A 57,671-nucleotide genomic window follows, 5' to 3' on the forward strand; every position below is an offset into this window, starting at 1 on the left:
CGAAGACGAGACCGGAGATCACCGGCGATACGGAGAAGGGCAGGTCTATCAGGGTCGTCAGGAACGCCTTGCCCTTGAACTCGAACTTGGCGATGGCCCAGGCGGCCGCCACACCGAAAACCAGGTTCAGCGGAACGGAAATTGCGGCGACGATGAGCGTCAGGCGGATGGCCGAGAAGGTCTCGGGATCGCGAAGCGCCGTCGCGAACTCGGCCGGCCCCTTGCGAAACGCTTCGATGAAGACGGTCGCGAGCGGCAAGAGCAGGAAGAGGGCAACGAAACCGAGCGCTACGGCGATCAGCGTCAGGCGCGCGACCCGCGTTTCCGAGGTTGCCGCTTTCACGAATTTGGATGGCGCCGCCGACGGCGCCGAGCTGGTGTCAAGCGCCATTGCTGTATCTCCGCCTGCTCCAGGCCTGGATCGAGTTGATGACGAGCAGCATGATGAAGGAGAGGAACAGCATCACGGTGGCGATTGCGGTCGCAGCCGGATAGTTGAACTCTTCCAGACGGATGATGATCAGCAGCGGTGCGATCTCCGAGACATAGGGCAGATTGCCGGCGATGAAGATCACCGACCCGTACTCGCCGACGCCGCGGGCAAAGGCCAGCGCAAAGCCGGTCAGGCCGGCTGGAAGCAGGCCCGGCAGCAGGACCCGGCTGATCGTCTGGTAGCGGTTGGCGCCGAGCGTTGCGGCCGCCTCTTCGACTTCCTTGTCGATTTCCTCCATGACCGGTTGAACCGTACGCACGACGAAGGGGAGGCCGACGAAGACGAGCGCTATGACGATGCCGGCCGGCGTGAAGGCGATCTTGATGCCGAGCGGTTCGAGGAGCGAACCGATCCAGCCGTTCGGCGCATAGAGCGCCGTCAGGGCAATGCCGGCCACCGCCGTCGGCAAGGCGAAAGGCAGATCGACCATGGCGTCGATCACCCGCTTTCCCGGGAAGCGATAACGCACCAGCACCCAGGCGAGGACGACGCCGAAGAACAGGTTGACGACTGCGGCGATGAAGGCCGTGCCGAAGCTGATCGTCAACGCGTTGACGGTCCGCTCGTCAAGAACCAGGGCCATGAAATTGGACCAGCCGAGGCCGCTTGAGCGCCAGATCAGGCCGGAGAGCGGAATGAGAACGATGAGGGTAAGCCATGTCAGTGTGACGCCGAGCGCCAATCCGAAACCCGGAATGACACTCGGCTGCCGAAACCGCCATCGCGTGCTGCTGCGAAGGGCCATATGTTGTTATTGTCCCGGCTTGTAGATCTGGTCGAAAACCCCACCATCGGCGAAGAACTTCGGCTGAGCTTCCTTCCAACCGCCGAATTCGTCAATAGTGACCAGTTTGAGATCGGCGAAGCGAGCCGTGTCCTTCGGATCGGCAAGCTCCGGCTTGAACGGCCGGTAGTAGTGCTTGGCGGCGAGCTTCTGGCCGGCATCGCTGTAGAGATAGGCGAGATAGGCTTCGGCCGCCTTGCGGGTACCCTTGGCATCGACATTGCCGTCGACAAGCGCCACCGGCGGTTCGGCCTTGATCGAAATCGACGGCGTGACGATCTCGAAATTGTCGGGGCCGAGTTCCTCGAGCGAGAGATAGGCTTCGTTTTCCCAGGCGAGGAGCACGTCGCCGAGGCCGCGCTGGACGAAGGTGGTGGTTGCGCCGCGCGCGCCGGTATCGAGGACCGGAACGTGCTTGAAGAGTTGCGTCACATATTCCTGTGCCTTGGCATCGTCGCCGCCATTGGCAGCCCGCGCCCAGGCCCAGGCAGCGAGGAAGTTCCAGCGGGCGCCGCCTGAGGTCTTCGGGTTCGGGGTGATCACCTGGATGCCTTCCTTGGTGAGATCGCCCCAGTCCTTGACGCCCTTCGGGTTGCCCTTGCGAACCAGGAAGACGATCGTCGAGGTATAGGGCGCGCTGTTGTTTTCGAGACGGGCCTTCCAATCGGCCGGAATCTTGCCGGTCGCCTTGGCGATCGCGTCGATATCGGCTTCAAGCGCCAGCGTCACCACATCGGCTTCGAGGCCGTCGATTACCGATCGGGCCTGCTTGCCCGAGCCGCCATGCGAGGTCTGGATGGTGACGGTTTCACCTGTGTCGGCCTTCCATTTTTCCGCAAAGGCAGCGTTGAAGTCCTTGTAGAGTTCCCGTGTCGGATCATAGGACACGTTCAGAAGTGTGGTATCTGCGGCAGCAAGGCCGATCGAGCCGAGCTGCAGGCTTCCGACCAAAAATGCTAGTTTCACTATTCCGGCAAGTTTCTTCGAACTCATGTCGACCTCCATCCTTTGCCAGATAAAACTATCAATTTAATCGACTATCTCAACGCAAACATATGACGCCAGCGAGCGGATTCGGGAAATGTCGTATCCTTGTTCAAGCATTTTCCGAAATTCCTTGCCCGCTGCGGGACTCAAGCCTCCAATCGAGACGGCGGGAGAATAGCCCATTCTTGGGGCCGCGCTAATATAACTGTATTTGCCGCATCTTGCGATTGCGGTGGAACGAGATCGGCTCGCCGACCGCCGCCGTGGCGACGTCACGCGCGCCTCGAGCCTCAGGAGATTTGGAGCGGTTAAAGGACGTGGCCGCGCGCAACGACACTCCACTCAGCCTTCGGCTCGCCTCCTTCGATGACATGGACGGCATCGACCATGTTGGTCACCACACAGGCGTGGTTCGGAACGACGCGAAGCTGTTCGCCGACCTTCAAACCGATAGGCCCGTCCGAGACAAGCCGGCCATGTTCTTCGGAAAGCTGGTCGATGCGGATGTCGTCGCGGCCGAGCACATGGCCATAGCCCGACAAGCCGAGGAGATCGGAGGTCAATATCTTGCTGCCGGCATCGATGATCGCCCGGTTGGGCGCCGGGACGGAAACGACCGTCGCAAGCACGGTGAGCGCGCAGTCGTCCCAAGTCGCGACGCCGCGGGCGACGAGGGAGCGATCGTTGTAGATATAGGTGCCCGGACGGTACTCGGTCGCAACCGGCGCCTCGGCCGCCTGCATCATGCTCGGCGTACCGCCGGATGTGACGGTGGGCACCTGCAACCCATCCGCCTCGATCAGCCGCCTTGCCTCGCTCATGAAGGACTGCACCCGTGCGGCGGCGCCGACGGGCGGATAGGTCATCAAACCGCCGAACCGCAATCCGGCTGCCTCGACAATGCGCCGGGCGAGGGCAGCCGCCTCGTCTGGGGTCGCGACCCCGCAGCGGTCGGCGCCCGTGTTGCACTCGACGAGCACGGTGAGCGGCTTCTGCGCGCCAGAAAAATAGTCCGACAATCCGTCGACGACAGCCGCGTTGTCCGCCACGACGCTGAGGGTTAGCCGCTCGTTCAACCTCGCCAAGCGCGCGAGCTTTGCTTCTCCGAGGATGTTGTAGGTGATCAGCACGTCCTTGATCCGCGCGCTGCCGTCAACCATGGCCTCCGCCTCGGACACTTTCTGGCACGTTATGCCGACAGCGCCTGCTTCGAGCTGCAATTCGGCCATCTGCGGCAGCTTGTGCGTCTTGATGTGCGGACGCACGCGGATGCCGTGGCGATCCGCATAGGCCTGGAAGGCACGGACGTTGCGGCGGGCAATGTCGAGATCGACGAGCACGGCGGGCGTTTCGATCGGCAGGTTCATAGGGCTCGGCTCCTCCCACGAGAATTCACGGACGGCGAATCTCGCCGATGCCGCTTGACAATTTATGACGCGAGGCATTTGATAGGTCAATCCGGTATTGAGGACGCATGTCCAATATAACGGACAACAATCCGCCGGGAACGAAAAAGGGGAGATCTCCGATGATCAAGACAATCACTATCGCTGCGAGCCTCGCAGTCGCCGCGCTCGCCGCCATGCCCGCGCAAGCGCAGCAGCCTTCCAGCAAGCTCGATGAGGTTCTGGCGCGCGGCCACCTCATCCTCGGTACCGGCAGCACCAATGCGCCGTGGCACTTCAAGAGCGCCGAGGACAAATTGCAGGGTTTCGACGTCGACATGGGCCGCATCATTGCCAAGGCGCTGTTCGGCGATCCGGACAAGATCGAATACGTCAACCAGTCGTCGGACGCCCGCATTCCGAACATCACCACCGACAAGGTCGACCTCACCTGCCAGTTCATGACGGTCACCGGCGAACGCGCCCAGCAGATCGCCTTCACCATTCCCTATTATCGCGAGGGCGTCGGGCTCATGATGAAGGCCGACGGCAAATATGCCGACTACGCGGCGCTGAAGGCGGCCGGCTCGTCGGTGACCATATCGGTGCTGCAGAACGTCTATGCGGAAGACATGGTCCATGCCGCCCTTCCCGAGGCGACGGTCGACCAGTATGAGTCCGTGGACCTGATCTATCAGGCGCTCGAATCCGGCCGCGCCGATGCGGCGGCAACCGACCAGTCGTCGCTTGCCTGGTACATGACCCAGAACCCGGGTCGCTACAAGGATGCCGGCTACGGCTGGAACCCGCAGACTTACGCCTGCGGCGTCAAGCGCGGCGACCAGGATTGGCTGAACTTCGTCAACACGGCGCTGCACGAAGCGATGACCGGCGTCGAGTTCGACTTTTACGCCAAGTCGTTCAAGACCTGGTTCGGCAAGGACCTCACACCGCCGCAGATCGGTTTCCCGGTCGAGTACAAGTAAGCCCTTTGTCATCGGCGGCTCCGTCTACCGGCGGGGCTGCCTTGACTGATGCATAGCAATGGCTGCGCCCATGACCTATTCGTTGAATTTCGCGGCTGTCTGGCGCTCGTTCGACCTGCTTCTGCAGGGGCTGGCGCTCAGCCTTGGCCTCGCGATCGTGGCGATCCTCGCCGGTTGCGTGATCGGGCTGGTCACCGCCTTCGGCCTCGTTTCCAAGAGCTCCGTCTTGCGCAAACCGGCCGGTCTCTACGTGACGATCATCCGTAACACGCCAATTCTGGTTCTCGTGCTCTTCAGCTATTTCGCCCTTCCGGAACTCGGCGTCCGGCTCGGCAAGATCGAGAGCTTCGTGCTGACGCTGGCGATCTATTCCGGCGCCTATCTTGCCGAAGTGTTCCGCGGCGGTCTCATCGCCGTGCCGCCGGGGCAGCGCGAGGCGGGCCTGGCAATCGGCCTCACCGAGATGCAGATCCGTACCTCGATCATCATTCCGCTGATGCTGCGCAACGTCCTGCCTTCGCTGGGCAGCACGATGATCTCGCTCTTCAAGGACACCTCGCTTGCCGCGGCGATCGCCGTGCCGGAGCTAACCTTCGAGGCGCGCAAGATCAATGTCGAGACCTTCCGCGTCATCGAGACCTGGATCGTCGCAAGCTGCCTTTACGTCGCAACCTGTTCGCTCTTGGCCGCGCTGATGCGCGCCGTCGAGCGCCGGCTCGCGGTTCCGAGGTGATCGCCATGGATTTCGGTTTTCTCGATCAGCTCTGGGTCGCCCGTGTTCCGCTCCTCAAGGGGCTTGGCGTGTCGATCTCGATCTCGCTCCTCTCGATCGTCGTCGGCACGGTTCTCGGCGTCTTCGTCGGCCTGGCGCTCACCTACGGCTACAGGCCGGTGAAGTGGCTGGTGCGCGGCTATACGGACTTCATCCGCGGCACGCCGGTGCTCGTCCTGGTTCTCGCCAGCTACTATGTGCTCAGCACCGTCGGCATCGATCTCGGGCCGTTCCAGGCGGGAATCCTGGCCCTCGCCGTCTTCTGCAGCTCGCATGTCGGCGAACTGGTGCGCGGTGCGCTGCAGTCGATCCCCAAGGGCCAGACCGAGGCCGCCAAGGCGATCGGGCTGACCTTCCCGCAGACCTTCGCCTATGTGCTCGGGCCGCAGGCGCTGCGCCAGGCGCTGCCGGCCTGGGTCAACACGGCCGCCGAGATGGTCAAGGCGTCGACACTGCTGTCGATCATCGGCGTCGGCGAGTTGCTGCTGCGCACCCAGGAGGTGATCTCCCGCACCTTCATGAGCCTCGAATTCTATTTCTTCGCGGGCTTCCTCTATTTCGTCATCAATTACGGCATCGAGCGCTTCGGCCGCTACGTCGAGCGCAAGACCGCCGTTCCATCGTGAGGCCCCGGAAATCCGATGACCAATCTTCTTGAAATCCGCGATCTCCATAAGCGCTACGGCACGGTCGAGGTGCTGAAGGGCGTCGATTGCTCGATGCGCCAGGGCGAGGTGATCAGCATCATCGGCTCCAGCGGCTCCGGCAAGACGACGATGCTCCGCTGCATCAACATGCTGGAAGAATTCCAGGGCGGCACGATCGCGATCGACGGCCAGGAAATCGGCTACGAGACCGCTGGCGGCGTGCGCCGCCGCAAGCCGGAGCGGGAGATCGCCCGGCAGCGGGCGCTGACCGGCATGGCCTTCCAGCAGTTCAACCTGTTCCCGCACATGACCGCCGCCGCCAACGTCATGCTTGGCCTCGTCAAGGTGAAGAAGATGAACCGCGACGAGGCAAGAGTGCTGGCCGAAAAATGGCTCGACCGTGTCGGGCTGCTTTCCCGCAAGGACCATTTTCCCGGCCAGCTTTCCGGCGGCCAGCAGCAGCGCGTCGCGATCGCCCGCGCCATCGCCATGAACCCGAAGCTGATGCTCTTCGACGAGGTGACCTCGGCGCTCGACCCGGAACTCGTCAACGAAGTGCTGCAGGTGATCAAGGCGCTAGCCGAGGACGGCATGAGCATGCTCATCGTCACCCACGAAATGCGCTTTGCCTACGAGGTCTCGTCGCGGGTGATCTTCATGAACCAGGGGCGGATCGGCGAGGAGGGCAATCCGCGCGAGATGTTCCTGAAGCCGAAGACCGAACGGCTGGCGGAATTCCTGAAAACCTCGGCGTTCAACTGATCAACAAGTGCAATAAAAGAAGTGGAGTGACGTGTGACGATCAAGCGTTATGGAACGGGCGAAACCGGTGCCGGCAAGCAACCGCTGCCTTTTGCGCGCGCCGTCGAGGCAAACGGCTGGCTCTATGTTTCCGGTCAGGTCGCCATGGAGAAGGGCGAGATCGTCGGCGGCGGCATCGTCGCCGAGAGCCGCAAGGCGATCGAGAACATGATCGCCATCCTGGATGAGGCCGGCTACGGCTTGGAAGACGTGGTGCGGGTCGGCGTCTGGCTCGATGATCCGCGCGACTTCTGGACTTTCAACGGCGTCTATGCGGAATATTTCGGCAAGAACCCGCCGGCCCGCGCCTGCGTGCAATCGCGCATGATGGTCGACTGCAAGGTGGAAGTTGACTGCGTCGCCTACAAGGCTAAATGAGGTGAACCGGGTGCGCTTCAAGCGCGCCCGACCAAGACAATCGAGGGCGCGATGGCGGAGGCCGAAGACACGATCAATCGCAGGGCACGGGGTCTCGACCGGGCGTTCGAGATCCTCGATTTCCTGCGCCTGCAGCGTCAGCCGCTCCGCCCGAACGAAATCGCCCAGGGGATCGGCGCGCCGCGTTCGTCGGTCTATGAGCTGGTCAACCTGCTCCTCCGCCAGGGCATCATCGAATACCACGGCGACGACGGTCGGGTTTTCCTCGGCCGCAAGCTCTATTTCCTCGGCGCGGCCTATGCGGAACAGTTCGACCTGATGCGCGAGAGCGAGCATCTGCTCGCCAGGGTCGCCGAGGAGACGCGCGAAACGGCGCAGATGTGCCAGCTCGAGGGCAACAAATACGCCGTCGTGCTGATGAACGAGGGCAGCCGCCCGTTCCGCATTTCTACCAATATCGGCGATCCGGTCGCCATTCCGTGGACCGCCTCCGGACGCCTTCTCGTCGACCACATGAGCGACGCGGAAATCCTGGCCTTCATCCCCGAAGAGGATTTCGTGCTGCCGAACGGCAAGCGCCTCGATCCGGCCGAGTTCATCTCTCAGGTGCGTGAGGCCAAGAAGGACGGCTATTTCACCTTCAACAGCATCGTCGACAGCTTCACGCATTGCTTCGCCGTGCCGGTCTATGACGCGGACGAAATCTGCATCGCCACCCTCTGCTTGGTCGCGCCGAAAGAGGACGGTCTGCGCAACCGCGACGCCTATCTTCAGGTGCTGGTCGATGCGGCGGGCGAATTGTCCGAGAAGCTTGGCTATCGCCACGACCGGGCGCCATCGGCGCGGGCTATCGCGAGCCGCTAGGGCAAGGCCCGTTTCGGTTGAATCGCCGCTGCGGGCAAAGGGGGGTATCACACCCGACGTTCGCCGTTCCAACCTGACCTGGTTCCGCTCTGCTGCACGACTACATCAGAACCGGTTTAAGCATGCAGCAATTCGCAGTGCTACGACCTTTGCGCGTCTAATCGGACGCGCGGCGGTGTAGACGCGGAGAGGCGTAAGCGACACGCAAGAAGGCTTCACGCCATCCGAAGGGAAAGACCGCTTTCCGGATCGAAAAGGTGCAGCGCGGCTTCGTCGAAAGAGAAGGCCTGCGTCGATCCGGGTTCAAGCGATGTTCGTGGTGGCAGGCAGGCGGTGATGCGCTGTTCGCCGATCCTGGCGGTGATGACCAGTTCCGGACCCGTCAATTCCATGACTTCGACGATGGCTGTAAGGCGACCGCCCGTTGCATCGTCGCCCGCGAGCCGGAGCGCTTCCGGTCGAATACCCACCTTGACGCGGCGCCCGGTCGTGCCGTTTGGGAAAGCTCCGCCCAGGGGAAGAGTATTCTCGGATCCCAGAATCCTCAGGCCGCTTCCGGTCCCTTCGGCATCGAGGATGTTCATCGGCGGCGAACCGACGAAGCCGGCGACATACAGCGTCGCGGGCCGATCGTAGATTTCCGCCGGCGTGCCGAGTTGTTCGATGCGGCCGTCGCGCATCACGGCGATGCGGGTGGCGAGCGTCATTGCTTCGATCTGGTCATGGGTCACGTAGACGACCGTCGTCTTCAGCATCTGGTGGAGGCGCTTCAACTCGGTTCGCATCTCCATGCGCAGCTTGGCGTCGAGGTTCGACAGCGGCTCGTCGAATAGGAAGACCTGGGGTTCACGCACCAGCGCCCGGCCGATGGCGACCCGCTGGCGCTGCCCGCCGGAAAGCTGGCTCGGCTTGCGGTCGAGCAGGTTCTCGATCTGCAGCAGCCTTGCGGTGTCGCGCACCGCCTTCTCGCGTTCGGCCGCCGGCACCTTGCGCATTTCGAGGCCGAAGCCGATGTTGCGGGCGACGCTCATGTTCGGATAGAGCGCATAGGACTGGAACACCATGGCGATGTCGCGGTCCTTGGGATGAGCGCCGAGGATCGAGCGCTCGCCGATCAGGATGTCGCCGCCGCTCGGCTCGGCGAGCCCGGCGATGATGTTCAGAAGTGTGGACTTGCCACAGCCGGAGGAGCCGAGGAGCACCAGGAACTCGCCGCTTTCCAGCGCGATGTCGATGCTCTTCAGCGTCTCCACATCGCCGTAGCGCTTCCGGATGTTGCGGATTTCGAGTGCGCTCATTGGCCGGTTTCCTCGAGGAGGGCCGAAAGTGGTTTGCCGTAGCTGCGCGGCAAGGTGGAGATCGCTTCGGAGGCGACTGTGACGCCGGTTCGAAGGCAGGCCTCCAGCGGCATCTCGGCCGCGAGCGCCGCCAGGAAGCCGGCATTGAAGACGTCGCCGGCGCCGATCGTATCGATGACAGCAACGCGTGGCGCGGTAACGGAGTAATCGCGACCGTCCCGGCCGATGGCGAGCGCTCCATCGGGGCCGCGCTTGACGACCACGATCGCGTCGACGGGCATCTCGGCCTTGAGACTCCGCGCCGCTTCAAACGGATCGAACTGGCCGGTCAGAGTGGTTGTTTCCACTTCATTGAAAAGCGCACAGTGGCAGCGCTTCAGCCAGCGGATGGTCCTTTGCTTATTGGCCTCCGTCCAGCCATCGAGTGGCCAGCCGGTATCCAGCGCAATGGCGATGTCGTGCGCATCCGCCCAATCGAAGAGCTCGTCATAGGCAAGCGTCAGCGCATCGGTCAGGAAGGATCCGGAGAGCAGGACGAGCCCGCCACGAAGGCGGCTTCCGTCGAGCATCGCGCGCACCTCGTCGAAGCTGAAGAGCGGCAGGTGGCCGCGGGTGGTGAAGAAGGTGCGCTCGCCGTCCGGATGGGTGATGCCGACGGAAAGCGTCGAGCCGACGGCCTCGACCGGCCAGTGGCGCGACTTTTCGCCGAGAGCCTCCTTCAGCCACGTCCCGAACTGGTCGTTGCCGACATTGGCGGCGATCTCGTAGCCGACGCCGAGCGACTCCCAGGCGAGCGCGCTGTTGCCGGCGCAGCCGCCGACGCGCAGCTCGTCATGATCGACGATGATTTCCGTTCCGGCCTTCGGCCAGGGTTCGGCCGGGCCGAGGATGAGATCGACATTGACGTTGCCGATGACGGCCAGTGGACGCATTTTTCTACTCGCTCCGGGTGATCTTGGTGGACCGCACCGGTGTACCGGCATTTTCGACGCGGGCGTCGGCAAAGGCGATCATGAAGGCTTGCGCGACCGGCAGCATGGCGAGGATCGCCGCCATGCCAGCCGCCTCCCTGAAAGGAATTGTCGTGACGCCGGCGATCGGCGGTTCGCCCGATGCATCGAAGACGACGACCGGCGAACCGGCTTGCGCCGCGGAAACGGCCATCGCGGCAACGAGCCCGGCGGTCGGATCGGCGGCGCGGAAGAGTATGACGCCGACCGAGGGCCCCATCATCTCCATCGGCCCATGCCGCAACTGTCCGCCTTCGAGCGAGAAGCAAGGCAGGCGCGACAGTTCGGTGAGGCCGAGCGCGATCGCTTCGGCAAGACCCTGCAGCCGGCGGCCGGAGGTCACGACGGCGCGAACGTCGGCGAGTGCGGTGAGCGCGGCCTCAATGCCGGGAGATTCCGGTGCCTTGAGAGCACGAAGCGCCTCGGTCGGATCGACGCCGAGGGCGGAAAGGATCGCGAAATGCAGCGCAAAGCTGATCGTCAGGCTGCGCGTCGCGGCGAAAGCCTGTTCGCTGCCGCCCGCGCCGATAAGCGAAGGCACGGTTTTCGCCAGCGAGGAGCTCGCCTCGAGCGTCAGCCCGAATGTCTCGGGCGTGCCGCCTTTCGTCTCCTCGAACCAGCGCAGCACCTCGGCGCTTTCGCCGGATTGCGAGGTGATGAGGATGGTCTTTGCGTCGACGGTCAAGGGCTGGCCGAGTTGCTCGGAAAGCGGCAGGGCGATGGCGTCGATGCCAAGGGCGCGATAGAGCGGCTCGACGGCGCGGCCGACCGCATGCGAACCGCCCATGCCCAAGAGCAGAAGCCGGCTGGTGGACTGCAGCGATGCGGCGATCCGTGCCGCAAGCGCCGACGCTCCCTCATAGGAAGCAAGGGCATCGGCATGCTGACGGGCCATTTCGCGATCGATCGCGACGAGCCCGTCTGGACGTTGCTTCGAGCTACGCATGATCATCCCTTTACGCCGCCGCTGGTGAGCCCGGAAATCAGGGCGCGTTGCATGATGAGGCCGATCAGCACCGGGGGCAGGGCGGCGAGCACCCCGGCGGTTGCGATCAATCCGTAATCGGAAACACGGCCGCCGGCGAGATCGGCAATGGCGACGGTCAAGGTCTTGGCGCGCAGGTCGGAGGTGAAGAGCAGCGCATAGAAGAACTCGTCCCAGGCAAGCAGGAAAGCGAAGAGCGCCGAAGTTGCCATGACGGGAGCGGCGAGCGGCAGCGTCAGCAGCCTGAGGATCTGGTCGAGCCGCGCGCCGTCGATCATTGCAGCGCTCTCGATCTCCTTCGGTATGGCATCGAAGCCGGATTTGAGGAGCCAGGTGGTGAAGGGAGCGAGAATGGTGAGGTAGACGAGCGCCAGCCCGAAGACCGAATTCAGCAGGCCGAAATAGGCAAGGCCCATATAGAGCGGCACGGCAAGCGCCACCGGCGGCAGCATATAGGTAGCGATCACCGCATAGAGTGACCAGGAAACGGCCGGCGTCCGCGACACCGCCCAGGCCGCCGGGATGGCGACCGCGACCGCGGCGAGCGTCGCCATGCCGGCGACTTGGAGGCTGTTGACGAGCGAGGCGATGAAGGCGGCGCCGGCACTGTTCTCGACGGCCGAAAGCAGCGTGCGATAACGGGAGAGGTCGATTTCGCTCGGCCACCAGTTGAGCGGCTTGGCACTGAGATCGGCGGCCGGCGAAATGCTCATGATGAACAGCCACAGGACCGGCGCCAGGATCACCGCGGCGAGAAGCAGGGCGCTGGCATAGACGAAGGCGGTAAAGAGCGGGCTCTGGCGTTCCATCACGAAGCTCCTGCGGCCCGGCGGAGCAGCGCGGCGTAGGCAACGGCGAGAACGGTGACGAGCAGGGTAACGATCAGCGCCAGCGACGCCCCGGAGCCGGCCCGCTGGAAGGAGAAGGCTTCCTGGTAGACGAGGATCGACAGCGTGCGCGTACTGTTCGCCGGTCCGCCGCGCGTCATCACCCAGATGATGTCGAACACCTTGAAGGCCTCGATCGTGCGCAGCACGAGGGCGACAAGCAGAGGGCCGGCGAGATAGGGCATGACGACGAAGCGGAACCGGTTGAGCGGACCGGCGCCGTCGACCAGGGCAGCGGCGGTAATGTCGCGGGGGACGGCCTGCAACGCGGCCAGCGCGATCAGCGCCACCAGGGGAAAGTTCTTCCAGCAATCCGCGACGATCAGGGCGGTCAGCGCCGAGCCCGGTTCGCCGAGCCAGGAGCGATAGCTGTCGATCAGGCCGAGCTGGGTGAGCGCCGCATTGAGCGCGCCATATTCCGGATTGTAGATCAGCCGCCAGAGCGTCGCGTTGACGACCGTCGGCAGGGCCCAGGGCAGGATCATCAGGGCTCGAAGTGCCGTTCGGCCCCGGAACTGCTGGTTTAGGAGAAGAGCCGCAAGGACGCCGAGCACCATTTCGGCGGCGACCGAGACGACGGCAAACCAGGTCGTCGTGACAAGTGCCCTTTGGAAGTTCGAGCCCGTCAGCACCTTGGCATAATTGTCGATGCCGACGAAGCTTCCCGCCGTGCCGACAAGCTTGGCGTCGGTAAAGGAGAGCCGCACCGTATCGACGAGCGGCCAGCCGATCACCGAAACCATCACCACGAGCAGCGGCAGCATCAGCAGCCAGGCGCGTGTTGAAATCCAGGTGCCGGACATCGATGAAACCTTTGCTCGTCGGTATGGAATGGATTCGGTTCGCAAACAGGCCCCGGACGGGATGCGTTCGGGGCCTGGGTCCGTTTGCTTAGAGGCCGCTGTTTTCCGCGGCCGTCTTCAGCGCATCCTCCGGCGATGTCTGGCCGAGAAGCGCTTCCTGGATCGCCTGCTGCAGGGCGGTCGAAAGCTCCTGATATTTCGGCGTCGTCGGACGGGGATACATGGCGGCAAGGCCGAGCTTCGCCGCGGCGATCAGCTCTTCCTGACCCTTGGTGACGCTCGCGTCTTCATAGGAGGAGGCCCAGATCGGCAGGCTGAGCTTCGCATAGGCGTTCTGCGTTTCCTGCGAGGTCATGTGGACGATATATTTCCACGCCTCTTCGGGATGCTTGCTGGTTGCGGTGATGCCCAGCCCCATCGAGCCGTTGACGGCGGAAACTTCGCTCTTGCCGGCGACACCCGGAGCCGGAACGACGCCGACCTTGCCGGCCACCTTGCTTTCCTTGGGATCGTTGGCGAGATTGTACATGTAGGTCCAGTTGAGCGCGAAAGCGGCTTCGCCGTTCTGGAAGACCTTGCGCACATCCTCCTCGAGGAATTCTTTCGAGTTCGGATTGGTCAGTCCGGAGGTGTAGCTTGTAACCATGTAGTTCAGCGCATCGAGACCACCGCCGCTGGTGAAGGCAGGTTTGCCGCCGTCGAGGAACTTGCCGCCATAGGCGCTGACCAGCGTCGTGTAGTCGCAAATCGCAGCCTCGGCCTGAGACCAGCTCCAGGCGATCGGGGTCTGGAGGATCCCTTTGTCCTTGATCGTCTTTGCCTGCTCGGCAAGCTCGTCCCAGGTCTTCGGCGGCGTCTTGATGCCCGCTTTCTCGAGGATTTCCTTGTTGTAGAACAGGTATTTGGTGTCGAGGATCCACGGCATGCCGTAGCGCTTGCCGTCGTACTCGACCGTCGTCCAGGCGCCCGGCAGGATGCCCTTGTTCATCTCGTCGGTGACGCGGTCCGTGACATCGACGAGCACCTTGTTGCTGGCATATTCCGCCGGCCAGATCACGTCGAACAGGACGACGTCGTAGCCGCCGCCGGAGCCCTGCGCCAGCACCGTCTTGTCGTGCAGACCCTCGTACGGGACGAATTCCAGATTGACCTTCAGGTCCGGGTTGGCCTTCGTGAAGGCCTCCGTCATGGCACGCACATCGGCCTCGCTATAGGCGGCCTGCGCCATGAACAAGGCGTTGAGGGTCGTTTCCGCGTAGGCCTGGCCGGCGAAGGTGAGGCCGAGAAGTGTCGCCCCCAGTAAGGCATTGCGAGTGGATTTCAACATTGCTGCCTCCAATAGCTGATCGTTCCAGTCTGCATGCGAGAAATCCGTCGCTCGTCGCGACGGCCGTCGACAAATCGATCGAAGCGTTTGCGGCTCCGTCGCCGCTTTCGTCGGTTCCCCGAGGTCTTTCGACCTCTTATTAAGTCAATTGTCTTGACTTATTTCTTGTTGAATATTCTAGATGTGTCAAGCGGCATTTGTGGGATGAACGGGATGCGCCCGATCCGGGCCAAGAGCGGCACCAATCAGGAGGGCGCAAGCGCCCATAATCGGCGCGTCATGATCGACGCGCTCCGGGTGAACGGGCAATTGTCGCGCGCCGACCTTGCGCGCGCGACGGCGCTCACCAAGCAGGCCGTTTCCAACATCATCGAGGATCTCGAGCGCGACGGGCTTGTCGCCTCGCTCGCCGCCGTGCGCAAGGGGCGGGGGCAGCCCTCGACCCCCTATCGGTTGGTCCCAGAGGGCGCCTTTGCCATCGGCCTGCAGATCGACCGGCATGTGACGCGCACGATCGCGGTCGATCTCGTCGGTGCGGTGCTTGCCCGGGGCGAGGCGAACCTGCCCGCCGGAGGGCCGGACGAGGGGACCGAGACCATCCTCTCGCTTATCGACAAGACGCGACGGGAGCTGGCTGAGGTGGCGCCGCAGTCGAAAGACCGCCTCGTCGGGCTCGGTGTCGCCATGCCCGGGCCGTTCGGCATCGATACCGATCCGGCTGACCCCTGGATGATGGCCCTCTGGCAGCGCTTCCCGCTGGCGGAGACCTTGGCGCTCGGAACCGGTCTCGATGTTCGCCTGCAGAACGACTCGGCCGCGGCGGCGACGGCGGAAAAGATGGTCGGCGCCGCCCATGGCCTGGATCAGGCGATCTGCATCTATGTCGGCTACGGCATTGGCGCAGGGCTGATCCTCGACGGAGAGCTTTATCGCGGCGCCAATGGCAATGCCGGCGAGATCGGCATGATCCTCAGCCGGCCGGAAAACGGGACCGAAGATCAGCGCGCACCGCTCGAGCACCGGGCGTCGATCGCCTCGCTTTGCAAGATCCTGGATCTCGACCCGGCCGGTCCCGAGCTTTATCGCCACCTGGACGATGTCGCCGCCGCATCGGACGCGAGAATTGCCGCCTGGATCACCGAGGCCGCCTATGAACTGCGGCGCGCCGTGCAGATCCTCGAGACGATTTTCGATCCGCAGACGATCGTGCTCTGCGGCGGCATGCCGCCTGGGCTCGCCCGCCGGCTGATCGACGCCATCCATCCCTTGCTGCCGTCGATCGCCGAGCGGAGGATGCGAAGCGCGCCGCGTCTGCAGCTTGGTTTCACCGACCCCTGGGCGGTTGCGATCGGAGCTGCGGCCGAGCCGATCAGCCGGACCTTCGACCCCAGTTTCTCCGCCATTCTGAAGACGAGATCGGTCGGTTCCGCCTGACCGGAGGTCGCCGCGATCGGGTTGTTACTTGAAATATTAGTGATATGGGGCTTAAATGTCGCCTTTCGGCGAAGCTGTTTCAGCCGCCATGCGATTGCCGGCAGACACCCAATTCTTCATGGGTGGCGCATTCGATAAATGCATAGAGAAAAGTTTCATTTTGAGAAAGTCAGAGGGGTTGCGGCATGTCTCTTGCCAACCTTCGGCGACTTGAAGCTGAAGCCATTCATGTCCTTCGAGAAGTAGTCGCGACATTCTCTAACCCGGTTGTCCTCTACTCGATCGGAAAGGACTCGTCCGTACTCCTGCATCTGGCGCTGAAGGCGTTCTACCCGGCAAAGCCGCCGTTTCCATTCCTGCATGTGGACACGACGTGGAAGTTCCGGGAGATGATCGCGTTTCGCGATCGGATGGCGCGGGAGCTCGGCTTCAATCTTCTCGTGCATACCAACCAGGACGGCGTCGACCAGGGCATCGGCCCGTTTACGCACGGCTCCAACCTGCACACTCACGTCATGAAGACCATGGCACTCAGGCAGGCCCTGGAGAACTACCGGTTCGACGCGGCGCTCGCCGGCGCTCGGCGGGACGAGGAGAAGTCGCGCGCCAAGGAGCGCATGTTCTCGATCCGCAACGCCCAGCATGGCTGGGACCCGAAGCGCCAGCGGCCCGAGATGTGGAAGACCTACAACACCCGCGTCGGCGCCGGCGAGACGATGCGGGTGTTTCCCCTCTCCAATTGGACCGAGTTCGATATCTGGCAATACATCCTTCAGGAAAACATCCCGATCGTGCCGCTCTATTTTGCGGCGCGCCGGCCGGTGGTGAGCCGCGACGGCATGCTGATCATGGTCGACGACGATCGCATGCCGCTCGCACCGGGCGAAGAGGTGATGGACCGGATGGTCCGCTTCCGTACCCTCGGTTGTTATCCACTGACCGGCGCGTTCGATTCCGAGGCTGCCACGGTTCCGGACATATTGCGCGAAATGCTGACGGTGCGCACCTCCGAACGGCTGAGTCGGCTGATCGACACGGACGAGGCCGGCGCCATGGAGAAAAAGAAGCGCGAGGGGTACTTCTGATGTCGTATCTTCAATCAGTGCCGCCACACGACCTGGCGGCGCATCTCGCCGATCACGACGGCAAGTCGGTGCTGCGCTTCATCACCTGCGGCTCCGTCGACGATGGCAAGTCGACGCTGATCGGCCGTCTGCTCGTCGATGCCAAGCTGATCTTCGAGGACCAGTTGGCGAATCTCGGCCGGGTCGGTACTTCGGCCGGCGCCAATGGCGAGGAAGTCGACCTTGCTTTGCTGCTCGACGGGCTCGAGGCCGAGCGCGAGCAGGGCATCACCATCGACGTCGCCTACCGCTATTTCGCCACGGCGAAGCGCAAATTCATCGTTGCCGACACGCCTGGCCACGAGGAATATACCCGCAACATGGTAACCGGCGCTTCGACAGCCGATCTCGCCGTCATCCTCATCGATAGCCACCAGGGAATTCTCACGCAGACCCGGCGCCATTCCTATATCGCTTCGCTGCTCGGCATCCGCCATGTCGTCCTGGCGGTCAACAAGTTCGACCTCGTCGAATTCCGTCAATCGGTCTTCGACGCGATCGCCCGCGATTATCGGGCTTTCGCGAAGAAACTCGGCTTTGTCAGCATCCAGCCGATCCCCATCTCGGCGCGGTTCGGCGACAACGTCATTTCGGCATCGCAGAACACGCCCTGGTACAAGGGGCCGGCGCTCCTCGAATACCTGGAGACGGTGCAACTCGATCCACCCGAGGCGGAGAGACCCTTCCGCCTCCCGGTGCAACTGGTCATGCGCCCCAACGCCGATTTCCGCGGCTATGCCGGGCAGATCGCTTCCGGCCGGATCTCGGTCGGCGATCCGGTCGTCGTCGCGAAATCCGGGCAGCACTCGTCGGTCAAGGCGATCGTCACCTTCGACGGCAATCTGGTGACGGCCGCCGAGGGCGAGGCTGTAACGCTCGTCCTTGCCAACGAGGTCGACGCCGCGCGCGGCAACATGCTGGTGTCACCTGCCGCGCGGCCCTTCGTGGCGGACCAGTTCCAGGCACATGTCATCTGGTTCGATGCCAGTCCAATGCTGCCCGGGCGCAGCTATATTCTCAGGACCGAGACGGACAGCGTCAGCGCGACGGTTACGACGCTCAAGCATCGGGTGAGCATCAACAGTTTTGCCCGCGAGGCGGCGAAGTCCTTGCAGATGAACGAAGTGGGCGTCTGCAACATCTCGACGCAGGCGCCGATCGTCTTCGACGCCTACAAGGACAACAGGGCGACCGGCAATTTCGTCTTCGTCGACCGGGCCACCAACGCGACGGTCGGCGCTGGCATGATCGATTTCCCGCTCAGGCGCGCCGACAACGTGCATTGGCAGGCGACCGACGTGAACAAGGCGGCGCGTTCGGCAATGAAGAGCCAGCGCCCGGCCGTCCTGTGGTTCACCGGTCTTTCCGGTTCGGGCAAGTCAACGATCGCCAACGCGCTCGACCGGCTCCTGCATGCCCGCGGCAAGCACACCTACATGCTCGACGGCGACAATGTGCGCCACGGGCTCAACCGCGACCTTGGCTTCACCGAAGCCGATCGCGTCGAGAATATCCGCCGTGTTGCCGAGGTCGCCAAGCTGATGGCCGATGCCGGGCTGATCGTGCTTGTCTCGTTCATTTCGCCGTTCCGCGGCGAGCGCCGGATGGCGCGCGAATTGATGGAGGAGGGCGAGTTCATCGAAATTTTCGTCGACACGCCGCTCGAGGAATGCGCGCGACGCGACCCGAAGGGGCTTTACGAAAAGGCGTTGGCCGGCAAGATCGCCAACTTTACCGGCGTTTCTTCGCCCTACGAAATGCCCGAAAACCCGGAACTGCATCTGAAGACGGTCGAGGCGGACCCGACTGCCCTTGCCCTGAAGATCGAGGCATTCCTCGACAGACAAATGGAGGATAGATGACGCCCCTTTGCGAACTCTTCGAGCGTATCGCGCTCGAGGCCGGCGCGTCGATCCTCGCCGTCTACGAGGCGGGTCCGACCGTGTGCTACAAGGATGATCATTCACCGGTGACCGAGGCGGATGAGCGAGCCGAAGCCATCATTCTCGGCCACCTGGCGGCAGCCTTCCCGCACATTCCGGTCGTTGCCGAGGAGGCCGTCGCCTCAGGCTGCGTCCCCGATATCAGTTGTGGCACGTTCTTCCTGGTCGATCCGCTCGACGGCACGAAGGAATTCATCAACCGGCGCGACGACTTCACCGTCAATATCGCCCTTGTCGAGGGCAACCTTCCCGTAGCCGGCGTCGTCTATGCCCCGGCGCAGCGTTGCGCCTATGTCGCCGACAAAGGCCGGGCCGAGAAGCTCGTCTTCGGCGCCGGCGCCATGGTTGGACATCGGCAGGCGATCCGGGTGCGGCCCCGTGGCCCGGCGCTGACCGCTGTCGCCAGCCGCTCCCACAACTGCTCCGAGACCGAGGCGTTCCTCGCCGGCCACGGCGTCAAGGATTGTACCTCCGTCGGCTCGTCGCTCAAGTTCTGCCTGCTCGCCGAAGGCAGGGCGGATGTCTATCCGCGTTTCGGCCGGACCATGGAATGGGACACGGCGGCGGGCCATGCGGTGCTCAACGCCGCCGGCGGGTCGGTCGTCCGGTTGGACGGTTCGCGCCTGCCTTACGGCAAGATGAAGCAGGCTGACGACAGCGACTTCGCAAATCCGCATTTCGTCGCCTGGGCGGATATGTCTCCGTTGACGGTTCCTTAGGACCGCCGGCGGTTCGCAGGCACCGGCCAAGAGGAAATTCTCATGTGTGGAATTGCCGGCCTGATAGATTATGCGCAGCGCGGTCGGGATGACGTGGCGCAGATATTGACGCGCATGACGGACGCCCTCGCTCACCGCGGGCCGGATGCTTCGGCTACATGGCTCGATCGCGATGGCCGTGTAGGTCTCGGACACCGTCGCCTGTCCATCATTGATCTCTCCCCCACGGGGGCCCAGCCTATGCATTCGAGCAGCGGCCGCTACTCGATCGTCTTCAATGGGGAAGTCTACGGATTCCTTCGCCTGCGGGCCGCATTGGAGGAGCAGGGCGCTCGCTTCCGCGGCCACTCCGATACCGAAGTGCTCCTGGAGGCGATCGAGACTTACGGCCTGGCAGGAGCATTGCAGCGCTGCAACGGCATGTTCGCCTTTGCGCTTTACGACAGCGCCACGCGACAGATCATCTTCGCCCGCGACCGTATCGGCAAGAAGCCGCTGTACATCGGCGTATCCAAGCGTGGCGTTGCCTTCGGCTCCGAGTTGAAAAGCATCCGGGCGCATCCGTCCTTCCGCTCCGTCGAGGTAGACCCGGAGGCGTCGACGCTTTTCTTGCGATACGGCTACGTGCCGACGCCTTATTCGATCTACCGCGGCATCTTCAAGCTTCCGCATGGCTCCTGGCTGAGCCTCTCGGTCGACACGCCGCCGGCGTCGGCCTCGGCCGCCCTGGGCGGGGTCAAGAGCTATTGGGATGCGTTCGAGGCGGCGGAACGAGGCTATGCGGAGCGGATCGAATGCCCGGACGAAGCCTTGGACGCGCTCGACGCCGAATTGAAACGGGCGGTGAGCGAGCGCCTTGTCTCCGACGTGCCGGTGGGAGCCCTCCTTTCCAGCGGCGTCGACTCTTCCTTGGTGTCGGCCGTCATGCAGGAGGTTTCGACCTCGCGTGTGAAAACCTATACCGTGCGCTTCCTGGAGGAGCAGTATAACGAGGCGGATCTGGCGTCAGGCATCGCCAGGCAGCTCGGCACCGATCATACGGAGATCACGGCAGAGCCCGACACGGCACTGCGCGTCGTGACAGAGTTGCCGGATGTGTATGACGAGCCCTTCGCCGATCCTTCCCAGATTCCGACGCTGCTCGTATCGAAGCTGGCGCGAAGGACCGTAACGGTGGCGCTCTCGGGTGATGGCGGCGACGAGTTCTTCGGCGGCTACAAACGCTATCGGCAAATGCTCGCCTTCGACCGGCTGGCGAGGAAAACGCCTGCCGTCGCCCTGCGGGCGGCAAGGCACGCGCCTCACTGGGCGCTGGAATTTGCTGCTGCGGCGGCTCGCCATGCGCGTCCGTCTTCGCTTCAGGACGAAGTGACCGGCAAACGGCTAAGAAGACTTGCCGAGCTCCTGGAGATCGAAGACCCGGACGCCCGCTACCTGGACTTTCGCTCGCTCTGGTCGCATCCGGCCGAAGTCGTGTTCGGCGGGGCGGAGCCTCCGACCGCAATGACCGCGAAGCGGATACCGGCTTGCCTCGGCGCAGTCGACAGAATGATGTACAGCGACATGGTCGACTATCTGCCGGACGATATCCTCGTGAAGATGGACCGAGCGTCGATGGCGGTGGGCCTGGAGATGCGGGCACCGCTGCTCGATTACCGCTTCGTCGAACTGGCCTGGCGTGCGCCGAGGGCGTTGTGTTTTGCCGAAGCCCCGGGCAAGCCGGCGCTGCGCGCGCTCTTGTCCCGAAGGCTGCCGGAACAATTCATAAATCTTTCAAAACGCGGATTCGGCGTCCCCGTCAACGCCTGGTTGCGCGGACCGCTGCGCGCCTGGGCGGAAGAGATGCTGTCTCCGTCCCGCCTGCAGCGTGATGGGATCTTCCGCGCCGATCCGATCGTCAGTCGCTGGAAGGCACACCTTGCCGGCCGCCGCGACTGGGGTCCGCAATTGTGGGCGGTGCTGATGTTCAACCTGTGGCACGATCGCTGGATGCGTTCCGGCTGATGGAAACGGAAGGACGCTTATCAAGGGCGCAATGAAAAGCATGGAACCGCAACGAAAGACGGATAGCGGCAAGCCGGTGTTCTCCCGCTTTCGGGATCTCGGCCGTGAGCAAGTGAATGTCGAACTCCAGGTTCATACCAACTGGACCGATGGGGAGGCGACAGTGCTCGAGGTGCTGCAGACGGCCAAGGAACGCGGCCTCGCCGAACTCGCCTTCACGGAGCATGTCCGAGAAGACACATCCTGGTTTCCCGAGTTCAAGGCCGAGATTCTTTCGGCTGTGGATTGCGTCGGCGCTATGCGCGTCTATGTCGGTTGCGAGACGAAAGCCATGGACGACAATGGGCGGCTCGATGTGTCGCAGTCCGTGCTCGACGCCTGCGATATCGTTCTTGGCGTCGTCCACCGCTTGCCGGACGGTGAGGGCGGCTATCTCGATTTCAAGCGGTTGTCATTCGAGGAGACGGCCGAAATCGAATTCCGGCTGTCGACAGGCATGATTGCGAACGCGCCGATCGACGTGCTCGGACATCCGGGTGGGATGAGCCTCAGGCGATATGGCCGGTTTCCGGAGAACTACTTTCGCACCCTGATGACGGCGACGCTCGAGCGCGGGATCGCCATCGAGATCAACTCCTCGTACCTGATCGATATGCCGGGGTTCCTGGCGTTGTGCGACGACATCAATCCGTTTGTCTCGATCGGTTCCGATGCGCACAAGCTGAGTGACTTGGGGCGTTGCCGCGACAGGCTTCTCGAACTGGGGGTAGGGCTGACATGAAGGCCTTCATCACGGGCGCGGGCGCCCTCCTCGGACAGGGCATCATTCGCGCCTTGCGGCGCTCCACGCTTCGAGCGACCATTATCGTGGTGGACCCTAGCCCGCTCTCGGCCGGGCTCTACTGGGGCGATGCCGCCTATCTTGTCCCAATGGCGAAGGACCCTGAATACCTGGACAGGCTGGGCGACCTGCTGCGCACGGAGCGGCCCGACATCCTCATTCCCGGAACCGACGTGGAACTGCCGATCCTTTCAGCCAACCGCGAAGCGATCGAGAGCACCTACGGGATCAAGGTGATCATCAGTTCGCCACATGTCGTATCCATCGCCAACGACAAGTGGCTCACCTCCGCGTTCCTCCGGGAACGGGGACTGGGCTTCGTTCCCTCCTGCCTGCCAGGCGATGAGGAGGCGCTCATCGAGGGGTGCGGCTTTCCGCTCATCGTCAAACCGAGGATCGGCGCCAGGTCGATCGGCTTCGGCATCGTCCGCGATCGAGACCAGCTAAGGCGCGCAATAGCCGAGCAGCCCGGCATCGTCATTCAGAAATATGTAGGCTCCGATGCGACCGAATACACGGCCGGGACACTCACCTTCGACGGGAAATGTCGCGCGACGATCGTGATGCGCCGGGATCTGCGCGACGGCAATACCTACCGCGCCTTTGCCGAGCCGTTTCCCGACCTCAACGAGGCAATGGTGCAGGCCGCAGACGCCCTCGGCGCCTACGGGCCAGCAAACTTCCAGTTCCGCCTCGACGACGGTGTTCCGAGGATCTTCGAGATCAACGCGCGGTTTTCGGGCACGACGGCGGTGAGGATCCACGCCGGCTTCAACGAAGTGGAGATGTGCATCCGGCATTTGCTGTTCGGCGAACCGGTCGTTCAGCCGGAAATCACGCCGGTAACCATATTGCGGCACTGGTCGGAAACCGTCGTCAAATCCGGCGACCTGGTGACGGCCTCGGCTCGTCTGGAAGAAAAAGCATGAGGAAAGAGATCGGCCGTGTGTACGAAGCAACTGGTGGTAACCGGCGCTACCGGCTTTGTCGGCGCGAGGGTTATTGAGCATGCACTTGCCCGAGGCTATGCCGTCGCCGCGCTTGTGCGCGATCCCGAGCGGGTCGCCGCGCGCAATGATTCTCGCTTGCGGCTCGAGAGATGGTCGGTCGGCTCCCCCCTGCCCGTGGTAGGGCAAGCGGATGCCCTGCTTCATCTCGCCGCCTACGTTCCGGCCGATTTCAGCGACGCCCGCGAGGCCGCCAGGTGTTTCGAGATCAATACCAACGGCGCCCTGCAGGTCGCAATGGAGGCCGCTTCCCAGGGCGTGAAGCGGCTGGTTTTCTTCGGATCCGCGCAAGTCTATGCGCCGGATGCCGGTCCGGCATCGGAAACGAGCGCCACTTTTCCCCATCGCGCCAGCTACTATTTGGCGAGCAAGCTCTCTGCCGAGATTTGCCTGATCGCTTTCGGCAAGGCAAATGCGATGCCGGTGACGGTCCTCCGCCTCGCGTCCGTCTATGGCCCGGGCATGCACGCCACGGGAATGGTGCCTGCCTTTCTGCGGACACTCTTGGGCGGGCGCTCCTTGATCATAGCCGACGGCGGGCAATACAGCGTCGACCTCGTTTATGTCGACGACGTCGTGACGCTGGCGCTCGGGGCGGTGGAGAAGAGCGTGGACGGTGTTTTCAATGCCGGAAGCGGTCGCTCCTGCACGTCCCTGGAAGCGGCGCTGACGGTTGCAGATGTCGTCGGGGCAGACCGATTCCTCGTCGGGGTCGAGGCTGGCGGTAGCGATGCGGCTGCTCGAGGGTTCAGGGCGCTCGAGGTCGCCAAGGCAGCGAAGCTTCTCGATTACCGGCCCCGATCTTTTCGCGAGGGCATCGAAGCTTGGAAGACGGAGACCGGGTTTGGGCAGTTCGAGGACACGGTCGAACAAAACTGCCGTTAGCGATGCGGGCGGGTCCCTGCGCCTTCACAGATCTGCGCAGCCGAACGGCTGCGCAGATCTGTTGCGTTTCACATCGCCTCCTGCATGCCGCTATCCTTCGGCATCCAGCGGGCAATCCGCGTCAGGCAAAAATGAAGTCACTCCTCGAAAAGTTGGCCGCCGAGAGACTGCCGTTCGGATCGTCCACGAGGATCGAGAAGGCGTTGCCCGCGGCGTTGAGACCCTTGAGCAACACGTCGCCGTCGGTGGTGTTGTAGGCATAGATAGTGCCATTGCCGCCAGAGCTTGAATACTGCGTGACGCCGAGCTTCTCGATGACGAGAAAGTCCACGCCATCCTGAAAATCCATGATCGTGTCCTGGCCGCTGAGCGCGGGGGTCGCCTTGAAGACGAAACGGTCGGAGTCGGCACCGCCCCAAAGGATGTCGCTTCCTGCTTCACCGATGAGGGTGTCCTTTCCGGCGTCACCGCGCAGGGTGTCATTGCCATCGCCGGCATAGATGAGGTCGATACCGTTGCCGCCCCTGAGCGAGTCGGTGCCGCCTTCGCCAGACAGGATGTCGTCGCCGTCATCCCCGAAGGCGATGTCGTTGCCGTCACCGACCGCGATCCTGTCGTTGCCGATGCCGCCGTGGGCTTCGTCGATGCCGTTTTCGGAATCGAGCACGTCATTGCCGTCGCCGCCGTCGAGATAGTTGTTCCCGTCGCCGCCATCGACGATGTCGTCGCCGATTCCGCCATAGACGCGGTCGTGCCCCGACTGGCCTTTCAGGGCGTCATTGCCCTCTTCTCCATAGATGGTATCGTTGCCGGCGCCGCCCGAGACAGCCTGCTGCGTTAGCTTTCCAGTTGCCGGATCGATGCGATTGTTGAAGCCGTCATTTCCCGAGCCGGCATAGATGATGTCATCGCCGTAGCCTGCGTCGATATATTCTTCGCCTGCTCCACCGTAGATCTTGTCGTTTCCGCCGTCGCCCAGGATGTGATCGTGGCCGTCACCACCATCGATGGTGTCGTTGCCGTCACCGCCTTCGAAAATATCGTTGCCCAGGCCACCGAAGAGCGTATCGGTCCCAAGCCCACCCTCAATGCGGTCGTTGCCGTCGCCGCCTTCGGCATAGTCGTCACCGAGTCCCGCCTTGATGTGATCGTTGCCGAGCCCACCGAAAAACCTGTCATTGCCTTCGCGACCGTCGAGGTAATCGTCGCCGGCATAGCCCCAGAGCTCGTCGTCATAGAGAGTGCCGAGAATCGTATCGGTGAGGTTGGTTCCCTTAAAAATCATCATGATCTCCTAGCAGTTGCAGGAGGGCGGATAATTTCAGAATGGGGCGCGAAAATGATCTCGGGTCCAATGTAGGCGTACAGTTGTATCGGGAGCAATGGCTTATACTACCTATTCTAGAAATGTTCAATGGTGTTCACAACTGAATTCGAGGCAGTAAGGGTGGAAATTCTTGCTTCTTCTGTTGAATGAAATGGGCTTAAGGAATAAAACTTCATCAACGCGGAGTTTAACGCCTTAGAAAATTTGCATATTTTGCCCTGATCGCGGCGATCGCGTACTCATTTTCGACCCGCTCTCGGGCGTTGCGAGCATAGCGGGCATATTCGGTCGGGGAAAGATCGAGGATTTCGCGGATCGCCCCGGCGAGCGCATCCGGATCACGTGGGGGGACGGCAATGCCGGCACTTCCGGCGACCGTGGCGGCGTCGCCGACATCGGTCGTCACGATCGGCTTGGCGTAACTCATGGCCTCCGCAATCACGTTCGGAAAGCCCTCGGTCCTCGACGACAGCACCAAGGCGTCGATGCTGCGGTAGTAGGAGGGCATGTCGGAGATCTCGCCCCTGAGATCGACGGCATGCTCGGGCAAGCCCGCCTCCTCCATCAAGTCGATCACAGCGCGGTTGTCGCGGGAAAGCCCGTTGCCGGCCGCGGAAAAGAGCGCCTGCGGATGCGTCTTGCGCACGGCAGCCACCGCCTTGAAGAACGTGCCGTGATCCTTCTGCGGATGAAATCGGCCGACGATGCCGATCCGGAGGGCCGTCGTCGCCCCTGTCGGATCGATCCGCGGCAACTCGAAGCCGTTGGCGATGACGACCATGTTCCGATTTGCGTAGCCGTAGCCCCGATGCAACTCGAGGGCGCGCGCGCTGTTGTAGATGATGCCGGCCGGCCGGCTCGACAAAAGCTTTGCCCCGAAAATTGCGAGGCGCGAACTGCGCGTAAGAGAGGCGGGATCGTCCAAGGACTGGCGAATGTTCCAGTAAACCGCTGCTCCGGATCGGGCCATCTGGGCCGCGATCATGCCAACGATCATCGCGTGGTACATCCAGCACAAGATTACATCGGGATGTTCCTTGCGGATAAGCCGGGCGAGCCGCAGGATCGCGCCCGGAAGCGCGGCGGGGGACGAGGCGTCCAGCGATACATAGGCAACTCTCGGATTGTCAGCGAGATTGCGGTTCCGATCCGAGACACCGATCAGCGAAACGACGACGATGCGCTCATCTGTGCAACCGTGAAGCAGCCGTGCCAGCATGGTCTCGGCGCCGGCACTGGCCGTGAAGTTGGTAATGACATGCATTATCATCGCCGCGGCCCTGCGTTCGGCGCTGCCCATGGATCTCGCGAAGGAACGATCGCTGCGCCCTGAACGTCTGTCAAACGGCCAAGCCCATGCCGGCAAAGAGAATTCGGTTGATCATGTGCACGTCAAATCTGCTTTCGGCGAGTTCCCGCGAGCGCCGGCCCATTTTTTCGGCGAGATCCGGATCGCGCGCAAACGACGTCATCGCGTCGGCAAGGGCGGCGACATCGAGAGGCTTCACGGTCATGCCGTTCACACCCGGCTGCACGGTATCGCGGCAGCCCGGCAGATCGGTCGTGATCACCGGTCTTCCGACCGCCAGCGCTTCGAGGATGCTCCGCGGAATGCCTTCGCGATAGTAGGAAGGCAGCACGAAGACATTGCATGCCGCCAAGTAAGGGCGCACGTCGTCGGTGGTGCCAAGATACTCCAGTATTCCTTCCCCGACCCAACCGTTGATCTCTTGGCGCGAGATTGCCGTCGGATTGCTGTCGAAGTGACCGAGCAGTTGAAATCGGGCATCGGGGAAAATGCGGCGCACGATCCTTGCGGCTTCGACATATTCCACCACGCCCTTGTCGCGCAGGAGCCGTGCGACCATAAGGAAGACGGGCCCGCCGGGAGCCGCTCGCGCGAAAGCAAAATGCTCCAGATCGACGCCGGATCCTGGAACCATCGTCGGCGTCAAAGCGTCCGGCAACATACGGTAGCGGCGAATGTCTTCCGCATCCGCGTCGTTATAGACAAAAACGACCCGCGCGCGTTTGAACGCCAGGCGATACAGCCGGACGCACAGGTGGCGAATGGCCAATGCTTTGAACGAGCGGCCGCCAGTTTCGGAAAAAATGTGGCCAAGGCCCGTGACGAGGAAACACTGTTCCCTGATCCCGAGCGTTCGAGCGGCGATGCCGGCATAGATGATCGGCTTCATCGTGTAGGGCAGGACCATGTCCGGCTTCAGCCGCTTGAAGTGTCGCCGCAGCGACCAAAAGGTCCGGATATCCTCGAGCGGATTGAGACCGGTGCGCACCATGGGAATGCGAATGAAGCGCACGCCGATCTCAGTGAGCGCCTGCTCGACACGCGGATCCTGCTCCGGAGCGAAGGCTATCACCTCGTGTCCGGCGCCGACCAATCGCTTCAGCAACTCCAGCCGAAAAATCGTAAGAGACGCTGTCAGGCTTGCGACGACGGCGATCACGCGTCGGCGCGTCGGAGGCTGTGCAACACCGGAAGGTCCCGTTACGCGGGCTATCTCCTCGGTTTGCATGCGGGCAAAATGCTCAGCGGAACTCAAGGCTGACCTCACCGCGCTTCCATTTTTCAACTAATCCGGCAACCGAAGCCCGCCGCGGGCGCTCCTTTGGTAGACTTGCCGCCGTGGAGCCGCGGCCTTGCTGCGGCTATGCGGCTGGAGCCGGCTCCGCTTCTTCTTCATGGCGCGAGGCTTCGTATTGCCGGCATCGTGTTCGTAGCGCGGCAGCAGTTCGCGCATGACCGCCCCGACGGCCGGATCGTTGCCCCGCTCCGCATAGCGCTGCAGACGAGTGAAGGCGTCCCGCAAAGTGGACAAGGGAATGGGCTCCGGAACCGCACCCAGAACGCCCGGCACCGGAGACGTCGTGCGCTTGTCGCTCTCGTCGAAAAGTTCCTCGTAGAGCTTCTCCCCCGGCCGGCAACCGATGATCTTGATCTCGATGTCCTGGTCCGGGGTAAAACCGGCCAGCCGGATCATCCGGCGCGCAATGTCGACGATCTTGACCGGCTCGCCCATGTCGAGAACGAAAATCTCTCCCTGTCCGAGTTGTTTTTCAAAGCCGTAGGCCGAGGCCTGCAGCGTCAGTTCCACGGCCTCACGGATCGTCATGAAAAAGCGCGTCATACATGGATCGGTGACGGTCAATGGGCCGCCTCTTGCAAGCTGACGCTTGAACAGCGGGATCAGCGATCCGCTCGATCCCAGCACGTTGCCGAAGCGAACTGTCATGAACCGCGGACCTTTGCCGGTTTGGAGGCCGTCCAGGTCGAGCGCCTGGCAATAGAGCTCCGCGAGGCGCTTCGTCCCCCCCATGACGCTTGTCGAGTTCACAACCTTGTCGGTCGATACCTGGACCATGGCAAGGGTGCCGTATTTCTTTGCCGCATTGGCAACGTTCATAGTGCCGATGACGTTCGTGAGGACGCCCTCGCAGGGATTCATCTGCACCATAGGCACATGCTTGAGGGCTGCAGCATGGAAGACCAGCTCGGGCCGGTGCCGCTTGAATATTTCCTCGACGCGCTGGCTGCGCCGGACGCTGCAAAGGTAACTCGACGGTGACAGCTTCGGGAAGGTCTCGGTGAGCGTCATGTCGATCGAATAAAGATTGTATTCCGAATTGTCGACCAGCACGATCTCCGCCGGCTCGCATGCGGCGACTTGCGTGGTCAGCTCGCTGCCGATCGATCCGCCGGCCCCGGTGATCAGCACGCGCCGGCCACGAACGAGACGGGCGATCGCCTCGCAATCGAGCGCCGCTTGCGGGCGCTCCAGGAGGTCGGTGAGCTCGATCGACCGCAGTTCGTAGGGATTGTCTCCCTTGGCGTGCTTGAGTTCGGTCAGCTGCGACAGGCGCGACACTGCAATGCCGAGCCTATCGGCCGACTGCAGCAGCGCGTCCGACGCGGTTTCGCCGAAATTCGCCGGCGCTTCGGTGAACACGACGTGACGCGGCCGCTTGTTGATCTGCTCGAGTTCCGCCACGACCTGTTCGAAATCCTCGACCCGGCCCGCGATCGGCACGCCACGAAGGCTCATTCCGATCTGGTCCGCATTTTTGTCGAGGCAGGCCACCGGTACATGAGTGGCATTCGGATCCCGGGCGAGTGCGCGCAGGTAAAGCTCGGCGGCGTCGCCCGCTCCGACGAGCAGCAGCGGGACGTGGTGTTCGTCCGCCCCCTTGTTGCGCCCGTTCTTGAAAACGGGCCGCGCCAGTGGGATTTCCTCGGCACGAAAGCTGAGCCGCGCGGCCGCGAGGAAGGCGATCAGAAGGAGCGACTGCATCGGCACGACGGTTCGCGGCATATCGACCAGTCTCGTCGAAAAGAACAGGAGCGAGATGAGCAATAGAGACGTCACGAGGACTGCGCGAAGAATGATCAGGAGATCGGAGATGGAGCCATATTTCCAGTTTCGGCTGTAGAGGCCGGACAGGGGGAAAACGAAGGCGCAAATGGCGATATACTGGGCACCGGACCACAGCAGCACAGAGGCGGTTTCAGGCCTCGCGCTCAGCTCGGCAAAGCCGTAACGCAGCAACAGCGCCACGGCGAGCGCCACGCCTGCGGAGCCAAGGTCGGCAACATAGAGGGCCGGGTATTTCTGAACGCTGAAGACGGCTCCTCGTAGACGCCGATACCCGATGTCGAGGCCGGCGCCGAATACCGGCAGCAGCATCTTGGCCGATGATCTTAGCGCTCCGCGTCTCGGCAACATTAGGAAACTATCGCGCACTGCCTTCGCGGCGTCGTAAAAACGCTGCATGACGGCCCTTTCCTAATATCCGCAAGCCTGCCGTCCAGCCAAACGAAAACCGCACCTCCCTCAAGAAGGTTAATGAGGGTCAGGAACGGTGCGTCTGTAAGTTTTGTCGTTGACCAGCTCGAAAGGCTTGATAAATCAAATTGGACAAAAGAGTACTCGTCGCGGTGGGCTAGATCGCGACAAAATGACGGTTAATAAGAAACACGTAATTAACTGATTGTAAATAGTCTTCGGTGCATCGGCCTATCGTTTTCACAAAAGTTGACTGGCCGCTGCGTGGTCGAGCGTCTCCCGCATGCAGGCTGCCGGCAAAGTGGCGAATCTGGCATTGCCGACTGCATGTTTCCTTAAATCGCAGCCGATCCAAGGATAAAAGCATGTCGGCGCCGGAGTGGTCAGAGGCGGACGCCAGCGCCTGATTCGCCTATCGAAAAATAGCGCCCGTCGACCGGATCTGCGCCGCGATTTTTGGGGCGAATCTGGATCTCATGAGAACAGCGCGCAACTCGGCGTGCCCCTATATCCAAAGGCATATGGTGCAACGCGGATGAAGAAGATAGTCTATCCCGCGTACTTGAAGCTTAGACATTCAAGCTTTCAACGAGATTGTAATCGATCACGCGCCATCCGGCACATAGCCGGAACGGTCATGGCGTCAGCCCCTCTTTTTTCACCGAGGTGGGCGGAAACATGCAAGCACGAAGGGTTATAGAGATTGCCGAGTCCGGCGGGCGGCTGCCTATTGAACTGATCGTGGTCGGCTATTGGGCAAGCCAGGCTGGTGCCGTGGTCTATGTGCTCAATGGTGTCACCCCCCAGGCGATCAATCTGGTGCTGGACCCGATCGTGACGACGCTTCCGTTGTCGATACCTGGCGTGCTGTATGTCAGCATCAACGACAAGGCGCGCGTCTGCGAAGCCGTACGATGCGCCGATGAGATTTATGCCGCGACCGAGACCTTCCGTCGACTGACAGCTCTCTACGGCATCGCACCGAGCCTCGTCCGTTCGGCCGCCACCGCCATTCCAAGACTGGAAAGTCGCACCCTTCTGTCCGAAAAGGACGTGCGCGCGCCAATGCCTTCCGAGCCTCATGTTGTCATGCCTTTCCCGGCAATGAACCGCGTCCGCTGGGGTGCGAGGGACACGACAGCCAAGCATCCGGCGAAGGCCGCAGTCTAAAGAACTTTCCGATTCTTCGGCGTGATTGGCAGGCCCACTTTGCGGCCAGATCGTCGACGTTCGGAAAGAGCCGCGATCTAGTCGAGCTCGAATTGCGCTTTATAGTCCTGCCGCAGGTGTGACGGCTGATCTTCTTTCCTCAGAAAGCAGTTGCCGACGGTGAGGCATTCGATCTCGGTGCCCATGAAACAGTGGAACGCATCCTCCGGGGTGCAGATGATCGGCTCGCCGCGGACGTTGAAGCTGGTATTGACCAGTACGGGACAGCCCGTTCGCTCCTTGAACGCGCTCAGCAGCGCCCAATAGCGTGGATTGGTGTCCTGATGCACCGTCTGCACCCGGGCCGAATAGTCGACGTGCGTAACGGCCGGGATCTCCGATCTTGGAACGTTCAGGCGGTCTATGCCGAACAATGCCGCCTCGTCAGGACCGAGGGGCACTTTCCGCCGGTCGAGCACGTCGGCCACGAGCAGCATGTAAGGACTGTCGGTGTCGATATCGAACCATTCCGCCACATCCTCGCGCCGCACTGAAGGGGCAAAGGGACGGAAGCTTTCGCGGTATTTGACCTTGAGATTGAGCGTCTTTTGCATCGTCGGCGAGCGAGGATCGCCCAAGATCGACCTTCCGCCAAGGGCCCGCGGTCCAAACTCCATGCGCCCCTGCATCCATCCGACCGCCTTCTCATCCACCAGCGCGTCGACGGTGTGCGCGATCACCTCGTCGTCGGTCAGGACGGTGTAAACGGCGCCGGCGGCCGTCAGCCGCTTCTCGATGTCGTGCTGTTCAAAGGCTGGACCGAGATAGGCGCCGGCCATACGGTCTTTTCCGTCGAGAACGCGCGTCTTTCCGAGATAGCCGTGCCAAGCCGCCAGGGCCGCACCGACTGCGCCCCCCGCATCGCCCGCCGCTGGCTGGATCCAGATGTCGTCGAAAATCCGCTTCCTGAGGAGCTTGCCGTTCACCACACAGTTCAAGGCGACGCCGCCGGCGAGACACAGGTGGCGCTCGCCGGTTTCCTGACGGGCAAACCGGGCAAGTCTCAAGACGACTTCTTCGGTGACCGCCTGGATCGAAGCGGCGAGGTCCATCTCGCGCCGGGTCAGGGGCGATTCCGGCTTGCGCGGCTCGGCGCCGAACAGACGATGAAAGGCCGGCGACGTCATGGTGAGACCAGTGCAGTAGTCAAAGTAGCGCTGGTCGAGACGGAACGAACCATCCTCCTTCAGGTCGATCAGGTTATCCAGTATCTTCTGCGCGAACAGCGGACGACCATACGGCGCCAAACCCATGACTTTGTATTCGCCGGAATTCACCCTGAACCCGGTATAGTAGGTGAACGCGGAATAGAGCAGCCCCAGGGAATGCGGGAAGCGAATTTCCTTAAGGATCTCGAGCTCCCTGTCGCGGCCGTGGCCGAGGGATGTCGTGCACCATTCCCCGACCCCGTCCATCGTCAACACCGCGGCGCTCGGGAAGGGCGAGGGAAAGAACGCGCTTGCCGCATGCGCCAGATGATGCTCCGTGAACAGGAGCGAACCGGACCATTCCTTCGAACCGCCACGCTTGCCCAATTCCCTGCGCAACAGTCTCTTTTGAAACAGTTTTTCCTTGATCCAGAGCGGCATCGCCATCCGGAAGGAGCGGAAGCCACGCGGACTTGTCGCAAGATAGGTCTCCAGCAGCCGCTCGAACTTCAGGAACGGCTTGTCGTAGAAAACGACATGGTCGACCTCCGCCATGTCGCATTCGGCCGCGGCCAGGCAATAGGCCACGGCATTGGTCGGAAACGCGGCGTCGTGTTTCTTGCGGGTGAACCGCTCTTCCTGCGCGGCCGCAACAATGCGGCCGTCCTCGAGCATCGCAGCCGCGCTGTCGTGATAAAATGCCGAGATGCCGAGAATACGCATGGATGGCTCGGCTCAGAACAGGGTGTAGATGAACGGGGCCACCGCGGTACCCTGCGTCAGCACGATCAATCCGCCAAAGACGCCGAGTATGATGAAGATCGGCAGCAGCCAGAACTTCTTGCGGACGCCCATATAGGCCCAGAGTTCCCGTACCAGTTCCATATCGCATTTCCTCCATCATAACCCGACGGACGGTTTCGCTTCAGAACTGCCTGCATTCAGAACAGCCTGCATTCAGAACTGATTGCGCATCGTCGCCGGGTCCGGTTCATGTGGTGAACGCTTATTCCAATAAGTGTCGACGCTTTTGTCGAACGAGGTGGCGAGCGGATCGTAGCCGCGTAACCTCAGGAAGAGTCCGATCGGAACGAAGGCTGCCGCATAAATCAGCAGCATCACAACGGGATTGACGACCTTGAACAGCAACAGACCAAGCTTGGTCCAAAGCCGGTTTGGCAAGGCGAGCCGGTCGGGCGAGGCGAACGCCAACAGGATGAGGACACCGCCAATAATCGCAAGCCCTATCGTGATCGGAGTCAGCCCGCCGCTGATGAGCCATCTCGCGAGAACTAAAGCGAGGAGGATGCCGCCGACCGTATAGCCGAAACTGCGGTTCGACGGCCCCTCCAAGGAGTGCTCGGGAAAAGATTCGTGCGACTGGTTCATAGTGCACTTCCTCAGCGGCCAGTGCTAATCCTTACAATACGATATGCGCGAAATGCCGTCGCGTCCTGCTTGAAAGGAATAATAGAGACGGATGGTATAGAACTAGCGGTGGCCGATCCGGTCAATATGCCATTAGATATAGACGCCCGAGAACGTGCTTGCGGCTGAAATGAAACGTCCAGCAAGCCGGGAGTTTTTTGGGGAGACTTGATCGGCAAAACTCCTTATATTCCGTGGGGCAGAAATGCTGCCCATAAGTTCTATTCTCGATCCATTTGCGTGAATTCAAGTGCGAGAGATAAGACTCTTATCAGCCAAAGCCGTCAAAACAGACAAGTCGGAAGCGGCCGCTTGAATGAGCGGTCGGCAAGCGCATGTCTTGCTGAACGGTTTGCGAGGAGGACAAGGGCTCATGACAAAGCGGCATCTTGGGCTCTTGCTCTGCACAGTCCCTGGGCTGTACCTTTTGCTGAGTCCCATCTACGCTCTGCTGAATTACCAACTGTTCGCAGCTGAAACGCCGCATTTCGTCCGTTACGTGCTGATCCCGGGGCTGCTGGGCGCAGCCGTCATTGCCACCGGCTTGCTCGCGAAGCCGCGCTTTTCCGCGCTTGTCGGCGTCTGCGCCTCGAGCGTGTTGCTCGGTCTCTTCCTCTTTGAGGCGATGCATACGGTCTCGGTCGTATCCGTCCGGCTGGAAATGCTTGGCCAACTCAGCAAGGCGCAGGCCGACACGCTCATGCGCAACAAGAACATGGTTCCTGGCTTCACGCTTCGGAGCCTGAACCGGCTTTCCGGCACCGACGAACTCCCCGAGGCGCTGCTGTCGGGTTTTCCGTCGACACAAGTGGTGCTGTGCACGTCCAAGGGCGGCGTCGTCAGCTACAGGGCGGACCGGTACGGCTTCAATAATCCCGACGATGTGTACAATCGTCGACTGGACTTGATGCTTCTCGGAGACTCGTTCGTCGAAGGCTTCTGCCTGCCTCCGGGCGAGGACCTTGCATCGAGCGTGCGGGCGGGCGGCGCTACCACCGCAAGCATAGGCATTCGAGGAAATGGTCCCCTGGTCGAACTCGCAATGCTCGGCCGTTTCGGCAAAGTTTTACGTCCCCGCCATGTGATGATCGTCTTCGTTGAAGGCAACGACTGGGAGAATCTGGAGCGCGAACTAGCCGTTCCTTGGCTCCGGGAGGCGCTTTCGCCGGATGCCAACTACGGTTTGCAGTCGACCGCGCAGGAAACCATGCGCGAGGCTCGTAGTATCGTGGCGGAGCGAAAAAATACGCCGGTGACGAGTATCGACCTGCTCACGCGAACATCCTTGCTGCGCAACTTCGTCGCCCTGCAGCAAACCCTCGCGAGACTGGGGTTGGTGTATCCCAAGATTGCTGGCAATAAGCCGGAGTTCAGAAAGATCCTGCATCGCGCGAAAGAACTGGCCAACAGCTGGGGCGGTACTTTTACACTGGTCTACGTACCGAGGATGGACCGTTTCATTGGACCGCTCGCCTCGGATCAGCCCTTTGACCCACTGAGGAGGAGGGTTCTCGATGCTGCCGCGGCAGAGGCGATCCCCGTCATCGATCTTCATGAGGTCATGCGTGCTCAAGCCGATCCTATCCTTCTGTATGCGCCCGACGCTCATTTCAGTCGGGCCGGGGCCAAATTCGCTGCGAACGAAATCCTCCGCTCGATAGCGGCGAAGGGGACCGGCCTTCCGATAACCGCACAGAAAAAGTGATCGGCAAACTGCGGCACAGCCTACCGGCCTCCAATGGGCGGCCCGTGCTGATCAATTCGAACCGAGCTGAAGCCGCTGGGAAATATTGGCAAGTTCCACACGGGTCGTGATGTCGAGCTTGCTGTAGACACTGTGAAGGTGGAGCTTGACGGTGCCGGGGGTTATTCCGAGCCGTGCGGCTATTTCCCGGCTGCGCAGACCTTCGGCTGCAAGGCGGGATATTTCGAGTTCACGCGGCGTCAATTTCTGCATGACCGATCGACGTTCGACGTCGCGTTTCCCAATCCGCTCAATCGCGGCACTCAAACTTTGATCCACGACAGATGTGCCGCCTGCCATCACCGACCGAATGCATTCGATAAGGGCACTCGGCGCCTGTTCCTTGAGGACGACGCCCCGCACGCCATTGCGCATCGCCTCGGCAAGTTCCTCGTCGCTGATATCGGCGGTGAGAATGACGCAAATGAGCTCTGGCCGATCGCCGTGCAGGCGCCGAACGAGATCCAGTCCGGACATTTCCGGCATCCGCAGATCGAGGACGACGACATCGACGGGCTCGGTCGAGACAAACTCGATCGCCTCCGCGGCAGTCCTGCATTTCGCAACCACCTGCCAATCGGACTCGGCCGCGATCAAAAGGCATAGCGCATCCAGAACTATCAGGTGATCGTCGACGATGACGATGCGCGGGCTCATGGATGAGCCGGGATCTTGATGGTTATCCGCGTCCATTGCTCCACCTTGTCGATCGAAAGTTCGCCGCTCCGCGCGGCCACGCGTTCGCGCAGACTTCGCGGGCCGACCTTGCTGCTCTCCAGCTCGGAATGCTCGAGCGGCCGGTCAAAGCCGAAGCCCGTTCCGTCGTCGTCCACGGTCAGGACCACCATAGCTCCATCGAGCCGCAGCCGGGCCTCGATCGTTCGCGCGTGCCCATGACGCGCAGCGTTGGCGGTCGCCTCCGCGATCATCCGCGCCAGTTCGTCGATGATCGCCGCCGGCAACCAAAGATCTTCGGGATCCAGAATGAAGCGAAAGTCGATCGACCATTGCTGCCGCAAACGGCCGGCCAGGGCTTCCAATCGCAGCGCCAGCTGAGAGTCGCCGCCGTGTCGATGGTCGGATCCCGGTTCAAGTGCGCGGATGAGGGCGCGGAGATCTCTTTGTTCTTCGAAAAGCATGGCTTGGATAGCCATCAGACGCCTGTCGATCTCGGCAGGCTCGGCCTTGGACGAGCGCAAGGCTTGCAGTTGCAGGGCCGTTCCTGCCAGCGTTTGCAGAACGCCATCGTGTATGTCCCGCCCAATTCTGATGCGCTCCTCGACGGCGGCGGCATCGCTGAGACGGCGCAGCAAGATCGCTTGCTCGAAGAGCGTCTTCAATCGGTCGGCGACAATCTCCGCCATGGCGACGTCATCCAGTGTCGGGGCCGGCGGGTCCAGGAGGAACAGGCGCGCATCGACATCGCTCGCGTGGAACTGCACCGAGATTGCCGACGCGACCGAGAATTCGGCGACGAGCGCCGGAGAAATTGGCAACTCGCCTCCGCGCCATCGATCGAAGCGTCCCTCGCCGCGATGAATGAGGGCTCGGGAGCGCTTTGCGTCGATGATCAGAAGACTGGCATGCTTCAGCACCTGCGGTGTCCACGGCAGGTATGCGGTCGGCGACAAATGCCTGACTTCGCTTGTGCCGTTCTTCCATATCGCGAGATTGGTCCAGGGTTCGTCACCGTCACTCCAGATCAGCAGCGCTCGGGACACGCGCATCATCTGCGCCGCATAGTCCAACGCCGCTTCGGCCGGCCAATCGCGCCCCTCGGGCGCTGAGGGCGTCCGCTCAACCAATCGCAATAGATGAGAACGCACCGCCTCCTGGTGGGTCCCCAGCCATGTGAGAAGAATAGTCGCCGTCAGCAAGGAGAGAATGAACGACAGGGCGACTGCAGCGTCCACGTCCGAATTAAACGGCCAGCCGGTATTCGAAAGCGCCAGGTATGCCAGCACTGCAACCCCGATGGAACCGGTCCACAGGGCACCGCGCCAGAGCCAGTGCAGCGTCGCGGTCATCTGGACAAATGGCATGAGCATGAAGACCGGGCCGGACACGCGACCTGTCAGAAAAGCCAAGGCAATCAAAGTGGCGACGTCGATCAAATGCCGGATGAATGTGCCGCGGACCAGATGGACCTGGGCTTTCCAAACGAAAAGGGCTGCTGCCGTGGCGTAGACCAGATAAGCGATGAGCAGCCAGAAGACGAGGTCCGAGCGAGGCGGCCGGACCGCGGCATCGAGCCAAGTAATCCAAAGGCTGCCAATCGCCAGAACGATCCGGGCGATGGCGATCACGCCGTCCGAGCGGGCCCGGAATGTGTTGATCCAGGTCTGTCGATTGGTCGCCGCGGCCGACGCATTTTCGGCCTGCACTGTGGCAATCGCAGACGCCCAGCGCCTCACCGCGACGCTCCTCTTTTCAGGGTCACATACCATTGGCGGGGATCGAACGCGCGCTGCTGGAAGGCCCGCGACAGTCTCATATCAGCTCCTGAGCGACTAAGGTGCACTTACAGAACTGCGCCAGAGATTGGATGCTTTGCGCAGTGGCAGGCAAGTAACCCCCGCCCCATTCGGCAGAACAGCGGGAATTATGTCGAATTGCACCGCCGAAGGCCAGATTGGTCTCTGACTTTCTCACTCTGGATACGACAGCCGTCTCCAACGACTGGCTCTCACCGTCAGCTAAGGCACATGGTGGAATTTGCCGTGTACCGGCGGGCGCTTTCCACTGGGGGAGGCCCAGGCCAGCACATCGATGCACTGACCATCGCCGCACAGGACGACGAAGCCGCGTTCCGAATGGCATTGGACCTGGCCCACCAATCCGATGAAGCGCCCGGCGTTTTCGAACTGTACGGCTGCGTCGATACGGATCCTCTCGCCGTCGTAAAAGGAAAACGCGCCGGGATAAGGGGCCCCGACTGCACGGATAAGCCGGAGTATCGAGCCGGCAGGTGCATTCCAGTCGATGAGCCCGTCTTCGGCGGTTCGCCTCGCACAATAGCTCGCCTGGTCATCATCTTGCTCGATCCGAGGCGGCTTATCGGTGTCAACGAGTGCAACCGCTTCAGTCACCATCTCGCTCAGATTTGTCGTGTGCTTGGCATAGAGGCTCCGAGCGGTTTCGTCGGCGGCCACGGTGAACAGCCGCTGAAGCAAGATGGGGCCGGAGTCGATGCCTTCATCCAACCAAAACAACGTTGATCCGGTCACGTGTTCGTCTTGTATTATCGTCCAGGGAATAACCGCACGCCCGCGCAAACGCGGCAAGGCGGCCGGGTGGAACCCGATAGTCCCCAGGCGAGCGACATCTCGAAATGGCTGCCGGCAGATTTGCGACCAGCCAATAACGAACGTCAGGTCGGGCTCAACCGAAGCCATCGCCTCCAGGACGGCGGGGTGATTGATGTCTGTTGTGAAGCAAACGGCACACCCGGCGGTACGCCCGACGACTTCCAAATCGGCGAAATCGGAGTGGCGTCCGGCCAACTCGGGTGGCAGGGTGATAACCAGTGCAGGAGCGCGCCCCGTCTTAATGAGCGCTTCCAGGGCGATTCTGGAACTCTCAACGGCGCCGACGAAAACGATACGCATGATCAAACAACGGTCGAACTATCGAAAAGCGCGGAATAACCAGCCACGACGGGCAACAAGCGATGTGATCCAATGCGGGCTGCATTGAACACAATAATGACCGCAGTGTCCAGCGCGGACGTTCTCGGCAGTTTTTGCGAGGCCATTCGACCGCGGCAGCGCGGCCTTTTGCCCTTCGGCCTACAAAGGTCATGCTCCCGTTGTTGTCGGCGGCGATCGTTCCTCACAACCGGCTTCTCAGGTCTGCCTTGTGGAGAAATTCTGCTGCAACGGGATCGTAATTTGCGGAGCGAGTGGAGAATGCCGCTGCCGCCCTTGCCCTGCGTGGCAGGCTGTTCTGCGAAACCCCCAGTGATCGTCGGGAAGCGCGTTTCGAGCGGCCGTATTCTAGCAAATTCCGCGCTCGCCTCTTCGAAAAACAAGGGGAAAAAGATAAGGTGATTGAATAAGTTACGCCGGATGCCAAACTACTTGCGGCGATCGGAGAAACTAAAATTATTGCGCCTCATTGAACATTTCACTAATCTATCCAAATAGAGAAAATTGCTGAATTTTCTGCTTTTGATGGTTTCCATGACGATGACATTCGTTTCTGATGGCAGCCTATCTGCTCGCGCTCACTACCGAGAAAGTGTTGAACTTGCGGCCCAGCGCAATGGGAATTCGGTAGGTCTGCTAGATGCCTGGGCCTTGGTCAAACGGCGCATGCGCCTCCTTGTGTCGGTGATCGTCGGGTGCACCTTGCTCTCTGCGATAGCATCATTCACGCTGCCGAAAACCTACACGGCCAGTTCTGACGTGGTGCTCGAGCGCAAAGATGTTCGACCGTTTGCGACCGATGCTTCCTTGACATCCCTCGACCGCGATCGCTCTGCGGCAGAAACCGAAATGGATGTCTTGCAGTCCAGGCAGCTTGCTGGCCGCGTCGTCGACAGATTGAACCTCATCAACAACCCAAACTTCAACCCGTATGCCCGCACGGCCGAACAACCGTCAGACATCGGTGGCGATTTTCTTGGATATTTTCAAGGAATTGTCGGAATCGATCGGTCGGCTAAGACTGTCAGGACTCTGCCGGGTCTGAAAACGCAACGGGACCGCGCGATCTCGTCACTGCTGCGCCAGTTCGATGTCAGCCGGACTGGGGAGAGCCTGGCGGTAAAAATCACCGTATCAAGTCCGGATCCCAAACTTGCTCAGGAAATAGCCAACACCATTGCGAACCTGTATGTTGAATCGTCTCTCGAGTTCAAGCAGGACGAGCGGATCGCCGACAAGCAACGGGCGCTTAATACGGGCGGGGCCGTCGGGTTCCTGCGGCAAAGCATGACGCAGCCGCTTTTGGTCACATTGCGGTCCGAAGAAGCCCGATTGCTGCAGAGCAGAGCCGAGATCGCCGCGAAGTACGGTAAGAATCACCCTCAGATGATTGATGTCGGCTCGCAAATTGCCGGCGTGCGCAGGATGATCGAGGATGAGGTTCGTCGTATCTTGTTGGACCTTGAGGCGGAATCCCTGAAGCCAAGCGCTCGAATCGTATCGGCGGCGGAACTTCCGAATTCACCTTCGTTTCCTGTAGCGGGTATCATAATTCCCGCGACATTCGCTGGTTCGACTTTGCTGGCCTTTTTGCTCGCGCTCCTGTTTGAAGCAACTGATACGCGAATCCGCAGCGGACAACGCACCGCGCAACTCCTGCGAATGCCGAACCTGGGCTACGTGCCCAAGCTTCCGAAGCATTTGCCGTATCAGGGCACCAAGCGGTCGTCAGGCGTACCAGCCTGGAGCAATGCATCTGCAGAAGCCGAGCGGTCGATTTATATGGCTTCGCGCTTCTCCGAGGCAAAAAAACTGCATCGCGTTGTGATGGTCACGTCGTGCCATCACAACATTGCAAACGCATCAACAGCCTGGGGGATTGCGACCGCCGCAGCAGCAGACGGCCGCCCGACCGCCTTCGTGAACCTGGATTTCCATGAACACAGCGTTCCCTGTTTGAAAAGCGTGGGGCATTCACCCGAGCTCTTCGAGCGCTATCTCAACAATGAAGCAACGCTCGCCGATGTTGTGCAGACGGATCCTGCCTTGCCCGGGTTGGGCCTCCTTGACGCGACGCTGGCAATGACGGAGCCGTTCAGACTCATTGACTCCAAAAAACTTTGTGAACTGATCCAGGCGCTCAAGCAGAGCGGGTATGATCTCATTGTGCTTCACGCTCCGCCTGTCCTCAGCTCTGGCGATGCAACGTGGCTCGCGCCCTTTGTCGACGCGGTCATCCTCACGGTTTCCTGGGGCGAGACAACCGAGGACCAATTGTTGGTGGCTGTTTCCCAGCTTCGGATGAACCATGCGCCACTGATCGGCACTGCAATTAACCAAGTTAATCCTGAAATTCACAGACGCCACGGCTACGGGGGCTATGTGATAACCTCACGGCGCTTTCCGGCGACTGGCTGGATCAGGCGCCATTCCCGCGGAAACGGTGCGATCGCCGACCGCCCGACCAAAGAAGCGAACGCCTTGTCCGTGCGGTCGGTGGGGGCCGCGCCCAATTCTCCGTCGAAGGTGCTGTAATTCCGGTATCCCGAAAGCTTCGCTTTTGGGTTGCTGACATCGAGCAAACGAGCCCGTCGGTGGAGACCGTCTGAGAAAGGCTGGCCCGCAAGTTTTGCTCGAGGTCAAGACGTTCCCGGATCCGGCGCTTGTTGCAGAAGAAAGAGCTCCAAGATGAGTAACGGCGGGCCGCGGACCGTGTGCTTTCCTTTCATAGGGGACTTTATAGGTGGAAGCCATCTGTCCGCCCTCGGACTTATACGAAATCTTCCGAGGTCGTTCTTCGCGCCCTTGGTTGTCCTCCATGATACCGAGGGGCCGGTGGCAGAACTGTTTCGCCGTGAAAGTATCGACTTTGAACCGGCGCCCGTTCTGAACCGCCTGGAGCGGGCCGGTGCACACAACGGCGCGGCAGTGCTCAATGTCGCTCGAACTCTACCAGCGCTTGTCGGATATCTGCGAGCCAGAGACGTCGCAATCGTGCACACCAACGACGGTCGGGCACATCTCATGTGGGGCCTGGCAGCTCGACTGGCGGGATCGAAGCACCTCTGGCACCACCGTGGCGACGCGACTTCATTCGGGTTACGGCGCATCGCGCCCTGGCTTCCGAACCGTCTGGTAGCCGTTTCGAAATTTGCATCGCCGCGCCCTGGGCTTTTCTCTGCCGCCGCCAAATGCAGTGTCGTTCATAGCCCATTCGACGTCACGAAAACGGTAGGGGTCGATCGTGAAGATGGTCGAAAGAACGTCATCGCCACGATCGGATGCCCGCCCGAAACAAGACTCCTCGGTTATGTCGGAACCCTGGTTGACCGCAAGCGGCCAATCCTTTTCGTCGAGGTGCTCGCGGCCCTGCGGCGGCTGGAGCCGAAAATCGAATTCGCGGGGCTATTTTTTGGTAATGCTCTGAACACGCTTGACGACGCAGCAAGATCGCGCGCTCAAGCCCTTGGCGTGGCCGACCGCATTCATTTCATGGGTTTCCGCTATCCGAGCGAACCTTGGATCGCGGGGCTGGATGCCCTTCTGGTAACGGCGGTGAATGAACCGCTCGGAAGGACGCTCGTCGAAGCAATGCTGCTTGGAACGCCAGTCATCGCAGCGGACTCAGGTGGCAACCCCGAAGTCGTGGAGGACGGCGAAACGGGCATGCTCGTTCGCCCGGACGATCCGTCGGAATTCGCAAGTGCTTGCTTAAAGCTTTTTGGCGATCCCAGCTATCTTGCGCACATCGTGGAAACGGCTCGTAACGAAGCACGCGCCCGCTTCAGCATCGAGCGCCACGTGCACGCAATCACGGCGGTCTACGAAGACTTGTTACGCACGGGCGATACCACAGCGCCGCGCGTCGTATCAGGCGCTCAGGGGTCGCTGTAGCACTTCGAATCGCTGCCTGTCCTTGTCCTTGTATCGAGGTCGAAGACAGGCAGTAGGGATGCTGACCGAGTGCAGGCCCACAACCCGGAGGCGGGAGTTGCGATATGCGGCGCGAGGCGACAGTGTCAGGAATCGGCAAAACAACGACACCTCACATTCATTCTGACAGCCACCCGCGCACAACGCCCTTGCCTGCAATCGAGCGTGCTGTCCTCTACACGGGCGTGTTTTTAGCGCCCTATGCAACACTGCGGTTTTCCGAACTGTTCTTTACGCTTAGCGATTTCTTTTTCTGTCTCAGTCTTTCTCTTCTTTTTTTAACTGGACGGATTTGGAGTAATCCGCTCGGCAAGGCAACGCCATTTTGGCTTATCGCGTTCACGCTCTTGTTCGTCGGGCTGATGATCGGGAGCCTCTTGCACAGCAGCCCCGAACGAGGGCTGATTGTGACAGCACAATATTTGTTCGCTTACGTATTTCTGATGTTCATTCTGATCCGGGATGAACCTAAGGTAGCGTATCGGCTGGCGATCATTTTCCTGGTCAGCATGGTTCTCCTCGATCTTCACGGTATCATTACGTTCTACGCGGTTGGCTACGTGCCCGGAGAGGGAAAGGGCGTCGTTACCGGGGGACGGCGTTTGGCCACACTTCTTCGAAATCCGAACCTAGCTGCGGCAATGAATGCCTTGACGCTGCCAATTCCGCTCTATCTGTGGGCGACAGGCCGGATCAAGTCATACGTCGCCTTGCCGATAATAGCGGTATTTATAGCTACGGTAATACTTACCAGCTCAAATAGCGGCCTCTTCGTCACACTGATTTGCCTGACCGTTTTCACAACGTTCCTTTTAACGCCTAAGTTGATATTACGTTTGGCGCTCGCAATGTGCATACTTGTTGCCGTTGTGGCGGGATTTGGAAGCAAGGACCTGTTGCCCAAGACATTTCAAACGCGTGTCTTGGGCGCGCTTTCCTCCGGCGACATTTCCGAAGCGGGAACTTTCGTTTCGAGGGCCGCACTGATCGAGGAAGCACTCCAGATAATATCCGATGAGCAGATTGCGCTCGTGGGATTGGGCGCAGACCAATTCCGGGAGAGAAGTGTACAAACCACTCCTGTTCATAATCTTTATCTTCTCCTCTGGGTCGAAGGCGGGCTCCTTGCGCTCTTGGGCTGGATCATGTTTTCAGCGGTCGGGATACTGCACGCACTTACGCTCAGGAGGGCTGGAGGCGATAAGAGGGCACTGGCAGCGATGATGACCACCATTGCCGTTTTTCTCACGATCGCTCTATTCAATCCGCATATGTACGCGCGGTATTGGACGATCCCAATTTTCCTGTGCTGCGGACTCGGCCTCGCGCAACTCCGGCAGGCAGCAAAGTTTCCTAAGGCGTCGCTCAAGCGCCCCTAAGTTTAGCGTGCCGCCGCGTGGAGGAAAGGGCAGGATTAACCTGGCTGAAAGGGCTTCACTTGGCATAAATAATTGGAGAATAGTTGCAAAGGGGCGCGCTCAAGGCTGATCGACAGTAAAGCTAATCGGATTGCTAATCAGGCATGGATGCACTATCGTTATTTCTTTGTTTCTTTTGTTCGTTCGAACGAGAGCGGCTATTCCCAGCAGGAAGTTGGGGTGGTCCACGCGGCGCGCGTTCGATTGCGAGTGAGGTTGCGGCTATTTCGTGCCGACCCTTCTTCTAGTGATTGCGCTCTGCGGCAAGATTGCAGTCGACCCCATCTACTGGTGGGCAGCCGGCCTTGATGCGCGCAGGCAGAATTGAAGGCAAGCTCAAGCGGTCTCATGTGAAAGGCTGTGATGATGACCTCGCAACCCGTTCGTGTTGCTTACATCGCAGGTTACGGACGGAGCGGCACCACCATACTCGACATCGCATTGGGCCAGCACCGCGCCGTGTTTGGTGCGGGTGAGATAACGTCCCTCACGCGGCATGTTTGGCGTCACAACGAATATTGTGCATGCGGCAAGCCGATTCGGGACTGCAGTTTCTGGAGCACCGTTTGCCAGGAGTGGTTCGCGAATTCGGACTCGCGACTTATGTCAGAGTATTGCGCCCTTCAGGCAAAATTCGAGGGTCTGTCCGTCCTTGCAAAAGTGTTTTCCGGTCTGGGGCTGGGAAAGCACTTTGCACCGTATGCGCTTCACACCGAGCGTCTGATGAAGGCGATGCAGTCCCGTTCCGGTAAGCAAATAATCGTCGACTCTTCGAAATTGCCGGGAAGGGCGATGGCGCTTGCGCAAGTACCGGGAATTGACCTGCGTGTCATCCACATGGTGCGTGACGGGCGCGGAGTGGCCTGGTCATTGCTGAAGCCCTATGCGCGTGACGCGAACTCGGGATTGCAAAAGGAGATCCGGCCAAAATCCGTGTTCAGAACGGCATTGCGGTGGAGCGTAGTCAATCTTGCGGTCGAGTATCTCTCGCGAAAACTGGGCCCCGATAAAGTGCTGCGCGTGAGGTATGAGGATTTCGTGACGGACCCCATCGCCATCATGCAGCAAATCGGCGTGTTTCTCGATATTGACCTCCACCAGATCGGCTCTGCTCTGCAGAACGGCGACCCTGTCGGCGCCGGGCACCAGGTCGCAGGGAACCGGCTGCGGATGGCTGGATCTGTCGCTCTCAAAAGAGACGAGTCGTGGCGAGCCCGGATGCCGGCCGGCCAGCAGGTCTCTTTCGAGCGATTGTGCGGCTGGATGCTCAGACGCTACGGCTATCTCTAGATCACGTTCATGATTTTAGGTCGGATCGACCTAAAATCATGAACGTGATCGATTCTAATAGATTAGAGCGGGATGCGGGCGGAAAACCGCACACACTTTTCCTCATCCCGCTCTAAGCATCGCCCGCAAGCGCGAGGGAAAACTTATGCTGGTTGCGCGTTCAACCGCTTCGCGAGGATCCCGAACCTGGCACGGCCCCGACCTTGTTGCGGCTCCGCTGATGTTGGCAGGGCTAATCCTTGGATCGTGGACTGGGCCTCTGCGGCAGGCTGAGGCTGCAACGGCGGTCCAGGAACCGCTTTCACCCAAGCTTCCAGACGGCAGGCAGCGTGCCTTTCCCACCGCCGAAGGCTTCGGCGCCGGTTCCGTTGGAGGCCGAGGCGGCAAGGTGATCTATGTCGTTAACACAAACGAGAAAGGGCCCGGATCTCTGCGTGATTGCGTCGAAGCATCCGGGCCACGCGTTTGCATTTTCCGCACAGGCGGTACCATAACGCTACGCGAGAAGTCGCTGGTTGTTCGGAGTCCGTTCTTGACCATTGCCGGAGAGACGGCCCCGGGCGGCGGGGTCGCCATTCGCAACGGTGAGAGGCAACTTCGCCCCTCAATTGAAATCTGGACCAATGACGTGATCATACGGCACGTTCGCCTTCGCCCCGGGCCGCATGCGCGCAAGGCTTGCTGTTCCGGCGGTCTCGGAATGTACTCTGAGGCGGCGAGAGACATCATCCTTGATCATATCTCCGCCAGCTGGGGATCTGACGAGACGGTCGATTCAGAAGACGCCAGCAACTTCACTTGGCAATGGGGAATTGCCAGTGAGCCGCTGCTGAAAGGCGGCCCGGGGAAAGACGATCGTGCCCGCAACATGCTGTTCACCAAGGGCGGCAACGTTTCAGTGCACCACTCGCTTTTTGCGTTCGGCAGGTTCAGAAATCCGCAGATAAAAATGAAAATTCCAGGCGCGGTCGCGGATGTCGTTAACAATGTCTTCTTCTCGCCAGCGTGGCAATACGTCGTGAGCTTTGGCGATGAATGGACGCATATCCAGGCCAATGTCGTCGGCAATTACAAGATCGCAGGAAAGAAGTTGCGCAACGACCACATGGTGCACCTTTTCACCGAAAGCGGAGAGGGTCACTCGATCTATGTCAAGGACAACTATGACGAACCCTATCGTACTCAGGCTGACCAGGATGACAGCCTGGTTCTGGCCGAGGATCAAAGACGGTTTGTCGTGAAGACGCCGTTTGAGGTGCCGACGATCCGCACGGCCCTGCCCATGGTCGCCTACGACGAAGTTCTGGCGAATGCCGGTGCCACAAGGCCAGAGCGCGACGCGGTCGACAATCGCATCATTGAGGCCGTCAAGAGCCGCAGCGGGCAACTGCTCAAAACGGATCCGCGCGACGTTGGCGGATGGCCCGATCTTGATGCTGGAACGCCATACCAGGACGCGGATATGGACGGCATTTCAGATGATTGGGAGACCAAGAACGGCATCGATCCAATGCAGGCTGATGATGGTCAACGGGACATGGATGGTGACGGGTGGTCAAACCTCGAAGAGTTTCTCCATTTCATGGCCGGCGATCCCGACGGCGGCGTTCAACTACCCCAACAATAAGCTGATGCACGCGTTGCTCGCGATTGTAAGGCACGCGTAGCGAAAATACCGCAAGCCAATATGGGTGTTGATGCGTCCGATGTGCAGGGGCTTGAAAGACCGATGCGCTGGCGCCGGCGAGATGATCGCAATCGGCGACTCGTGCGGCGTGTTCGTCTGGGTTAACGGGAAGCGAGGGGGATCGATAGGCCATGATCTTGAGTGCCAGCAAGTTCTATTCATCGGAGACGGATTCGACCGACGTGGCGTTGGAATCTGCGTTCTTCGCAATGCTTAAAATGCGGAACGGCACTTTCAAGCTGACCCACCCGTCGCGTTTTCAAGAACTGGAGGTCGCGTTCCGACCATATCTCGAGGAGCGCGCGGGCTCGCTTCGCGAGGTTCTCGACGTGGGAGTTTCCACCGGGCTAACGACCGTGGAACTCGCCAGATTCCTGACGGATTGTGGAAGTGCTGTCAGCATTGTAGCAACCGATCTCTTCATCGAGGCCCACATCGTCGAACTGGTTCCGGGGTTTAGAGTTTTCTGCGATCCGGAGGGTTGGCCGTTGCAATATGACGTCCGGGGTATCGCAGTTCGTCCATGGGTCCGAAGACTGGACTACGTGACGCTTGCTTTTATTCCACTCATGCTTGGCCACAGCCTCCTGAGACCCCGCCTGCGCTCATGCATAAGGGCCGGTATGAGCAGGCCGGTGCAAATGATCACCCGGTCATTGCCATCGAATGGTGAAATCGAATTTGTTGAAAATGACATTATGTGCCGGTCGGAGCGCCTTATTCGCCGGTTCGACATGGTGCGCGCCGCCAACATCCTGAATACAGGATACTTTCCTCCGGATCAGATTCAGTTCGCAATCGAAAACATTCACTCCTATCTCCGCGGTCCCGGCGCCTTGCTCATGATCGCCCGCACCAATCTTGCTCGTGAAAACGCCGGCACCCTGTTTGAGCTAAACGGGAACGGATCGTTTACCGCATTGGAGCGCGTCGGCGGGGGATCGGAGATCGAAAGGCTCGTGCTGGATTACCGCGCCCCCGCAACTGCGGATGGCTTTGTGAGTCCATTGGTCTGTCGATAAGGTGCCAAGAACTTAAGCGAGCGAGGTTTTGGGTGGCCGTCTACTGACGCGTCAACTCAAGAGGCATCGTCAACATGATCGGCTCGTTCACCCTCTGCTTGCGGTGGCGTGCTTGGCGGCAGTGCTCACTCCCGAACGCTCCCATTTCTCAGCCATCCGTTCAGGTCCCTGCCGACGATAGCGCCGAGCTTCTCGATCTCCGTGGCGTAGAAATCGCCAATGCGTTCCCGCAGTTCCCGGGTCAACGGCGCATACTGCACTTCGGCAGCGGCGATTGACCGCATTCGCTTGAATCCTGCACTGTTCCTGAAGGGAGCGACAATCGGCTTCAAGGGGCGCAGCAGACGGCGCAAAGTCGGGTGGATCATCGGCTCCGCCTTGTCTTTGACTTTCTTCTCCAGGGGCCGGAGCGGCGGATCGTCCGCCATCCTCAGGTGCTTCCGCACACGGTCGAGCTGTGCAAACGCATCAAGTCGCATGTCCTCGTAAAGCACGACAAGTATCTGCTCGGCTGGAAACCGATCAAAATAGGCTCGCAACTGCTGAAAGTAGAGGCCGCCGCTCAGGAAACGCCCGCCGGCAGCTCTGCGTGGGTCAAGATACTGGGCGATGTCGCGGCCGACTTCGCCCCGGCGGTAAAGCATGCAGTAGTCCGAGTAGGCACGCTCGATGGGATTGCGCAGCTGTGCGATCAGCATCGCGTCGGGAAGTTTCTGGCTTATCCGCCCGGCTGCGCCCTCTGTATCCATATAGGAATTGGATTTTTCGCCGACGAGACGTCGATCCTTCTGTCCTTCGAAGTTCGAGAGGTACCACTGGTCTCCACGATCATAGAAGCGGCTGAAATAATGCAATTCCGGAGCCGGCATGTAGATGCCGGGGTGCTGTTGCAGCGATTGCTGGAGCCACGTCGTGGCGCTCTTGGTCGCGCCGATAATCAGGAAATCGATATCGTGCAACTTCATGGATTTCCCTCCGTCACAGGTCTCGAGAGAGGCGTTCTTCTATCTTGCCTATTTCTGCCGATACGCGACCGCCATCATCCAGAGCCAGATGGCGGCCATGACGATATGTGCCAAATTGGCGCCCATGGGCCCGACGCGCGGGATCAGCGCCAACGCCGTGCCATGAAATGCGATTGTTGCGACGAGCACGCTGCTTAGCACCCGGTGCTCCCGCCCCATGGCCAGAAGCGCGGAGCGCGTGACTGTACCATACAACGTCATAGCCGCCGCGATGGATTGAACGACGACCAACGGGCCCGCCGCCTCGAAATCCGGACCGACGGCCACCCTTAGCACCGGATCGATCGCCAGATACACCGCGCCGACCAGCAATAGTCCGAAGCCGAAAAGAAGCACGCGCATTTGCGTGACGGCCCGATGAAACGCTTCATATGCGCTCGAGGCCCAGGCCCGGGCCAAATCCGGGTAGAGCACGGCCTGCACGTGATCTCCGATTTGCAGCGTCATTCGCCCGATGCGTTTCGCAATGTGATAAAGACCCGCCGCGGTCGGGTCGGCCAGGTATCCGACGAGAAGCGTGTCGAGCTGGTTGGCACTCGAACGCAGGGTCAATGACAGGTTCGTCGAGATCGCGAATTTCCAGAGACCTGGAAAATGAGCGGTGATACCGCGAACGGAGGCTTTAAGCATGCTCGCCAACATTCCTTGTCTGCGCAACTCCGCAAACGAAAGGAAGACGACCGACAGCGAGCCGAAGATTTGGGCCGCCATCCAGATCAGGACGAATTCCTGCAAAGTACCTCCGAAGGCAAAGCCTATTGCGCACAATCCCGCGCGGAAAATGCTCGACGCGACCTGGCCGTAGGCGATCGATCGAAAGTTCCCGAACAGGCGCAGCACGGCCAGCGGCATGCCGGAGATGCGAAACGGCAGAATGGCACAAAAAAGCATGACGAGTCCGGACATCTCGGCCGAGATCCCGAGCGAGGGACCGAAGGCCCACACGAGCACCACAGCAATCACGCATCCGGTCGCCGCCGCGGAAACGTCAAGCAGAAGGCCGAACTTGAACAACGAAGCGAGCGTATCCGTGCTCGTCGATTGCGCGCCGAATTTGATCAGTGGCTGCCAGGACTGGAAGTTCACGAGCCGCTCTATGGCGCTCGTGTAGGTGAAGCAAAGCGCCAAGACACCATACTCAGACGGACCAAGCGCCCTGGCCGTCAAGGCGAACCCAACGAGGCCCAGCAGAGAGGTAAGCGCATTCCCTGTCAGCAGATGTCTTATATTTCCCAGACGGCCTTTCAGGCCTTTTTCCCGAGCGAGTATCTTGTGGAGGCGGTTGAAGTATTTGGCCAGCTCTTCTCGAATCGCCAAACGAGACCTCCTGCCTCTAACGAGGCCGCCTGATCAAAAAAACGCCGCCCTTCTGCCGTGGCATGAGGCTGATGCCCCCATAAATCTATCCGGAGTGGGCCCGACGCCGCAGGGCAGGGCACCCGCGCGGCCTCCCTAGGCGCATCTTTTTTTGAGCGTTTAGGAAAGTCGCCTTGCCGGTCGCCGGCGCAATAAACAACTAAAATCCTTTGACGGGACAGTATGAGGGAGAATATAGTCGCGCAAGATATTTTGATAGCCTTTTCTTTGTTGCTTTGGAGGGCGGTTGCGATGGGGACATTACCTGCGCTAACGGCCACGTGCTTGTCCCCACGGGTTTGGGGCGCGTATGTTTTGGCGATCGTGCTGCTGGTCGTCGGACTCTTGGTAGGCCCGACGTCGCTTGCGTCTGCCAGTGACTATCGGCTCAACACCGGAGACGTTCTGACCTTCGACTTCCTGGACGATGCCGAGTTGCCAGTACCCGCGACCATTTCAGGCAACGGCGAAGCAGAGTTCCCCCTTATCGGCGGGGTCAACCTCGTCGGTCTCACGATAACGGAGGCCCTCGAAAAGCTTCGCAGCGAGTACCGGACACGCGAGATCCTCGTCGATCCAAAACTGTCCCTCAATATTTCGACCTTCCGGCCGATTTTCGTCCTTGGTGAGGTCAGGAGTCCGGGTTCGTTTCCCTTCTATAGCGGTCTAACGGTAGAGCAGGCCATCGGCCTTGCAGGCGGGATGCAGATTATCGCGTCGAACGCGTCCGACCGGCTTCTTGTCCGCGCCCGCCTGCGGGGGGAAATAGAGTCCGCAAGAGCCGAAATCGTTCATGAGGCCGTCTATGCGGCGAGACTTGTGGCGCAGCTGAAATCAACCGAGAAGGTCGACCTGGACGACGTCCCGGAGGTCGCCCGCACGCATGTCGAGGGAGTGCCGGTTGAGGGCGTCATCGCGCTCGAGGAGAAGATCCTGAAGGAGGATCTCGCCGCCTATAGATCGCAAGCGCAAATTCTCACGGAAGGGATTGCCCAGGCCGAGGGTGGGATAGAGATACTGAACGAGCTGGTGCAGCAGCAAAAGGATATAGTCAGTAACAGCGTCGACGATGTGGCGCGCGTCGGTGCGCTGCGTCAGCGGGGACTAAACACCGAAAGCGAGCTGTCACGCGCGGAGAACAGCGCGGCAACGGAAAAGGCCCAACTTCTGGAAACCTTTGCGACCCTTGCGCGTACGCGCCAGGAGGTGAGTGAGCTGAAATTGCAACTGGTAAAGCTCGCAGCTGACAGGAAGAAGGATATTCTGACCCAGCTCCAGGAGCGTGAAATTGCCATCAAGAAGCTGATCTCGGAGCAACGCTCCGCTGAAGAGCAGATCCTCCTTCTGGCCGCGGTGGCCCGGGATGAATCGAAGAAAAATCAAATTTCCTATGCCTATGAGATCCGTCGAAACGCCGATGGCGGCAAACCGACCAGCCATGAGGCGTCGCTCGGCACGGAATTGCTGCCGGGCGATGTCGTGGTCGTGAGTATCGCCGGAATGTAGCGTTCCGCAGGCAACTGATATCGTGAACCGCGCTCCATGCGCGAGGACAGCGAAGTGAAGCCCAATCGCGAGCATGCAGTCTTCGCCTTTAGTTTGCCTGCCTCGTCGGGACCATACCGTCTCAAGCGCGTTCTTGAATGTGCACTTGCCGGAACGCTTGTCGTCCTCTGCCTGCCGCTGATGGCGGTAACGGCGATCGTCGTTTGGGCGAGCCTCGGCTTGCCATTGTTGTTCACCCAGGCCCGCGCCGGGGCGGGCATGCGGATCTTCACGGTTACCAAGTTTCGCACGATGACCAACGCCTGCGGCCCGGACGGCGCATCGCTGCCGGATCAGATGCGGCAGACCGCTGCGACTTCGCTGCTGCGCAAACTGCGCTATGACGAGCTGCCGCAACTCTTCGCCGTGCTCGCAGGCGACATGTCGATCGTCGGCCCGCGTCCTCTTCCCTTGGCGACGGTTGCGAGCTTCGGTGACCTCGGCCGCCTGCGCTCACTGGTCGCTCCCGGCATGACGGGCTGGGCGCAGGTGAATGGCAATACGCTGCTATCGGACGAGGAGAAGATCGCGCTTGATCTCTGGTATGTCGCGCATGCCAGTCTTTGGCTCGATGTGCGAATTCTGCTGTTGACACTGAAGACGATCGTTTTCGGCGAGCGCGTCAATGACATGCATCTGAAAGTCGCCAAAGATTTTCTTCATGTTATTCGGGCGGTCCGCAACCATGGACAATGAAGCGATGGCGGCAGCGGCAAGGTCTTTTGGAGGCTCCATGGACGGTTCGCATTTCTCTTTCGGACGCACTTTAGTCGTCGCTCCGCATCCTGATGATGAGGTGCTGGGCGCCGGCGGGACGATCGCGAAGCTGGCCTCGCAGGGCGAGGAGGTCTTTGTCGCGATCGTAACTGAGGGGAAACCGCCGACATTCGATGCGGCGACCATTGCCAGGACGCAGGACGAGGCGAGGGAGGCACACCAGGTCTTGGGCGTTCGGGAAACCCTTTGGCTGCGTTTGCCTGCCGCACAGCTCGCCGAAACCGCGCATGCGTCGGTCAACGGTGCGCTGCTTGATCTTATTCAGCGTCTGGCCCCGAAAACCGTGCTCGTTCCCTTTGTGGGCGACATGCATATGGATCATCAGCTGACCTTCACCTCGGCGCTGGTCGCTTGTCGACCGCACCAGGCGGAGTTTCCGAAGCTGATCCTGGCCTACGAAACGCTCTCGGAAACGAACTGGAACGCTCCCTATCTGTCTCCGGGTTTTCTGCCGAATTTTTTCGTCGATATCACCGAGCATCTCGAAGCGAAGGTTGAGGCAATGCAGCTATTTGCCTCGCAGCTGCGCGAACCACCGCACGAGCGCTCCATAGCGACACTGCGTGCGCTTGCCACCTTGCGTGGGGCGACGGTGATGCGCCCTGCGGCCGAGGCGTTCGTTCTGGTTCGACACGTCGTTTGACTTGCAGACCACCGACCGCGGCGTTCGGCTCCGGCCGGGGCGGATGAAATGCGGAGCTGGAGGGATAAATGGCGCGCTGGCCGATCTACGATGAGGAGCAGATCGAGGACGTCGTCTCCGTCCTTCGATCGGGCGAGGTGAATGCCTGGACCGGACCGCATGTCCGCAACTTCGAGAAGCTCTACGAGGGTTTTCTCGGGGTTACGCACGCGGTGGCCGTGGCGAACGGATCGGTGGCGCTGGACTTGGCGCTATATGCGCTCGGGCTTCATCCTGGCGACGAGGTGATTGTTACCCCACGTAGCTTCATCGCCTCGGCCTCTGCTGTGCCGATGGCGGGCGGGGTCGCGGTTTTTGCCGATGTCGATCGCGACAGCCAGAACATCACCGTGGAAACGATCAGGACAAAGCTGACGCCGAAGACCAAGGGCATTATCGCCGTCCACCTTGCCGGCTGGCCCTGCGATATGCCGGCGATCATGGCATTCGCGCGCGAGAATGGGCTATGGGTGATCGAGGACTGCGCCCAGGCGCACGGGGCCGAGATAGACGGTCGGCCGGTAGGCAGCTTCGCCGACATCGCGGTCTTCTCCTTCTGTCAGGACAAGATCATCACCACCGGAGGCGAGGGCGGGCTCGTGGCGATGAGCGATGACGAGCTGTGGAGGAAGGCGTGGAGCCGCAAGGACCACGGCAAGTCTTTCGATGCCGTCTACAACACAGAGCACCCGCCCGGATTCCGCTGGCTGCACGAATCGATCGGGACCAACTGGCGCATGACATCTATCCAGGCGGTATTGGGATCGCGACAATTGCTGCGCCTCGAACAATGGCACAGCATCAGGGCGCACAATGCTGCCCTCCTCGCCAAGGCCGCCGAGGAGATCGACGCCTTGCGTACGCCCCTTCCTCCTCGGGGTACCCGGCATGCCTGGTATCGCTTCTACACCTTCTTGAAGCCAGAGCTTCTGATGCCGGGATGGAGCAGGGACCGGATCGTCGCGGAGATCAACAGCGCCGGGGTCGCCTGCTTCAGCGGCAGCTGTTCGGAGATCTACCGCGAGAAGGCATTCGTGGACTTGAACATGGGGCCTGACAGGAGATTGCCGAACGCGCGCGAGCTCGGAGAGACGAGCTTCGCATTCCTGGTCGATCCGGCTCTCGACACGGCTGCCGTCGGGAGGGCCGCACAGGTTCTCCGTGACGTCATGGCACGCGCCAGCTCAACGAGAGACGCGGGCCGTGCGGTTCGGACGTCATAGTTCCGCAGATGCAATCGGCAAGCAGCCGACGTGTGGCAATCACCGCCGCAGCGAATGGCTCGTCTCGGAAGTCGCCGCCTGCATGTCATCCCACAGCGACGACGCTGTTCTTGCGAATGCTTTATAACCGGACTCAAACGGGTGGCCGTCACTGTCCGGATAAAAGCGCTGTCCAGCCAGGATAGCTTCCTGCAAGGCGTCGGCCGTTGCAGCAACTGCGCTGCGATACGGCAAATCAAGCCGGTCTGCGACCTCGCGGATTTTTTCCTCAAGCGCGATCTGGCGTTCAACGCTGCGGATAAAACCAGGCTCGGCGATTGCGAGTTGGTTATGGCGCCGCAGATGTTCGAAGATCACACGCTCTTTTGACGGAAGCACCAGGAGGCCGACCCGGCCCCGCCCTCGTTCAGCCCAATCGGCCGCAAAGCGTTCAAAATCGCCAAACATTGCAGCGGTCTCGGACGACGTCAGGTCCGCCATTCGACCGGCGTCGTCGGCAGAGCGCCTCGACACGGAGGGACATCCGTCCGGGAATGTATAATATTCGGAGAGTTCACGATCGAAAAGGCGAGCGTACAAGCTCTTCGCGCGGTCCCTTATCACGTAGTGGTAGAGGCTCAGAATGGCGACATTCTCGAAGATCTTCGTCTTGAGGCTGATCGATCGCGCCTTGGTGCATTGCGACTGGCCGTCGACTTGGCCGGTGAGGGCTTGCAGTTGAAGTCGCTTCTGCTCTGCAAGCCAGAAGTCGGAATGCGCGTCCATTATATCGCAAGCGGAAAATACCACAGCGAAGTCGTTGCCAGGGAATACGGCGACAATTGCGCCTTTCGCCCCACCAGCCAGCGCATCAAGCACGATCGCGTGGTAGGAGTAGATGCCATAGCTTCCGACTCCAAAGTTGTATGTGCGCTCGCCTGTGATCGCCTCGAAGGCCGCCGGCCAGGCATGCGCACTGTCGACGTTGTTGCCGTACGTCATCGAGTCGCCGACCGCCGCGACTTGAAAACCATGATGGGCGCCAGCCAGATTCCGGAAGCCGTCCTCATCGACGTCGCCGAGAGTGGGATCGAGGCGATAGCCGTACTTCCCGTCGATGCTCCGATGCGACTGCGTGCCGATCGGAAACGGCGTAAACATCCGCAACATTGCTTCCCCGGCTCCCAACGCCAAGGTCACCGAGACCAAAAGTGCGATCAGGTTCTTCAAGCGTCTTCCACCTCTTCGCACGATCAGAAGAGATCGCCCTGCGATCCGGACGACAGGCCGGCTACCCTCTCCCCGGTGTCTGGCAGTCGCGATGGGCGGCCGATCCTGCGGATGTCTGAAAGGTCAAAGGTCAATGAAGCGAAACTAATCAGTCTGAGCAACTACATCGCCGACGTGTGCCCCCAGCCGTGAGGGGAACCATAAGCTCGTTGCGCCCAAGGAATGCAAATTTGTCGTGCTGTCGATGAATACAAGTGCGTGTATATTGCACGTCATTGTTCTTTTATTTTCTATCATGTGTTTGGTGGCGCAGCCAGTCGAAACAGCCAGCTTGCGAGGAATTCCGCACTGTCGAAAGGCCATTCCGCACTCGTCGCAATTTGGCAAATGCACCTTGGAAAGCCGGAAAGCGCGGCTGGCAGAGCGTTAGGAAAATCAGTTCAGCAAGTTGATTGTCAGATGAAAAGTTCGCATTCTGCCGACAACGCGCCTGCCGTTGCGCCGAGGGGCGCTCGCGGGTCCACGGCGCCGGCCACCTTGCGAATCCGCTTAGCGGTCAGCGGGAGCTGAGAGTGCAGTCTTCGCTCCGATCGCTCGAGAAACGGTGGGAGGGCATTTCGGAATGGACAAGCGCGCGGATTCTCGGGCGCTCGGATTGCCGGAGACCGCCGGGGCAAGGATAACGATCATCGTTCCGGCCCTGGGCGCAGGCGGTACCGAGCACATCGTCAATCTCATTGCCAACCACTGGAACAGCATCGGCCAGACGGTGACGCTCATCACGCTGGAGCCGTCGGATGCGCAGCCCTACTACAATTTTCATCCCGAGATTGCC

Annotated in this window: 50 protein-coding genes (2 of these 50 running past the window's edge); 27 read left to right on the top strand and 23 right to left on the bottom strand. The window is 60.9% G+C overall.

The features are described 5' to 3' along the window. The 4 genes from cysW to NGR_RS05590 all read right to left on the bottom strand — a co-directional run. Nucleotides 1-391: the 5' end (the start) of a sulfate ABC transporter permease subunit CysW gene (cysW, locus tag NGR_RS05575; protein ID WP_015887268.1), read on the bottom strand. The gene continues 497 nt to the left of window position 1, outside the view; 391 of the gene's 888 nt are visible here — the first part of the coding sequence; its start codon is at nt 389-391; its stop codon lies off the left edge, out of view. Next, complete coding sequence (gene cysT, locus NGR_RS05580) at nt 381-1,238, bottom strand: sulfate ABC transporter permease subunit CysT (RefSeq protein ID WP_015887269.1); 858 nt, start codon at nt 1,236-1,238, stop codon at nt 381-383. The genes cysW and cysT overlap by 11 nt, the downstream gene beginning before the upstream one ends. 6 nt (nt 1,239-1,244) lie before the next feature. Further along, nucleotides 1,245-2,270, bottom strand: coding sequence for a sulfate ABC transporter substrate-binding protein (locus tag NGR_RS05585; protein ID WP_015887270.1), 1,026 nt, complete (start codon nt 2,268-2,270; stop codon nt 1,245-1,247). 302 nt (nt 2,271-2,572) lie between these two features. Further along, nucleotides 2,573-3,631, bottom strand: coding sequence for a D-TA family PLP-dependent enzyme (locus tag NGR_RS05590; RefSeq protein ID WP_015887271.1), 1,059 nt, complete (start codon nt 3,629-3,631; stop codon nt 2,573-2,575). Nucleotides 3,632-3,792: 161 nt separating this feature from the next. On the opposite strand from NGR_RS05590, the gene NGR_RS05595 reads away from it, so the two are divergent. The 6 genes from NGR_RS05595 to NGR_RS05620 all read left to right on the top strand — a co-directional run bounded on the left by NGR_RS05595 (nt 3,793) and on the right by NGR_RS05620 (nt 8,097). Next, on the top strand, nt 3,793-4,635 hold the full coding sequence (locus NGR_RS05595; protein ID WP_164923903.1) for a transporter substrate-binding domain-containing protein: 843 nt from the start codon (nt 3,793-3,795) through the stop codon (nt 4,633-4,635). 70 nt (nt 4,636-4,705) lie between these two features. Continuing rightward, on the top strand, nt 4,706-5,368 hold the full coding sequence (locus tag NGR_RS05600; protein WP_164923906.1) for an amino acid ABC transporter permease: 663 nt from the start codon (nt 4,706-4,708) through the stop codon (nt 5,366-5,368). Between the two features lie 5 nt (nt 5,369-5,373). Then, nucleotides 5,374-6,033 carry an amino acid ABC transporter permease gene (locus NGR_RS05605; RefSeq protein ID WP_015887274.1) on the top strand — a complete coding sequence of 220 codons (660 nt, stop codon included), beginning with the start codon at nt 5,374-5,376 and terminating at the stop codon, nt 6,031-6,033. Between the two features lie 15 nt (nt 6,034-6,048). Beyond that, complete coding sequence (locus NGR_RS05610) at nt 6,049-6,816, top strand: amino acid ABC transporter ATP-binding protein (RefSeq protein WP_015887275.1); 768 nt, start codon at nt 6,049-6,051, stop codon at nt 6,814-6,816. 33 nt (nt 6,817-6,849) lie between these two features. Beyond that, nucleotides 6,850-7,233, top strand: coding sequence for a RidA family protein (locus tag NGR_RS05615; protein ID WP_015887276.1), 384 nt, complete (start codon nt 6,850-6,852; stop codon nt 7,231-7,233). Nucleotides 7,234-7,284: 51 nt separating this feature from the next. Then, nucleotides 7,285-8,097, top strand: coding sequence for an IclR family transcriptional regulator (locus NGR_RS05620; protein WP_015887277.1), 813 nt, complete (start codon nt 7,285-7,287; stop codon nt 8,095-8,097). 215 nt (nt 8,098-8,312) lie between these two features. Here the strand turns inward: NGR_RS05620 and NGR_RS05625 are convergent, their stop codons facing one another. The 6 genes from NGR_RS05625 to NGR_RS05650 all read right to left on the bottom strand — a co-directional run bounded on the left by NGR_RS05625 (nt 8,313) and on the right by NGR_RS05650 (nt 14,407). Continuing rightward, nucleotides 8,313-9,395, bottom strand: coding sequence for an ABC transporter ATP-binding protein (locus NGR_RS05625; protein WP_015887278.1), 1,083 nt, complete (start codon nt 9,393-9,395; stop codon nt 8,313-8,315). Next, a complete protein-coding gene (locus NGR_RS05630) occupies nt 9,392-10,327 on the bottom strand; it encodes a carbohydrate kinase family protein (RefSeq protein ID WP_015887279.1) in 936 nt (311 codons plus the stop codon). The genes NGR_RS05625 and NGR_RS05630 overlap by 4 nt, the downstream gene beginning before the upstream one ends. 4 nt (nt 10,328-10,331) lie before the next feature. Further along, entirely contained in the window at nt 10,332-11,357 is a 1,026-nt protein-coding gene (locus NGR_RS05635; protein WP_164923907.1) for an SIS domain-containing protein, read from the bottom strand. Next, a complete protein-coding gene (locus NGR_RS05640; RefSeq protein WP_015887281.1) occupies nt 11,354-12,199 on the bottom strand; it encodes a carbohydrate ABC transporter permease in 846 nt (281 codons plus the stop codon). The genes NGR_RS05635 and NGR_RS05640 overlap by 4 nt, the downstream gene beginning before the upstream one ends. Beyond that, on the bottom strand, nt 12,199-13,080 hold the full coding sequence (locus tag NGR_RS05645; RefSeq protein ID WP_015887282.1) for a carbohydrate ABC transporter permease: 882 nt from the start codon (nt 13,078-13,080) through the stop codon (nt 12,199-12,201). Before NGR_RS05645 ends, NGR_RS05640 begins: the two co-directional genes overlap by 1 nt. Before the next feature lie 88 nt (nt 13,081-13,168). Then, nucleotides 13,169-14,407, bottom strand: a complete 1,239-nt coding sequence (locus NGR_RS05650; protein ID WP_015887283.1) for an extracellular solute-binding protein — start codon at nt 14,405-14,407, stop codon at nt 13,169-13,171. A 204-nt stretch (nt 14,408-14,611) separates the two neighbouring features. Between NGR_RS05650 and NGR_RS05655 the strand changes: the two genes are divergently transcribed. The 8 genes from NGR_RS05655 to NGR_RS05690 all read left to right on the top strand — a co-directional run bounded on the left by NGR_RS05655 (nt 14,612) and on the right by NGR_RS05690 (nt 24,364). After that, nucleotides 14,612-15,841, top strand: coding sequence for an ROK family transcriptional regulator (locus NGR_RS05655; protein ID WP_164923909.1), 1,230 nt, complete (start codon nt 14,612-14,614; stop codon nt 15,839-15,841). A gap of 185 nt (nt 15,842-16,026) precedes the next feature. Further along, on the top strand, nt 16,027-16,926 hold the full coding sequence (cysD, locus tag NGR_RS05660) for a sulfate adenylyltransferase subunit CysD (RefSeq protein WP_015887285.1): 900 nt from the start codon (nt 16,027-16,029) through the stop codon (nt 16,924-16,926). Continuing rightward, the gene (gene cysN / locus NGR_RS05665) at nt 16,926-18,827 is read left to right on the top strand and encodes a sulfate adenylyltransferase subunit CysN (protein WP_015887286.1); all 1,902 of its coding nucleotides are present in this window, start codon (nt 16,926-16,928) and stop codon (nt 18,825-18,827) included. Before cysD ends, cysN begins: the two co-directional genes overlap by 1 nt. Further along, entirely contained in the window at nt 18,824-19,627 is an 804-nt protein-coding gene (gene cysQ / locus NGR_RS05670; RefSeq protein ID WP_015887287.1) for a 3'(2'),5'-bisphosphate nucleotidase CysQ, read from the top strand. Before cysN ends, cysQ begins: the two co-directional genes overlap by 4 nt. Nucleotides 19,628-19,669: 42 nt before the next feature. Then, nucleotides 19,670-21,631, top strand: a complete 1,962-nt coding sequence (gene asnB / locus NGR_RS05675; RefSeq protein WP_015887288.1) for an asparagine synthase (glutamine-hydrolyzing) — start codon at nt 19,670-19,672, stop codon at nt 21,629-21,631. Nucleotides 21,632-21,671: 40 nt separating this feature from the next. Further along, nucleotides 21,672-22,412, top strand: a complete 741-nt coding sequence (locus tag NGR_RS05680; RefSeq protein WP_164923910.1) for a PHP domain-containing protein — start codon at nt 21,672-21,674, stop codon at nt 22,410-22,412. After that, nucleotides 22,409-23,401, top strand: coding sequence for an ATP-grasp domain-containing protein (locus NGR_RS05685; RefSeq protein ID WP_015887290.1), 993 nt, complete (start codon nt 22,409-22,411; stop codon nt 23,399-23,401). The genes NGR_RS05680 and NGR_RS05685 overlap by 4 nt, the downstream gene beginning before the upstream one ends. A 15-nt stretch (nt 23,402-23,416) precedes the next feature. Continuing rightward, nucleotides 23,417-24,364 (top strand): NAD-dependent epimerase/dehydratase family protein, encoded by a 948-nt coding sequence (locus tag NGR_RS05690; RefSeq protein ID WP_015887291.1) that lies wholly within the window; start codon nt 23,417-23,419, stop codon nt 24,362-24,364. A 121-nt stretch (nt 24,365-24,485) separates the two neighbouring features. Here NGR_RS05690 and NGR_RS05695 read toward each other — a convergent pair whose 3' ends face one another. The 4 genes from NGR_RS05695 to NGR_RS05710 form a co-directional block, all read right to left on the bottom strand. Further along, the gene (locus NGR_RS05695) at nt 24,486-25,649 is read right to left on the bottom strand and encodes a calcium-binding protein (RefSeq protein ID WP_015887292.1); all 1,164 of its coding nucleotides are present in this window, start codon (nt 25,647-25,649) and stop codon (nt 24,486-24,488) included. 229 nt (nt 25,650-25,878) lie between these two features. Beyond that, nucleotides 25,879-26,961: a glycosyltransferase family 4 protein gene (locus NGR_RS05700; RefSeq protein ID WP_015887293.1), complete on the bottom strand. Its 1,083-nt coding sequence runs from the start codon at nt 26,959-26,961 to the stop codon at nt 25,879-25,881. Nucleotides 26,962-27,031: 70 nt separating this feature from the next. Next, on the bottom strand, nt 27,032-28,228 hold the full coding sequence (locus NGR_RS05705; RefSeq protein WP_240545138.1) for a glycosyltransferase family 4 protein: 1,197 nt from the start codon (nt 28,226-28,228) through the stop codon (nt 27,032-27,034). A 57-nt stretch (nt 28,229-28,285) separates the two neighbouring features. Then, nucleotides 28,286-30,433: a polysaccharide biosynthesis protein gene (locus NGR_RS05710; protein ID WP_432654021.1), complete on the bottom strand. Its 2,148-nt coding sequence runs from the start codon at nt 30,431-30,433 to the stop codon at nt 28,286-28,288. 738 nt (nt 30,434-31,171) lie between these two features. Here NGR_RS05710 and NGR_RS05715 point away from each other — a divergent pair. Further along, a complete protein-coding gene (locus NGR_RS05715; RefSeq protein WP_015887297.1) occupies nt 31,172-31,663 on the top strand; it encodes a hypothetical protein in 492 nt (163 codons plus the stop codon). Between the two features lie 77 nt (nt 31,664-31,740). Here the strand turns inward: NGR_RS05715 and NGR_RS05720 are convergent, their stop codons facing one another. The 3 genes from NGR_RS05720 to NGR_RS05725 form a co-directional block, all read right to left on the bottom strand. Continuing rightward, a complete protein-coding gene (locus NGR_RS05720; RefSeq protein WP_015887298.1) occupies nt 31,741-33,573 on the bottom strand; it encodes a carbamoyltransferase family protein in 1,833 nt (610 codons plus the stop codon). 12 nt (nt 33,574-33,585) lie between these two features. After that, a complete protein-coding gene (locus NGR_RS32250) occupies nt 33,586-33,735 on the bottom strand; it encodes a DUF5989 family protein (protein ID WP_015887299.1) in 150 nt (49 codons plus the stop codon). A 72-nt stretch (nt 33,736-33,807) separates the two neighbouring features. Further along, nucleotides 33,808-34,239, bottom strand: a complete 432-nt coding sequence (locus NGR_RS05725) for a hypothetical protein (protein ID WP_015887300.1) — start codon at nt 34,237-34,239, stop codon at nt 33,808-33,810. A gap of 412 nt (nt 34,240-34,651) precedes the next feature. Here NGR_RS05725 and NGR_RS05730 point away from each other — a divergent pair, with 412 nt between their 5' ends. Beyond that, nucleotides 34,652-35,983 carry an SGNH/GDSL hydrolase family protein gene (locus NGR_RS05730; protein WP_015887301.1) on the top strand — a complete coding sequence of 444 codons (1,332 nt, stop codon included), beginning with the start codon at nt 34,652-34,654 and terminating at the stop codon, nt 35,981-35,983. A gap of 51 nt (nt 35,984-36,034) precedes the next feature. Here the strand turns inward: NGR_RS05730 and NGR_RS05735 are convergent, their stop codons facing one another. From NGR_RS05735 to NGR_RS05745, 3 genes are all read right to left on the bottom strand, one after another. Further along, the gene (locus NGR_RS05735) at nt 36,035-36,715 is read right to left on the bottom strand and encodes a response regulator transcription factor (protein ID WP_015887302.1); all 681 of its coding nucleotides are present in this window, start codon (nt 36,713-36,715) and stop codon (nt 36,035-36,037) included. Further along, nucleotides 36,676-38,328 carry a sensor histidine kinase gene (locus NGR_RS05740; protein ID WP_240545124.1) on the bottom strand — a complete coding sequence of 551 codons (1,653 nt, stop codon included), beginning with the start codon at nt 38,326-38,328 and terminating at the stop codon, nt 36,676-36,678. The genes NGR_RS05735 and NGR_RS05740 overlap by 40 nt, the downstream gene beginning before the upstream one ends. A 390-nt stretch (nt 38,329-38,718) precedes the next feature. Next, on the bottom strand, nt 38,719-39,630 hold the full coding sequence (locus tag NGR_RS05745; RefSeq protein WP_015887304.1) for a methionyl-tRNA formyltransferase: 912 nt from the start codon (nt 39,628-39,630) through the stop codon (nt 38,719-38,721). Between the two features lie 564 nt (nt 39,631-40,194). Between NGR_RS05745 and NGR_RS05750 the strand changes: the two genes are divergently transcribed. From NGR_RS05750 to NGR_RS05775, 6 genes are all read left to right on the top strand, one after another. Beyond that, a complete protein-coding gene (locus NGR_RS05750; RefSeq protein ID WP_015887306.1) occupies nt 40,195-42,204 on the top strand; it encodes a polysaccharide biosynthesis tyrosine autokinase in 2,010 nt (669 codons plus the stop codon). A 153-nt stretch (nt 42,205-42,357) separates the two neighbouring features. Further along, a complete protein-coding gene (locus NGR_RS05755) occupies nt 42,358-43,563 on the top strand; it encodes a glycosyltransferase family 4 protein (RefSeq protein ID WP_015887307.1) in 1,206 nt (401 codons plus the stop codon). A 122-nt stretch (nt 43,564-43,685) separates the two neighbouring features. After that, nucleotides 43,686-44,981: an O-antigen ligase family protein gene (locus NGR_RS05760; RefSeq protein ID WP_432654022.1), complete on the top strand. Its 1,296-nt coding sequence runs from the start codon at nt 43,686-43,688 to the stop codon at nt 44,979-44,981. Between the two features lie 402 nt (nt 44,982-45,383). After that, a complete protein-coding gene (locus NGR_RS05765) occupies nt 45,384-46,310 on the top strand; it encodes a sulfotransferase family protein (protein ID WP_015887309.1) in 927 nt (308 codons plus the stop codon). Between the two features lie 145 nt (nt 46,311-46,455). Continuing rightward, nucleotides 46,456-47,937 carry a pectate lyase gene (locus tag NGR_RS05770; RefSeq protein WP_015887310.1) on the top strand — a complete coding sequence of 494 codons (1,482 nt, stop codon included), beginning with the start codon at nt 46,456-46,458 and terminating at the stop codon, nt 47,935-47,937. Between the two features lie 191 nt (nt 47,938-48,128). Beyond that, entirely contained in the window at nt 48,129-49,019 is an 891-nt protein-coding gene (locus NGR_RS05775; protein WP_015887311.1) for an ATP-binding protein, read from the top strand. 125 nt (nt 49,020-49,144) lie between these two features. On the opposite strand, the gene NGR_RS05780 is transcribed toward NGR_RS05775, so the two are convergent. Together NGR_RS05780 and NGR_RS05785 are read right to left on the bottom strand one after the other, a co-directional pair. Next, nucleotides 49,145-49,984, bottom strand: coding sequence for a sulfotransferase family protein (locus tag NGR_RS05780; RefSeq protein ID WP_015887312.1), 840 nt, complete (start codon nt 49,982-49,984; stop codon nt 49,145-49,147). 48 nt (nt 49,985-50,032) lie between these two features. Next, nucleotides 50,033-51,361, bottom strand: a complete 1,329-nt coding sequence (locus NGR_RS05785; protein WP_015887313.1) for a lipopolysaccharide biosynthesis protein — start codon at nt 51,359-51,361, stop codon at nt 50,033-50,035. A 291-nt stretch (nt 51,362-51,652) separates the two neighbouring features. On the opposite strand from NGR_RS05785, the gene NGR_RS05790 reads away from it, so the two are divergent. From NGR_RS05790 to NGR_RS05805, 4 genes are all read left to right on the top strand, one after another. Beyond that, on the top strand, nt 51,653-52,906 hold the full coding sequence (locus tag NGR_RS05790) for a polysaccharide biosynthesis/export family protein (RefSeq protein ID WP_164923913.1): 1,254 nt from the start codon (nt 51,653-51,655) through the stop codon (nt 52,904-52,906). A 54-nt stretch (nt 52,907-52,960) separates the two neighbouring features. Next, nucleotides 52,961-53,641 carry a sugar transferase gene (locus NGR_RS05795; protein ID WP_164924082.1) on the top strand — a complete coding sequence of 227 codons (681 nt, stop codon included), beginning with the start codon at nt 52,961-52,963 and terminating at the stop codon, nt 53,639-53,641. Nucleotides 53,642-53,678: 37 nt separating this feature from the next. Further along, nucleotides 53,679-54,365 carry a PIG-L deacetylase family protein gene (locus NGR_RS05800; RefSeq protein ID WP_015887316.1) on the top strand — a complete coding sequence of 229 codons (687 nt, stop codon included), beginning with the start codon at nt 53,679-53,681 and terminating at the stop codon, nt 54,363-54,365. A gap of 68 nt (nt 54,366-54,433) precedes the next feature. Further along, the gene (locus tag NGR_RS05805; protein ID WP_015887317.1) at nt 54,434-55,627 is read left to right on the top strand and encodes a DegT/DnrJ/EryC1/StrS family aminotransferase; all 1,194 of its coding nucleotides are present in this window, start codon (nt 54,434-54,436) and stop codon (nt 55,625-55,627) included. 39 nt (nt 55,628-55,666) lie between these two features. On the opposite strand, the gene NGR_RS05810 is transcribed toward NGR_RS05805, so the two are convergent. Further along, a complete protein-coding gene (locus NGR_RS05810; protein ID WP_015887318.1) occupies nt 55,667-56,836 on the bottom strand; it encodes a hypothetical protein in 1,170 nt (389 codons plus the stop codon). 622 nt (nt 56,837-57,458) lie between these two features. Here NGR_RS05810 and NGR_RS05815 point away from each other — a divergent pair. Continuing rightward, a protein-coding gene (locus tag NGR_RS05815; protein WP_015887320.1) for a glycosyltransferase family 4 protein crosses the window boundary here: on the top strand, nt 57,459-57,671 show its start. The gene runs 966 nt beyond the window's last position; only the first 213 of its 1,179 coding nucleotides appear in the window; the start codon lies at nt 57,459-57,461; the stop codon falls past the right edge of the window.

Origin of the sequence: Sinorhizobium fredii NGR234 (assembly GCF_000018545.1) — a bacterium.
GTDB classification, from domain to species: Bacteria; Pseudomonadota; Alphaproteobacteria; order Rhizobiales; family Rhizobiaceae; genus Sinorhizobium; species Sinorhizobium fredii_A.

Bases quoted from the DNA above. Each gene is read 5' to 3' on its own strand.
- cysT (WP_015887269.1), bottom strand. From the start codon at position 1,238: ATGGCCCTTCGCAGCAGCACGCGATGGCGGTTTCGGCAGCCGAGTGTC.
- NGR_RS05585 (WP_015887270.1), bottom strand. From the start codon at position 2,270: ATGAGTTCGAAGAAACTTGCCGGAATAGTGAAACTAGCATTTTTGGTC.
- NGR_RS05590 (WP_015887271.1), bottom strand. From the start codon at position 3,631: ATGAACCTGCCGATCGAAACGCCCGCCGTGCTCGTCGATCTCGACATT.
- NGR_RS05595 (WP_164923903.1), top strand. From the start codon at position 3,793: ATGATCAAGACAATCACTATCGCTGCGAGCCTCGCAGTCGCCGCGCTC.
- NGR_RS05600 (WP_164923906.1), top strand. From the start codon at position 4,706: ATGACCTATTCGTTGAATTTCGCGGCTGTCTGGCGCTCGTTCGACCTG.
- NGR_RS05605 (WP_015887274.1), top strand. From the start codon at position 5,374: ATGGATTTCGGTTTTCTCGATCAGCTCTGGGTCGCCCGTGTTCCGCTC.
- NGR_RS05610 (WP_015887275.1), top strand. From the start codon at position 6,049: ATGACCAATCTTCTTGAAATCCGCGATCTCCATAAGCGCTACGGCACG.
- NGR_RS05620 (WP_015887277.1), top strand. From the start codon at position 7,285: ATGGCGGAGGCCGAAGACACGATCAATCGCAGGGCACGGGGTCTCGAC.
- NGR_RS05625 (WP_015887278.1), bottom strand. From the start codon at position 9,395: ATGAGCGCACTCGAAATCCGCAACATCCGGAAGCGCTACGGCGATGTG.
- NGR_RS05630 (WP_015887279.1), bottom strand. From the start codon at position 10,327: ATGCGTCCACTGGCCGTCATCGGCAACGTCAATGTCGATCTCATCCTC.
- NGR_RS05635 (WP_164923907.1), bottom strand. From the start codon at position 11,357: ATGATCATGCGTAGCTCGAAGCAACGTCCAGACGGGCTCGTCGCGATC.
- NGR_RS05640 (WP_015887281.1), bottom strand. From the start codon at position 12,199: ATGGAACGCCAGAGCCCGCTCTTTACCGCCTTCGTCTATGCCAGCGCC.
- NGR_RS05645 (WP_015887282.1), bottom strand. From the start codon at position 13,080: ATGTCCGGCACCTGGATTTCAACACGCGCCTGGCTGCTGATGCTGCCG.
- NGR_RS05650 (WP_015887283.1), bottom strand. From the start codon at position 14,407: ATGTTGAAATCCACTCGCAATGCCTTACTGGGGGCGACACTTCTCGGC.
- NGR_RS05655 (WP_164923909.1), top strand. From the start codon at position 14,612: ATGAACGGGATGCGCCCGATCCGGGCCAAGAGCGGCACCAATCAGGAG.
- cysD (WP_015887285.1), top strand. From the start codon at position 16,027: ATGTCTCTTGCCAACCTTCGGCGACTTGAAGCTGAAGCCATTCATGTC.
- cysN (WP_015887286.1), top strand. From the start codon at position 16,926: ATGTCGTATCTTCAATCAGTGCCGCCACACGACCTGGCGGCGCATCTC.
- cysQ (WP_015887287.1), top strand. From the start codon at position 18,824: ATGACGCCCCTTTGCGAACTCTTCGAGCGTATCGCGCTCGAGGCCGGC.
- asnB (WP_015887288.1), top strand. From the start codon at position 19,670: ATGTGTGGAATTGCCGGCCTGATAGATTATGCGCAGCGCGGTCGGGAT.
- NGR_RS05680 (WP_164923910.1), top strand. From the start codon at position 21,672: ATGGAACCGCAACGAAAGACGGATAGCGGCAAGCCGGTGTTCTCCCGC.
- NGR_RS05685 (WP_015887290.1), top strand. From the start codon at position 22,409: ATGAAGGCCTTCATCACGGGCGCGGGCGCCCTCCTCGGACAGGGCATC.
- NGR_RS05695 (WP_015887292.1), bottom strand. From the start codon at position 25,649: ATGATTTTTAAGGGAACCAACCTCACCGATACGATTCTCGGCACTCTC.
- NGR_RS05700 (WP_015887293.1), bottom strand. From the start codon at position 26,961: ATGATAATGCATGTCATTACCAACTTCACGGCCAGTGCCGGCGCCGAG.
- NGR_RS05705 (WP_240545138.1), bottom strand. From the start codon at position 28,228: ATGCAAACCGAGGAGATAGCCCGCGTAACGGGACCTTCCGGTGTTGCA.
- NGR_RS05710 (WP_432654021.1), bottom strand. From the start codon at position 30,433: ATGTTGCCGAGACGCGGAGCGCTAAGATCATCGGCCAAGATGCTGCTG.
- NGR_RS05715 (WP_015887297.1), top strand. From the start codon at position 31,172: ATGCAAGCACGAAGGGTTATAGAGATTGCCGAGTCCGGCGGGCGGCTG.
- NGR_RS05720 (WP_015887298.1), bottom strand. From the start codon at position 33,573: ATGCGTATTCTCGGCATCTCGGCATTTTATCACGACAGCGCGGCTGCG.
- NGR_RS32250 (WP_015887299.1), bottom strand. From the start codon at position 33,735: ATGGAACTGGTACGGGAACTCTGGGCCTATATGGGCGTCCGCAAGAAG.
- NGR_RS05725 (WP_015887300.1), bottom strand. From the start codon at position 34,239: ATGAACCAGTCGCACGAATCTTTTCCCGAGCACTCCTTGGAGGGGCCG.
- NGR_RS05730 (WP_015887301.1), top strand. From the start codon at position 34,652: ATGACAAAGCGGCATCTTGGGCTCTTGCTCTGCACAGTCCCTGGGCTG.
- NGR_RS05735 (WP_015887302.1), bottom strand. From the start codon at position 36,715: ATGGACGCGGATAACCATCAAGATCCCGGCTCATCCATGAGCCCGCGC.
- NGR_RS05745 (WP_015887304.1), bottom strand. From the start codon at position 39,630: ATGCGTATCGTTTTCGTCGGCGCCGTTGAGAGTTCCAGAATCGCCCTG.
- NGR_RS05750 (WP_015887306.1), top strand. From the start codon at position 40,195: ATGGTTTCCATGACGATGACATTCGTTTCTGATGGCAGCCTATCTGCT.
- NGR_RS05755 (WP_015887307.1), top strand. From the start codon at position 42,358: ATGAGTAACGGCGGGCCGCGGACCGTGTGCTTTCCTTTCATAGGGGAC.
- NGR_RS05765 (WP_015887309.1), top strand. From the start codon at position 45,384: ATGATGACCTCGCAACCCGTTCGTGTTGCTTACATCGCAGGTTACGGA.
- NGR_RS05770 (WP_015887310.1), top strand. From the start codon at position 46,456: ATGCTGGTTGCGCGTTCAACCGCTTCGCGAGGATCCCGAACCTGGCAC.
- NGR_RS05775 (WP_015887311.1), top strand. From the start codon at position 48,129: ATGATCTTGAGTGCCAGCAAGTTCTATTCATCGGAGACGGATTCGACC.
- NGR_RS05780 (WP_015887312.1), bottom strand. From the start codon at position 49,984: ATGAAGTTGCACGATATCGATTTCCTGATTATCGGCGCGACCAAGAGC.
- NGR_RS05790 (WP_164923913.1), top strand. From the start codon at position 51,653: ATGGGGACATTACCTGCGCTAACGGCCACGTGCTTGTCCCCACGGGTT.
- NGR_RS05800 (WP_015887316.1), top strand. From the start codon at position 53,679: ATGGACGGTTCGCATTTCTCTTTCGGACGCACTTTAGTCGTCGCTCCG.
- NGR_RS05805 (WP_015887317.1), top strand. From the start codon at position 54,434: ATGGCGCGCTGGCCGATCTACGATGAGGAGCAGATCGAGGACGTCGTC.